General features: G+C 50.9%; 45 protein-coding genes, 2 pseudogenes and 1 riboswitch. Of the genes and pseudogenes, 42 read left to right on the top strand and 5 right to left on the bottom strand.

What is annotated here, in order from left to right; genetic code table 11:
• The 4 genes and pseudogenes from DW757_RS17800 to recJ all read left to right on the top strand — a co-directional run.
• A pseudogene (locus tag DW757_RS17800) lies at positions 1-146 on the top strand (IS200/IS605 family transposase); the annotation flags it as partial.
• 357 nt (positions 147-503) lie between these two features.
• Positions 504-812: a hypothetical protein gene (locus tag DW757_RS14155; protein WP_227910106.1), complete on the top strand. Its 309-nt coding sequence runs from the start codon at positions 504-506 to the stop codon at positions 810-812.
• Positions 766-1,359, top strand: coding sequence for a M48 family metallopeptidase (locus DW757_RS14160; protein WP_021966855.1), 594 nt, complete (start codon positions 766-768; stop codon positions 1,357-1,359). Before DW757_RS14155 ends, DW757_RS14160 begins: the two co-directional genes overlap by 47 nt.
• A 99-nt stretch (positions 1,360-1,458) precedes the next feature.
• Positions 1,459-3,168, top strand: coding sequence for a single-stranded-DNA-specific exonuclease RecJ (gene recJ / locus DW757_RS14165; protein WP_087383360.1), 1,710 nt, complete (start codon positions 1,459-1,461; stop codon positions 3,166-3,168).
• A gap of 159 nt (positions 3,169-3,327) precedes the next feature.
• On the opposite strand, the gene DW757_RS14170 is transcribed toward recJ, so the two are convergent.
• Positions 3,328-4,557, bottom strand: a complete 1,230-nt coding sequence (locus DW757_RS14170) for an argininosuccinate synthase (protein WP_015574561.1) — start codon at positions 4,555-4,557, stop codon at positions 3,328-3,330.
• Between the two features lie 270 nt (positions 4,558-4,827).
• Between DW757_RS14170 and DW757_RS17450 the strand changes: the two genes are divergently transcribed.
• The 19 genes from DW757_RS17450 to DW757_RS14270 all read left to right on the top strand — a co-directional run bounded on the left by DW757_RS17450 (position 4,828) and on the right by DW757_RS14270 (position 23,214).
• Positions 4,828-4,986 carry a hypothetical protein gene (locus DW757_RS17450; protein WP_015574560.1) on the top strand — a complete coding sequence of 53 codons (159 nt, stop codon included), beginning with the start codon at positions 4,828-4,830 and terminating at the stop codon, positions 4,984-4,986.
• A 124-nt stretch (positions 4,987-5,110) separates the two neighbouring features.
• Positions 5,111-6,439 carry a substrate-binding domain-containing protein gene (locus tag DW757_RS14180; protein WP_118752044.1) on the top strand — a complete coding sequence of 443 codons (1,329 nt, stop codon included), beginning with the start codon at positions 5,111-5,113 and terminating at the stop codon, positions 6,437-6,439.
• A 143-nt stretch (positions 6,440-6,582) separates the two neighbouring features.
• Positions 6,583-8,091 (top strand): sugar ABC transporter ATP-binding protein, encoded by a 1,509-nt coding sequence (locus tag DW757_RS14185; RefSeq protein WP_118752045.1) that lies wholly within the window; start codon positions 6,583-6,585, stop codon positions 8,089-8,091.
• An 18-nt stretch (positions 8,092-8,109) separates the two neighbouring features.
• Entirely contained in the window at positions 8,110-9,765 is a 1,656-nt protein-coding gene (locus DW757_RS14190) for a galactoside ABC transporter permease (RefSeq protein WP_118752046.1), read from the top strand.
• Between the two features lie 246 nt (positions 9,766-10,011).
• Positions 10,012-10,287, top strand: coding sequence for a hypothetical protein (locus DW757_RS14195; RefSeq protein ID WP_118752047.1), 276 nt, complete (start codon positions 10,012-10,014; stop codon positions 10,285-10,287).
• 102 nt (positions 10,288-10,389) lie between these two features.
• Positions 10,390-11,115: an AzlC family ABC transporter permease gene (locus DW757_RS14200; protein ID WP_015574556.1), complete on the top strand. Its 726-nt coding sequence runs from the start codon at positions 10,390-10,392 to the stop codon at positions 11,113-11,115.
• 33 nt (positions 11,116-11,148) lie between these two features.
• Positions 11,149-11,472, top strand: a complete 324-nt coding sequence (locus DW757_RS14205) for an AzlD domain-containing protein (RefSeq protein ID WP_008397208.1) — start codon at positions 11,149-11,151, stop codon at positions 11,470-11,472.
• A gap of 107 nt (positions 11,473-11,579) precedes the next feature.
• A complete protein-coding gene (locus tag DW757_RS14210) occupies positions 11,580-12,446 on the top strand; it encodes a bifunctional 5,10-methylenetetrahydrofolate dehydrogenase/5,10-methenyltetrahydrofolate cyclohydrolase (RefSeq protein WP_021966857.1) in 867 nt (288 codons plus the stop codon).
• Between the two features lie 202 nt (positions 12,447-12,648).
• Positions 12,649-13,395, top strand: a complete 747-nt coding sequence (locus tag DW757_RS14215) for an SIMPL domain-containing protein (RefSeq protein ID WP_243033716.1) — start codon at positions 12,649-12,651, stop codon at positions 13,393-13,395.
• An 86-nt stretch (positions 13,396-13,481) separates the two neighbouring features.
• On the top strand, positions 13,482-13,916 hold the full coding sequence (locus tag DW757_RS14220; protein ID WP_015544862.1) for a DMT family transporter: 435 nt from the start codon (positions 13,482-13,484) through the stop codon (positions 13,914-13,916).
• Positions 13,917-14,029: 113 nt separating this feature from the next.
• Positions 14,030-14,824: a helix-hairpin-helix domain-containing protein gene (locus tag DW757_RS14225; protein ID WP_118752049.1), complete on the top strand. Its 795-nt coding sequence runs from the start codon at positions 14,030-14,032 to the stop codon at positions 14,822-14,824.
• A gap of 22 nt (positions 14,825-14,846) precedes the next feature.
• A complete protein-coding gene (locus DW757_RS14230; RefSeq protein ID WP_008397213.1) occupies positions 14,847-15,545 on the top strand; it encodes a response regulator transcription factor in 699 nt (232 codons plus the stop codon).
• Positions 15,546-15,779: 234 nt separating this feature from the next.
• Positions 15,780-16,268, top strand: coding sequence for a GNAT family N-acetyltransferase (locus DW757_RS14240; protein ID WP_015544865.1), 489 nt, complete (start codon positions 15,780-15,782; stop codon positions 16,266-16,268).
• Positions 16,269-16,306: 38 nt separating this feature from the next.
• The gene (locus DW757_RS14245; protein WP_118752051.1) at positions 16,307-18,235 is read left to right on the top strand and encodes a DUF6320 domain-containing protein; all 1,929 of its coding nucleotides are present in this window, start codon (positions 16,307-16,309) and stop codon (positions 18,233-18,235) included.
• A 119-nt stretch (positions 18,236-18,354) separates the two neighbouring features.
• Positions 18,355-19,518 carry an alpha/beta hydrolase gene (locus DW757_RS14250; RefSeq protein WP_118752052.1) on the top strand — a complete coding sequence of 388 codons (1,164 nt, stop codon included), beginning with the start codon at positions 18,355-18,357 and terminating at the stop codon, positions 19,516-19,518.
• Complete coding sequence (rlmH, locus tag DW757_RS14255; protein WP_021966863.1) at positions 19,484-19,963, top strand: 23S rRNA (pseudouridine(1915)-N(3))-methyltransferase RlmH; 480 nt, start codon at positions 19,484-19,486, stop codon at positions 19,961-19,963. Before DW757_RS14250 ends, rlmH begins: the two co-directional genes overlap by 35 nt.
• Before the next feature lie 106 nt (positions 19,964-20,069).
• Positions 20,070-21,116, top strand: coding sequence for a DUF4062 domain-containing protein (locus DW757_RS14260; protein WP_118752053.1), 1,047 nt, complete (start codon positions 20,070-20,072; stop codon positions 21,114-21,116).
• A 60-nt stretch (positions 21,117-21,176) separates the two neighbouring features.
• Positions 21,177-21,785 carry a GDSL-type esterase/lipase family protein gene (locus DW757_RS14265; protein WP_118752054.1) on the top strand — a complete coding sequence of 203 codons (609 nt, stop codon included), beginning with the start codon at positions 21,177-21,179 and terminating at the stop codon, positions 21,783-21,785.
• Between the two features lie 70 nt (positions 21,786-21,855).
• Positions 21,856-23,214: an MATE family efflux transporter gene (locus tag DW757_RS14270; RefSeq protein WP_118752055.1), complete on the top strand. Its 1,359-nt coding sequence runs from the start codon at positions 21,856-21,858 to the stop codon at positions 23,212-23,214.
• A 122-nt stretch (positions 23,215-23,336) separates the two neighbouring features.
• Here DW757_RS14270 and DW757_RS14275 read toward each other — a convergent pair whose 3' ends face one another.
• Complete coding sequence (locus DW757_RS14275) at positions 23,337-23,981, bottom strand: N-acetyltransferase (RefSeq protein ID WP_008397222.1); 645 nt, start codon at positions 23,979-23,981, stop codon at positions 23,337-23,339.
• Between the two features lie 311 nt (positions 23,982-24,292).
• On the opposite strand from DW757_RS14275, the gene DW757_RS14280 reads away from it, so the two are divergent.
• The 11 genes and pseudogenes from DW757_RS14280 (at position 24,293) to recQ (ending at position 35,996) form a co-directional block, all read left to right on the top strand.
• Entirely contained in the window at positions 24,293-25,312 is a 1,020-nt protein-coding gene (locus DW757_RS14280) for a transglutaminase domain-containing protein (RefSeq protein ID WP_008397224.1), read from the top strand.
• Between the two features lie 66 nt (positions 25,313-25,378).
• Positions 25,379-26,545 (top strand): aldo/keto reductase, encoded by a 1,167-nt coding sequence (locus DW757_RS14285; RefSeq protein ID WP_015544867.1) that lies wholly within the window; start codon positions 25,379-25,381, stop codon positions 26,543-26,545.
• Positions 26,546-26,550: 5 nt separating this feature from the next.
• Complete coding sequence (locus DW757_RS17940) at positions 26,551-26,676, top strand: hypothetical protein (RefSeq protein ID WP_015574548.1); 126 nt, start codon at positions 26,551-26,553, stop codon at positions 26,674-26,676.
• A 210-nt stretch (positions 26,677-26,886) separates the two neighbouring features.
• Entirely contained in the window at positions 26,887-27,111 is a 225-nt protein-coding gene (locus DW757_RS14290) for a helix-turn-helix transcriptional regulator (RefSeq protein ID WP_118752056.1), read from the top strand.
• Positions 27,104-27,733, top strand: a pseudogene (locus DW757_RS14295) (N-6 DNA methylase); the annotation flags it as partial. The gene DW757_RS14290 and the pseudogene DW757_RS14295, both read left to right, overlap by 8 nt.
• Positions 27,734-28,151: 418 nt before the next feature.
• Positions 28,152-29,432 (top strand): DUF4272 domain-containing protein, encoded by a 1,281-nt coding sequence (locus tag DW757_RS14300; protein WP_021966870.1) that lies wholly within the window; start codon positions 28,152-28,154, stop codon positions 29,430-29,432.
• Between the two features lie 145 nt (positions 29,433-29,577).
• A riboswitch (cyclic di-AMP (ydaO/yuaA leader) is annotated at positions 29,578-29,742 on the top strand.
• Between the two features lie 151 nt (positions 29,743-29,893).
• A complete protein-coding gene (locus DW757_RS14305) occupies positions 29,894-31,027 on the top strand; it encodes an ABC transporter ATP-binding protein (protein WP_015574544.1) in 1,134 nt (377 codons plus the stop codon).
• The gene (locus DW757_RS14310) at positions 31,027-32,607 is read left to right on the top strand and encodes a glycine betaine ABC transporter substrate-binding protein (protein ID WP_118752057.1); all 1,581 of its coding nucleotides are present in this window, start codon (positions 31,027-31,029) and stop codon (positions 32,605-32,607) included. The genes DW757_RS14305 and DW757_RS14310 overlap by 1 nt, the downstream gene beginning before the upstream one ends.
• The gene (locus DW757_RS17525; RefSeq protein ID WP_207665911.1) at positions 32,531-32,896 is read left to right on the top strand and encodes a hypothetical protein; all 366 of its coding nucleotides are present in this window, start codon (positions 32,531-32,533) and stop codon (positions 32,894-32,896) included. The genes DW757_RS14310 and DW757_RS17525 overlap by 77 nt, the downstream gene beginning before the upstream one ends.
• Before the next feature lie 59 nt (positions 32,897-32,955).
• The gene (locus DW757_RS14320; RefSeq protein WP_243033717.1) at positions 32,956-33,936 is read left to right on the top strand and encodes a tRNA-dihydrouridine synthase family protein; all 981 of its coding nucleotides are present in this window, start codon (positions 32,956-32,958) and stop codon (positions 33,934-33,936) included.
• A gap of 44 nt (positions 33,937-33,980) precedes the next feature.
• Positions 33,981-35,996 carry a DNA helicase RecQ gene (recQ, locus tag DW757_RS14325; protein WP_243033718.1) on the top strand — a complete coding sequence of 672 codons (2,016 nt, stop codon included), beginning with the start codon at positions 33,981-33,983 and terminating at the stop codon, positions 35,994-35,996.
• Here the strand turns inward: recQ and DW757_RS14330 are convergent.
• Both DW757_RS14330 and DW757_RS14335 read right to left on the bottom strand, forming a co-directional pair.
• The gene (locus DW757_RS14330; protein WP_118752059.1) at positions 35,926-37,356 is read right to left on the bottom strand and encodes an MATE family efflux transporter; all 1,431 of its coding nucleotides are present in this window, start codon (positions 37,354-37,356) and stop codon (positions 35,926-35,928) included. The genes recQ and DW757_RS14330 overlap by 71 nt on opposite strands.
• 157 nt (positions 37,357-37,513) lie before the next feature.
• The gene (locus DW757_RS14335; protein WP_008397237.1) at positions 37,514-38,350 is read right to left on the bottom strand and encodes a helix-turn-helix domain-containing protein; all 837 of its coding nucleotides are present in this window, start codon (positions 38,348-38,350) and stop codon (positions 37,514-37,516) included.
• A 440-nt stretch (positions 38,351-38,790) separates the two neighbouring features.
• Here DW757_RS14335 and DW757_RS14350 point away from each other — a divergent pair, with 440 nt between their 5' ends.
• The 6 genes from DW757_RS14350 to DW757_RS14380 all read left to right on the top strand — a co-directional run bounded on the left by DW757_RS14350 (position 38,791) and on the right by DW757_RS14380 (position 43,997).
• A complete protein-coding gene (locus DW757_RS14350) occupies positions 38,791-40,179 on the top strand; it encodes a replication-associated recombination protein A (RefSeq protein ID WP_118752065.1) in 1,389 nt (462 codons plus the stop codon).
• Between the two features lie 62 nt (positions 40,180-40,241).
• Positions 40,242-41,324 (top strand): 16S rRNA (cytosine(1402)-N(4))-methyltransferase RsmH, encoded by a 1,083-nt coding sequence (rsmH, locus tag DW757_RS14355; RefSeq protein ID WP_044931193.1) that lies wholly within the window; start codon positions 40,242-40,244, stop codon positions 41,322-41,324.
• Positions 41,325-41,510: 186 nt separating this feature from the next.
• Entirely contained in the window at positions 41,511-42,668 is a 1,158-nt protein-coding gene (spoIIIAA, locus tag DW757_RS14360) for a stage III sporulation protein AA (protein ID WP_147594695.1), read from the top strand.
• Positions 42,556-43,014 (top strand): stage III sporulation protein AB, encoded by a 459-nt coding sequence (locus DW757_RS14365; RefSeq protein ID WP_087383309.1) that lies wholly within the window; start codon positions 42,556-42,558, stop codon positions 43,012-43,014. The genes spoIIIAA and DW757_RS14365 overlap by 113 nt, the downstream gene beginning before the upstream one ends.
• Before the next feature lie 179 nt (positions 43,015-43,193).
• Positions 43,194-43,388 (top strand): stage III sporulation protein AC, encoded by a 195-nt coding sequence (gene spoIIIAC / locus DW757_RS14370; protein WP_008397243.1) that lies wholly within the window; start codon positions 43,194-43,196, stop codon positions 43,386-43,388.
• Between the two features lie 162 nt (positions 43,389-43,550).
• Positions 43,551-43,997 (top strand): hypothetical protein, encoded by a 447-nt coding sequence (locus tag DW757_RS14380; protein WP_015574542.1) that lies wholly within the window; start codon positions 43,551-43,553, stop codon positions 43,995-43,997.
• A gap of 205 nt (positions 43,998-44,202) precedes the next feature.
• Here the strand turns inward: DW757_RS14380 and spoIVB are convergent, their stop codons facing one another.
• Positions 44,203-45,504: a SpoIVB peptidase gene (spoIVB, locus tag DW757_RS14390; RefSeq protein ID WP_118752066.1), complete on the bottom strand. Its 1,302-nt coding sequence runs from the start codon at positions 45,502-45,504 to the stop codon at positions 44,203-44,205.
• 551 nt (positions 45,505-46,055) lie between these two features.
• Between spoIVB and DW757_RS14395 the strand changes: the two genes are divergently transcribed.
• Both DW757_RS14395 and DW757_RS14400 read left to right on the top strand, forming a co-directional pair.
• Complete coding sequence (locus DW757_RS14395) at positions 46,056-46,637, top strand: 50S ribosomal protein L25 (RefSeq protein WP_008397246.1); 582 nt, start codon at positions 46,056-46,058, stop codon at positions 46,635-46,637.
• 261 nt (positions 46,638-46,898) lie between these two features.
• Complete coding sequence (locus DW757_RS14400) at positions 46,899-47,318, top strand: restriction endonuclease (RefSeq protein WP_243033719.1); 420 nt, start codon at positions 46,899-46,901, stop codon at positions 47,316-47,318.
• The last annotated feature ends 106 nt before the right edge of the window (positions 47,319-47,424 follow it).

Raw genomic sequence — 47,424 nt, forward strand, 5'->3', positions numbered from 1 at the left:
TTTGGTGTAAGGGATACTATGTCGATACAGTAGGAAAAGACACAGTAGCAATAAAAAAATATATAGCCAACCAGATAAAACAAGATCAGGAAATGGATCAGTTAAGTCTATTCGATCCGCGTGACCCGTTTACGGGTAGCAAGTAACCCCACGCGTGGCTGGCAGGCCAAAAAAAGACGCACTTGTGCGTAGCTAGTGGTATTAGAGCTATGCCCGAAAAGGAAAAACCACCCGCTATGCGGGTGGATAATTATTGCATGAACAGACGCTCTTCGTTATTCTGGTCTCAAATCAGAAAGCAGAATGGGACATACGAAGCCGATGCATGCAAAGCTGATGAATACGAAGGTGATTTATATAAATAAAACTGATTCATATGAGAACGATGCATGTATGTCTGGCTGACAGAAAGAACGATGCATTATGCCCGGCTGACAGGAGAGCTGTTAATTGGGAAACCACCTGTAAGAAAGCAGTTTGAGATAGAAAGGAAGGACAGAAAGATGCGGATTGTTGCAGTGAATATGAAGGAGATGCAGAGTGAATCAGAGGTTTTTGATTTTCTGAAAAAAGAACTCTGTTTTCCGGAGGAGTTCGAGGGAAGCATGGATGAGCTGTATGCAGAGCTCCTTGGGCTGGAAGAAAATGTGTGCGTGGAGATTTTGAGGCCGGAGACGGACTCACCTTTATTTAAGTTCGAGAAAGAAATGGAAGGTGTGATGGAACGTGCTGCGCAGACAGTCGAATTTAAAGAAGACAGAATGTATGCAGTTTTTGCAGATTACCAGTACATCGAGAAGAATCCCTGGTAAGGAGGGCGAAGACAGAATCCCCTGTCTTGTGGTGCGGTCGGACAGGCGCACCATGGCCCTTCAGGTAAAGCCGGACGGGCAGGTGGTAATCCGTGTCCCCAGGCAGGTCAGCGTGGAGCGGGCCATGGAATTTGCAGGAAGAAATCAGGAGTGGATTCTCGAAAACAGAGAGAGGGCCCTTCAGCTGGAAGCTCAGAGACCGGCATACTCAGACCGGGAGATAGAGCATTTCAAGAATCAGCTCCGCCCTGTTCTGGAACAGCGCCTGGCGTATTTCTCCGAACAGATGGGTGTTTCCTATGGCCGGGTGTGCATCAGAGATCAGAAGACGCGGTGGGGAAGCTGCAGCGCCAGAGGAAACTTAAACTTTAACTGGAGGCTCTGTCTGGCGCCGCCGGAGATTCTCGACTATGTGGTGGTGCATGAGCTGGCTCACCGGAAGGAGATGAATCATTCCAGGCGTTTCTGGGACATTGTAGAAAATGTCCTTCCTGACTGCAGGGAGAGAAGAAGGTGGCTCAGGGAGAACGGAAGACGGCTCGGGTAAAAGCCGGCTTGCGGCAGGCAAAGAGGTCTGTAATTCTGAGAGGGATTTATCGCGATTTGAGCAGGCGCAGCTGCCAAAGATACAGAGAGGAGAGCAGGGATGGCAGAGGAAATTTGGATGCTTCAGACGAAACGGGCTGATTTTGGGGCGATTGCCGAGCGGTTTGGAATCGATCCGGTGACCGCCAGAGTGATCAGAAACCGCGGAATCGAGGGGATGGAGAATATAGAGCGGTATCTGTATGGAAATCTGGACGGCCTGTATTCCCCGTGGCTTTTGAAGGATATGAAACCGGCTGTAGAAATTTTGAGGCAGAAAATTACAGCGGGAAAGCGGATTCGGATAGTGGGAGACTACGATATTGACGGCGTCTGCTCTACCTATATTCTGTATACAGCGCTCAGGCGCCTTGGCGCAGAGGCAGATTATGCGATCCCTGACCGCATTAAGGATGGATATGGAATCAATGAATCCATTATCAGGGAGGCCCATGAGGATGGGATCGACACAATTCTGACCTGCGACAATGGGATATCGGCCTTTTCACAGATCAGCCTTGCCAAAGAGTTCGGCATGACTGTGATTGTGACCGATCACCACGAGGTTCCCCTCGACGCAGAGGCGGAGGTGATTCCGCCGGCTGACGCTGTCGTAAATCCGAAACAGAGAGACTGCAGATATCCATTTCCGGAAATCTGCGGGGCCGTGGTGGCATACAAGCTGGTGGAGGCTCTCTATGAGGAATACGGGATTGCGCGGGAGGAATGGCTGGACATGCTGGAATTTGCAGCCATTGCAACAGTGGGAGATGTGATGAGGCTCCAGGATGAAAACAGAATCATTGTCAAATACGGGCTCCGCAGGATGGCAGAAACGAAGAATCTGGGGCTTAAAAAGCTGGCGGAAAAGAACAATCTCGATTTGAGTACAATAACGGCCTACCACATCGGATTCGTCATCGGTCCCTGCCTGAATGCCGGAGGCAGACTTCAGACGGCAAAGCTGGCCCTGTCCATGCTTCTCGCGGAAACGGAAGACGAGGCGGAAGCCCTGGCTCAGGAGCTTAAGAGCTTAAACGATATGAGGAAGGATATGACAGAGCAGTGGACGGCAGAGGCAAAGCTTTTGGCTGACACCCGGTACAGGGATGACAAGGTTCTGGTTGTATTCCTGCCGGAATGCCACGAATCTCTGGCCGGAATTATCGCGGGAAGGCTCAGGGAATACTGCCAGAAGCCGGCGCTCGTGCTGACCAGAGGAGAGGAGGCTGTGAAGGGCTCCGGACGCTCCATAGAGGCTTACCACATGTTTAAAAAGCTGTCTGAGGTTAAGGAGCTTCTTCTCAAGTTCGGAGGGCATCCGATGGCAGCCGGGCTCTCGCTTCTGGAAGAAAACATCGAGCCGTTCCGGAAGGCTCTGAATGAAAATTCCGGCCTGACAGAGGAGGATTTTAAGGCAAAGGTGTGGATCGACGTGCCGATGCCCATTGACTACATAAAGGAGAGACTGGTGGAGGAGCTTAAAATTCTGGAGCCCTTTGGCCAGGGAAATGAAAAGCCCCTGTTTGCCCAGAAAGGGGTTAGAATCAGGAGCTGCCGGGTAATCGGGAAAAATAAGAATGTGGTAAAAATGGTTCTGGAAGGGCAGGGAGGACGGGCCATGGACGGAATGCTGTTTACAGACGGCCTGGCCTTCGAGGAAGAGCGAAATGGGCGGAGAATGCTCGACATCGTATATTACCCTGAAATCAATGAATACAACGGCAGCAGAAATATCCAGGTGGTGATACGCAGGTACAGGTTCTGTTAAGGTTTCTAATAAGATCCTGATAAGATCCTGTGATCTGGGCAGGTGGAGAGAATCACCGTTGAAAAAACGGGGGGAATGAAAGAAAAAAAGCCGGAGGGAACGGTACAGAATGACTCTGTATGCTCCCTCTGGCTTTTCTGTTTCCTGTATTTTTTTATTTTATTTTCCGTTCTGGCCCTCGAGTTCTGCCATCTTCATGGCCCGTACCTTGAGCGGCAGTCCGAACAGAGTGATAAAGCCCTCTGCATCGTGGTGGTCGTAGAGTTCGCCTGTAGTGAAGGAGGCCAGGGACTCACTGTAGAGAGAGTAGGGGGAGGTGGTTCCGGCCTTGATGATATTGCCCTTGTACAACTTGAATTTTACCTCTCCGGTTACATACTCCTGCGTCTTTTCCACAAAAGCCTGAATGGCCTCACGCAGCGGGGTGAACCACTTTCCTTCATAGACAATCTGAGCGAATTTGTTTCCCATATCTTTTTTGACCTCCATGGTAGCCCGATCCAGCACAAGTTCTTCGAGCTGAGCATGGGCCTCCATTAAAATCGTGCCTCCCGGCGTTTCATAGACGCCGCGGGACTTCATGCCCACTACCCGGTTTTCCACGATGTCGACGATTCCGATTCCGTGTTTTCCGCCCAGCTCATTTAAACCGCGGATAATATCGGAAACCTTCATAGCCTTTCCGTTGAGGGAGGTGGGAACGCCCTTCTCAAAGGTCATGGTGACATACTCCGGCTCGTCAGGAGCTTTTTCCGGTGTCACGCCGAGAACCAGCAGGTGCTCATAGTCAGGCTCGGCAGCAGGATCCTCAAGCTCCAATCCTTCGTGGCTGATGTGCCAGAGATTTCTGTCGCGGCTGTAGCTGGAGTCTGCGGAGAAGGGAAGGTCGATGCCGTGGGCCTTGCAGTAGTCGATCTCATCCTGACGGGACTGCATGGTCCATACGTCTGTCATTCTCCAGGGGGCAATAATTTTCAGATCCGGGGCCAGGGCTTTGATTCCCAGCTCGAAGCGGATCTGATCATTGCCTTTTCCCGTCGCACCGTGACAGATGGCAGAGGCTCCTTCCTTTCTCGCAATCTCCACCAGCTTTTTGGCGATGCCGGGGCGGGCCATGGAGGTTCCCAGCAGATATTTGTTTTCGTAGACTGCACCTGCCTGAACACAGGGAACAATATAGTTGTCACAGAAGTCATCCACAATGTCCTCGATATAGAGCTTTGACGCTCCGGACAGCTTTGCCCTCTCCTCCAGACCTGTGAGTTCTTCACCCTGTCCGCAGTCGATGCAGCAGCAGATCACCTCGTAATCGAAATGTTCTTTGAGCCATGGAATAATAGCGGTCGTGTCAAGTCCGCCGGAATATGCCAGGATTACCTTCTCTTTCATAATCGCTTCCTCCTCATATATGTTCGTCATGTTTTCTGCCTCAGGGCAGACACTGCAATCAGTACGGATGATACAGTCCGGGCAGAAAGGCTGCCGGTATCGGATTGCATAAATATTATATCAATAAACATAAATATACATCTAAAAAGTAATAAAATCAAGAGGAAAATGCATATCCAGGTTAAAAAAAGAAAAGCGCAGTGAATAATATGCATTATTATGAAAGCGATTCAGGGGCCGAAAAAGTACAGGGATAGGGGAAAGCAGAGAATGGAACAGAAGGAAGAGCAGAAGGAAGAACAGAAGGAGGAAAAGAAAGAAGAACAGGAGGAACAGGAAACAGAACAAAAAGCGAAGGGCCTGAAACGGGAAAAGGGGAGCCTTGGGGATTGTGCACAGATACGGGTGAAAAATCACAGGATGAATTGAATATTAAACAAAAATTGTGGAATATTCTATGTACTTTTTCCCTAAAAGGTTTATAATATAAAACATCAGATGTGTTGGAAATGCACATCAAATCAAGTGAACATTTTCAAGGGAGGAATCAATTATGAAGAAAAGAGTTCTGGCACTGTCCATGGCTTCTTTAATGGCTTTCGGACTTGTAGGCTGCTCAGGCGGCTCATCTGAAACAGCTCAGACAACTGCAGCAGCAGGCTCTGAGGCAGCAGGAGAGACAACTGCGGCAGGAGATACAGGAGCCAAGGCAGATGCTGAGGTGGCAAACAAGGACAAGCCATTAGTATGGTTCAACCGTCAGCCATCCAACAGCTCCACAGGAGAGCTTGACATGAACGCTCTCAGCTTCAACGACTCTACATACTATGTAGGTTTCGATGCAAACCAGGGTGCTGAGCTTCAGGGAACCATGGTTAAGGAGTACATTGAGAAGAACATCGACACAATCGACCGCAACGGCGACGGCATCATCGGATACGTTCTGGCAATCGGTGATATCGGACACAATGACTCTATCGCACGTACAAGAGGCGTTCGTAAGGCTCTCGGCACAGGCCTTGAGAAAGACGGCGCGATTGTCAGCGATCCGGTTGGTATCAATACAGACGGAACTTCCACAGCAGTTCAGGATGGTTCCATCGAAGTAAACGGAAAGACATACGTTGTAAGAGAGCTGGCTTCCCAGGAGATGAAGAACTCCGCAGGAGCTACATGGGATGCAGCTACAGCAGGCAACGCAATCGGTACATGGGCTTCTTCTTTCGGAGATCAGATCGATGTTATCGCTTCCAACAACGACGGTATGGGAATGTCCATGTTCAACGCATGGTCCAAGGACAACAAGGTTCCAACCTTCGGATATGACGCAAACAACGATGCAGTGGCAGCTATCGCAGAGGGCTACGGCGGAACAATCAGCCAGCACGCTGACGTTCAGGCTTACCTGACACTCCGTGTTCTTCGCAACGGTCTTGACGGCGTAGATATCGACACAGGTATCGGTACACCTGATGAGGCTGGAAACGTTCTCTCCGACGATGTATATGTATACAACGAGGACGAGCGTTCCTACTACGCATTAAACGTAGCAGTTACAGCTGACAACTACCAGGATTTCACAGATTCCACAAAGGTTTACGAGCCGGTATCCAACCAGTTAGACGCAGCTTCCCATCAGGAGAAGACCGTATGGCTTGACATTTACAACGCTTCTGATAACTTCTTAAGCTCCACCTATCAGCCGCTGCTTCAGAAGTACGATGATCTTCTGAACCTGAAGGTTGACTACATCGGCGGAGACGGACAGACAGAGTCCAATATCACAAACCGTCTTGGAAACCCAAGTCAGTATGATGCGTTCGCAATTAACATGGTTAAGACAGACAACGCAGCTTCTTATACAGCTTTACTGAGTCAGTAATATCTGGTGAAATAAGAGAGGGCAGGCTATTAGGGAGAAGAAATTCTCCCTAATGCTCTTTTAAGACTGGTAATGCCCGGCAGAAAATATAAAAGTAAACGCTGGTCAATCACTATATCAAATACATAACAGGAGTAAGAATAATGGCAGATAAGAAAGATGATATCGTCTTATCAATACGCGGTATGAGCAAGTCCTTCGGCCGAAACAGGGTTCTGGATCACATCAATCTGGATGTGAAGCGCGGAACCGTCATGGGCCTGATGGGCGAAAATGGCGCCGGTAAGTCGACAATGATGAAGTGCCTTTTCGGAACATATCAAAAGGATGAGGGCAATATCTTCCTTAACGGCAAGGAAATCAGCTTTTCCGGACCGAAAGATGCTCTTGAAAACGGTATTGCAATGGTTCACCAGGAATTGAATCAGTGTCTGGAGAGAAATGTAATTGATAATTTATTCCTTGGACGTTATCCGGTTAATTCCTTAGGTGTAGTTGATGAAGGCCGAATGAAAAAGAAGGCATCAGAGCTGTTCAGAAAGCTGGGCATGACAGTGAATCTTACACAGCCCATGAGAAATATGTCCGTATCCCAGAGGCAGATGTGCGAGATTGCAAAGGCTATCTCCTACAATTCAAAGGTAATTGTTCTGGATGAGCCGACTTCCTCTCTGACAGTTCAGGAGGTTGACAAGCTCTTTGAAATGATGAGAATGCTGAAGGAGCAGGGAATTGCTCTTATCTATATTTCTCATAAGATGGATGAAATTTTTGAGATCTGTGATGAGATTTCTGTGCTTCGTGACGGTAAGATGGTTATGACGAAGAAAACCTCAGAGACAGATATGAACGAGCTGATTGCAGCCATGGTTGGCCGTTCACTGGAGAACAGATTCCCGCCAGTGGACAATACGCCAAAGGATGTGATTCTGTCCGTTCAGCACCTTTCTACAAAGTTTGAACCCTACCTTCAGGACGTTTCATTCGATGTCCGGGAGGGAGAAATTTTCGGACTATACGGTCTGGTGGGAGCAGGACGTACAGAGCTTCTGGAAACGATGTTCGGTATCCGTACCAGAGCGGCAGGGCGTGTCTATTTCAGAAACCGCCTGATGAATTTTAACAGCGCAAAGGAAGCCATAGAGCACGGGTTTGCATTGATTACCGAGGAGCGTAAGGCGAACGGGCTCTTCCTGAAGGGAGACCTTACCTTTAACACCACGATTGCAAACCTGGATCAGTATAAGGTAGGTATGGCGCTTTCCGATCAGAAAATGGTAAAGGCTACTGCACAGGAGATTAAGATCATGCATACGAAATGCATGGGACCGGACGATATGATCTCAAGCCTTTCAGGAGGAAACCAGCAGAAGGTCATCTTCGGAAAATGGCTGGAGAGGAGTCCTCAGGTATTCATGATGGACGAACCGACCAGAGGTATTGATGTAGGCGCAAAGTATGAGATATACGAGCTGATTATCAAAATGGCAAAACAGGGAAAGACCATTATTGTTGTTTCCTCTGAGATGCCGGAGATTCTGGGAATCACAAACCGTATCGGAGTTATGTCAAACGGTCATCTTTCTGGAATTGTCAACACGAAGGAGACAAACCAGGAGGAGCTTTTAAGACTCAGTGCAAAATACCTATAATGAGGGAGATTGGTAGATATGGCAGTTGAAAACAGTAAGATACTTACGGCTGAGCAGGAGATGAAGCTGCGCCAGCCAATAGAGGATTATGTCGGCAAAATTCAGGAGAAGATCGACAGCCTTAGAGCAGACGGAACAGATAAGGTCCTTTCCCTTCAGAATGACATGGATGTAGTGAAAAAGGATCGTATCTTCACGAAAGAAGAAAAGGATGCCAAAATTGCCCAGCTTAAAGCTGAACTGGAAAAGGCAAAGGCAGTTGAGGCTAAGAATAAAGATGAGATTTCCAAACTCATCGCAGATGCTGAAGCTTATTTAAAGGAGCATTTTGTCAAGGATTACTATCAGCATGTGGTGGAGAGCTGTAAGCTGGAAAAGGCTCAGGCTCAGGAAAAGTACCGCAGGCATGTAGAAGAGCTTGAGAAGCAGCATAAGGATATTTTATCCAAGATTACAGATCATCAGGAGATTAAGGACGAAAAGTATGTTCATAAAAACAGGCTTTTCGATGCCAAGATGGAGCTGGAGAAAGATTTCCAGCAGATTAAGGACAGAAGACATGCAGCATTTGCATACAGGAATCACCTGATCGACCTTCTGCGTATGTCTAAATTTACCTTCGCAGAGACCATGGCAGAGAAATGGGAGAACTACAAGTACACCTTTAACCGCAGGGCATTCCTGCTCAGAAACGGTCTGTACATTGCAATCATTTTAATTTTCATTGCTCTGTGCATCATTACTCCAATGGTAAAGGGCGTTCCGCTGCTTACCTACAATAACGTGCTGAATATTCTTCAGCAGGCTTCTCCGCGAATGTTCCTGGCTCTCGGCGTTGCAGGCCTGATCCTGTTAGCTGGTACAGACCTTTCCGTCGGACGTATGGTTGGTATGGGTATGACAACCGCAACCATTATCATGCACCAGGGAATCAACACAGGTATGGTGTTCGGACATGTATTTGACTTCACCTCTTTACCTGTTCCTGTGAGAGTCATCTTCGCGTTATTCATGTGCGTGGTTTTATGTACCTTCTTCACAACGATTGCTGGCTTCTTCACTGCCAAGTTTAAGATGCATCCGTTCATCTCAACCATGGCAAACATGCTTGTAATCTTTGGACTTGTTACATATTCCACAAAGGGTGTATCCTTCGGTGCGATCGAATCCTCAATTCCGGGAATGATTATTCCGAAGATTAACGGATTCCCAACCATTATTCTCTGGGCAGTAGCAGCAGTGATTATTGTTTGGTTTATCTGGAATAAGACCACATTCGGAAAGAACCTGTTCGCTGTCGGCGGAAACGCAGAGGCGGCAGCAGTTTCCGGTATCTCTGTATTCCGTGTGACCGTGGGTGCATTCATCCTGGCTGGTATTCTTTACGGCTTCGGCTCCTGGCTGGAGTGTATCAGAATGGTGGGTTCCGGTTCCGCAGCTTATGGACAGGGCTGGGAGATGGATGCCATCGCAGCCTGCGTAGTCGGCGGTGTATCCTTCACAGGCGGTATTGGTAAGATTTCCGGTGTCGTAGTTGGTGTATTTATCTTCACCGCTCTGACATACTCTCTTACAATCCTTGGTATCGATACAAACCTTCAGTTCGTATTCTCAGGTATCATTATCCTTTCAGCTGTAACGCTTGACTGTCTGAAGTACGTTCAGAAGAAGTAATAGCTGACAGGGACAAAGGGGCTGACAGACAGCCGGCCTGACTGACAATGAAATAAGGAATGTTTAAGGACTGCTGTAAACTCAGACCGGCAGGGCACAGATTGGATTTATAGTTTTTTATGAATCTAAGACGTGTGCTTTGCCGGTCGGGTTGCAGCAGTCTTTTTTCTTCCTGCTTCTTGAAATAAACCGGGCGGAAGTGTAAACTGAGAGGGACAGCCGTACAGGAAAAGAGGGAAAAAGAGAATGATTACAAGACAGAGTGTGATGCCGGTCAATTTCCTTAAAAAGGAAAACTTTACAGGGAGCGAGCGGGGAATGAGATACAGGATGGAAAAGGGAGAAGCTGACGGGGAGGAAGCGCTGGTGGTCACGGTATGGCCCGAGCCCTATGGGTTTGATGCCACTCCTGAAGAGCAGAAGACGAGGGCTCAGTTTGCTTTTTCCGAGGAGGGGATAGAGGCCGGCGTGCAGTGGCTCAATGAGATGTGGGCTCTGAAATTCGGCAGCGGGGAAAAATGACAGAGGAGAAAACAGATGCGCTGAGGATTAAGTGTGGACATTTTGAGCGGTTGGCGATATAATACGTACTTATTGAGTATTTAAAGGCGGCTTGAGTGAAATATGAACTGGAAAAGAGATTTTAAGAAAGGGCTGAAAGCCGGAATCCCCATCGGTCTGGGCTACATTCCGGTTTCTTTTACGTTTGGTTTTCTGGCAGTTTCCGGAGGACTTCCCGTCTGGGTGGCAGTGGTGATCTCGCTGACCAATCTCACCAGCGCAGGACAGTTTGCAGGGACGAATCTGATCTTTGCGGGGGCGGGATATTTCGAGGTGGCGCTCACCACCTTTGTCATCAATATCCGGTACATGCTGATGTCGCTTTCACTGTCCCAGAAGCTGGACAAAAAGACAGGGACTCTGGAACGGCTGGTGATGGCCTTCGGAATTACAGATGAAACATTTGTGGTCGGCTCTCTGCAGACAGGGGTTTTGACTGCTCCCTTTATGCTGGGACTTATCTCCATGCCTATAGTGGGATGGAATCTGGGAACGCTTCTGGGAGGCTGCATTTCTACGATCCTTCCCCAGGCACTCCAAAATGCCATGGGAATCGCTCTGTATGCCATGTTTATCGCCTTGATTATTCCGGCGGCGAGAAAATCGCTTCCTGTGCTTTTTGTGATTCTGACGGCAGTGGCTGTGAACTGTGCAGTGAAATACATACCGCTGTTTGCCTTTGTCTCAGACGGGTTCAGAGTAATTATTGCCACAGTGGCGGCAGCGGCGGCCGGAGCCTGGGTATTTCCCAGCAGGGAAGAGGAACATAAGGAGAGGGAGCTCTCCTAGAGAAAGGAATCAGAAATCAGGAGGTAGAGGAAGATGGAGATGGAGAGAGTTCTTATCTGTGTGGCGCTGATGGCTCTTGTGACTTATATTCCAAGGGTGCTTCCGGTTACGATTTTCAGAAAACAGATTCAGTCGCCCTTTATCCGTTCCTTTTTGGACTATACACCTTATGCAGTGCTGGGGGCACTGACGTTTCCGGATGTATTTTTTTCCACAGGGCATATTCTTTCTGCAGCCGGGGGCACGGCAGTGGCAGTATATCTGGGCTACAGGGGAAAGAGCCTGGTGGTGGTAGCCCTTGCCGCCATTTTGGCCGTATATCTGCTGGAACTGGCAGCCGGAGCGGCTGTTCTGTGAAAATGTATGAAAAGCAGGAGGCGGACAGGATACTTTTAAGTGCAGGCTGCCGGGATACAGGCGGGCAAATGTAAATGAGAATGACATCAGAGAGCAGAGGAGAAAACATGATTACATTACGAGGAGCAGAGGTTTCTGAGAAGCTGAAGGTACAGGTGCAGGAGGGGCTTTCAGAGCTGGGACGTATCCCGCGCCTTGCGATTGTCCGTGTTGGGGAGAGGCCCGATGATATTTCTTACGAAAAGGGCGCTGTCAAGAAGATGGATGCTTTCGGGCTGGAGGTGGTGAAGTATACCTTTCCGGAGAATATAAGCGATCGGGAGTTCAAGGCTGCCTTTCGGGAGATCAACGAGAACCCGGATGTGGACGGCATCCTCGTCCTGAGACCGCTGCCTGAGCAGATCGTTCAGGAGGATATTGACCGGATGATCCATCCGCTCAAGGATCTGGACGGCATCTCACCGGTGAACATCGCAAAGGTGTTCAGCGGAGATAACACAGGGTTTGCACCCTGCACGGCTGAGGCGGTTATGGATATCCTCCGCCTGAATGATATTCCTGTAGCCGGAAGGCGCGCTGTGATTGTGGGCCGGAGTATGGTGGTGGGACGGCCTTTGGCTATGCTGTTTTTGCAGGAGAATGCGACGGTGACAGTCTGCCATACCAGAACTGTGGATCTGCCGGAAATCTGCCGGAGCGCCCAGATTCTTGTGGCAGCTGCCGGATGCGCCAAAATGGTGGACAGGACGTATGTGGGAGAGGGAGCTATTGTAGTGGATGTGGGTATCAATGTGGACGAAAACGGCCATCTGTGCGGCGATGTAGATTTCGAGGACATCAGAGAACAGGCGTCTATGGCTACTCCTGTGCCGGGAGGGATCGGTTCGGTGACCACCGCAGTGCTTGCAAAGCGCCTCGTGAACGCGGCTCTGGCACAGGCCCGGGCGGAGAGAGAAACGAATGCAGGCTTATAGAGCTGGGTTTTAGAAATCTGACAGCAAAGCTTAAGAGAAAAGAAAAGCATCTATTCTGTTTTTTTTGTATAATAAATTCAGAATAGATGTCTTTTTATTATGCTGGAGCAGCCGACAGAAGGGAAAGGTGCTTTGAGGGAAGGGGGGAAATGGAGAAGAGGAAAAGACAGATAAGATGAACTATGCAGAGAGGAAGGATTTTATGAAAAAAAGAGGGATGATTGCTGCCGCAGTTCTGGCCGGCGCGCTGGGAATCACTGCCTGCGCAGCGGGAACCGCAGGAGGGACAGTGACCGTGGAGACTGCAAAGTCTCATATTATCAATGTGAACAGTTCAGAGACCGTTACGGCTGAGCCGGATATCGCGCAGATTCAGCTGACGGTCTACTCCCAGGCAGAAGATGCCAAGGCCTGCCAGACGAAAAACAGTGAGGATCTGCAGCGTGTGATTGAGGCGCTGAAAGCCCAGGGGCTTGAAGAGTCCTCCATTCAGACAGCCAGCTTTGGGCTGAATCCGGTATATGACTGGGATTCGGGAAAGACTGTTACCGGCTATGAGATGAGTTCCAGAGTAACCGTAAGGGATATCCCCATTGACAATGCGGGAACTGTCCTGAAGGCAGTCGTGGAGGCCGGGGCCAATCAGATTGACTCGGTGTCCTATCTGTGCAGTACCTTTGATGAGAAATACCAGGAGGCCCTGAAGATGGCCATTGAGAGCGCAAAGATCAAGGCCCAGGCCATGGCCGAGGCAGGCGGCTGTCAGCTGGGGGCTGTGATAAATATAAATGAGCTGAGCTCTGATCAGCAGCCGCGCTATACGAAGGCTTCCAACCTTATGATGGAAACAGAGGAAGCAGGCCTTGCGGCAGATACGGGAAGCATCGATGTGATGGGCGGAGAAATCGAAATCGAAGCCAATGTAAATGTGGATTTTTCCATCCAGTAGATCCTGGCGGGAAAAGCGGGAAACCATACATAAAAACCTCCATGGCGAGGGATACTAGAGGTATCTTAAGCCATGGAGGTTTTTTTATGTGGGGATTAATCGTGGCCCTTGCATCAGGGGCTCTGATGAGCATTCAGGGAGTGTTTAATACAGAGGTGACAAAACAGACGAGTGTGTGGGTGTCTGCCGGATGGGTACAGGCCTCAGCCTTTCTCACCTGTGTGGTATTCTGGCTGCTTTCGGGGCGCGACAGGATTGGCGGGCTCATGCAGGTGACGCCTAAATATATGCTGATTGGTGGTGTCCTGGGAGCTCTTATTACCTACACAGTGATCAAGAGCATGAGCGCTCTGGGTCCGGCGAAGGCTGCACTTCTCATTGTGGTGGCCCAGATCCTTGTGGCGTATGGGATAGAGGTGCTGGGACTGTTCGGCGTGGACAAGGCAGGATTTGAGTGGAGAAAGGCCATCGGGGCAGCCGTGGCGATTGCAGGGATTGTGATCTTTAGGTGGGAAAGCTGACAAACCTGCTTTGAATGGACGATTTAGTGCTTGTGTTTAAACGGGGTTTTAGGTAGAATAGGGGTACAGGCATAACAGTATCTTCCGCCAGACAGACGGGAGGTACGATACATATGAAGAATGGGAAGCTGAGAGACAGGATGAAAGTGATCCTGGCTGTTATATGTGTGCTTGCAGCCGGCATATGCTATATCGGAAGCCGGTATGTCCGGCCGGAGGAGAACCGTGTCCGTGAGGAGCAGTTTGTTCTGGACATAGAGGAGGAAGATACCTTTCTGACAGATGAAGGCGATACCCGAAAACAGGACGACAGCATGTCTGAGAACCGGATGGACAGGGATGCCGGGGTTGGGAGTCAGGACAGCGGGAAAACGCAGCAGCCTTGCGGGGAAGAGACAAAGACTCAGGGGAGCAGCAAAGCCCGGGAAGAGTCAGTTTTTGTCCATGTCTGCGGCGAGGTGGTTTTTCCGGGAGTCTATGAGATGCCGGCGGGAAGCCGTGTCTATGAGGCAGTCGAGATGGCTGGAGGCTGTACGGAAAACGGGGCCGCCGATTACCTGAATATGGCTCAGGAGGTCAGCGACGGAATGAAGATTCAGGTTCCGGACAGGGAGGAGGCAAAGCGTCTTTCAGAACAGCAGCCTGGGTTGGGAGCTGGAATTTCAGGCGGCCAGACAGCCGGGACTGGATCCGGACAGGGCCAGGCAGCCGGGCAGGTAAAGGTCAATATCAACACAGCTTCCAGGGAGGAGCTGATGACTCTGACCGGGATCGGGCAGGCCAGAGCCGACGATATTATCCGTTACCGTCAGGAGCATGGTAGCTTTAAAAGGATTGAGGATATCATGAAGGTCTCTGGAATTAAGGAGGCTGCATTTCAGAAGATAAAGGACAGTATCACGGTATAGGACGTGGTGAAGAGGTGGGAAAATGGCGAAGGTCTTAGTGGTAGATGATGAAAAACTGATTGTGAAGGGAATCCGTTTCAGCCTTGAGCAGGAGGGAATGGAGGTAGACTGTGCATACGACGGCGAGGAGGCAATCGAGATGGCCAGGGAAAAGGAGTACGATATTGTGCTTCTCGATGTGATGCTTCCAAAGAGGGATGGATTTGAGGTGTGCCAGGCAATCCGGGAGTTTTCGGAGATGCCGATTATTATGCTGACCGCCAAAGGCGGAGACATGGATAAGATTCTGGGGCTGGAATACGGCGCAGATGATTATATAACAAAGCCGTTTAACATATTGGAGGTTAAGGCCAGGATCAAGGCCATTATGAGGCGGAGCACACGCCGTTCCAGGAAGGATGCACAGCCCCAGAGCCGGACCATAACGGTTGGGGAGCTGAAGCTGGACACAGACAGCAGGAGAGTGTTTATCGGGGACAGAGAGATTAACCTGACGGCAAAGGAGTTTGATCTGCTGGAGCTTCTGGTCTGCAATCCCAATAAGGTATACAGCAGAGAGGAGCTTTTAGGATACGTCTGGGGAAATAAGGCGGCGGGAGGCGGAGATGTCCGCACTGTGGATGTCCATGTGAGAAGGCTCAGAGAAAAGATTGAGCCCAGTCCAAGCGATCCCAAGTATGTCCACACGAAATGGGGCGTGGGATATTATTTCAGAGCTTAGGCGTCAAAGAGAGGCCTGTGTCCCGATGCTGGATGCAGCAGGAGATAGGTACAGCGGAAGTATAAATTTCAAAGGGGCCGGTTTTCCGGCACCTGAGCCCGGCTTTGCCGGGTTTTCTCTCTGTAAGGGGGCTGTTTGGAATGGCGGCAGCCCTGACAGGGGAAGCCATTTTCTGATAGGAGGAAGCAGGATGAGGCCGGAAAAGAGCAGATTCTGCGAAAGAGAGGAGAAACAATGGATATTGTAATAAGGAAGGTAAAACCGGAGGATTTAGAAAGGGTGACTGCAGTGGAAGCAGAATGCTTTCCGGAAGCTGAGGCAGCGGGAAGAGACGCTTTCCGGGCCCGGATCGAGGCATTCCCGGACAGCTTTCTGGTGGCGGAGAAAGACGGACAGCTGGTGGGCTTTATCAATGGATGCGTTACGGACGAGAGAACGATCCGGGATGAAATGTATGAGGACAGCAGTCTTCACAGGCCGGACGGCAGATATCAGAGCGTGTTCGGCCTGGACGTGATCCCCCAGGAGAGAAGGAGGGGAATTGCAGAGCTTCTGATGAGAACTCTGATAGAAGACGCCAGAAAAAAAGGAAGGGCGGGAATGATCCTTACATGCAAGGACAAGCTGATTCATTACTATGAAAAGTTCGGTTATGTAAACCAGGGGCTGTCTGAGTCTGTCCATGGGAATGCTGTCTGGTATGATATGCTTCTGGAGTTTTAGGAACTGTTCATCCGTGCAGGAGCCAGAGAGGAGTTTTCATGAGGCGGCACAGAGAAAGAAAGCAGATTCAGGGAGCCGGATGGAGGCGGCTTGACAATACGGGAAAGCTGTTTGCCATGGTAACAGGAGAGGATCTAAGCAATGTGTTCCGCGTCAGCGCGGTTTTAGACAGGGAGATCTCGCCGGAGGGCCTTCAGAGGGCGCTTATGAGAACCCTTCCGGAGTTTGAGGTGTTTCGTGTCAGGCTTCGGCGCGGTTTTTTCTGGTACTACTTTGAAACAAATACGCGGGAACCGTCTGTGGAGCAGGAGACGGCCTTTTTATGTAAGTATATTGAACCTCAGGGAAATCAGATGTATCCCTTTCGGGTCAGCTATTTTGGAACCCGGATCAATTTTGAAGTGTTTCATGCCCTCACAGATGGAATGGGGGCCATGAATTTCCTGAAGAGGCTGGTGGAAATTTATCTGGAGGAGGATGTGCCCGGGGAAAAGCCGGGGGCAGGGCCGGAACAATCCAGAACGGCAGAATGCCCGCGAAGCATATCCCGGGATGAGATGTGCACGGTGAAGGAGAAGGCAAGGGGCCGCGCTTCTGACAGCTATCTTTTTCATTACCGGAAACGGGAACACAGAGGGTATGGCGGCAGGAGCGCCTTTCAGCTTCGGGGGAAATGGCTTCCTCTTGGCCAGACCGCTGTCTATCACGGATATGTGGATCTGAACCGATTTAAAACTCTCTGCAGGCATGAGGGGGTCAGCATGACGAAGTACCTGGCTGCGCTGCTCCTCTGGTCAGTCATTCAGGTCTATCTGGAGGGCAGGACAAAAAGGGAGCCGGTAGCTGTTAACCTTCCCATTAATCTGAGGGCATTCTTTGAGTCAGACACGCTGGCCAATTTTTTTGCAGTCACAAATATCTCATTTCCGGAGGAGAGACAGCCGGAAAATTTTAACGAGGTTCTCTCGGAGGTCAGCCGCCAGATGGATGAGAAGATTGTGAGGGAGCGCCTGGAGGAGACCATCTCCTACAATGTTTCCAGGGAGAAGAAGTGGTATGTGAGAATTACGCCGCTGGCCCTTAAAACGCGGATAACCAGGCTGATTTTTCTGAGAAATACCAGAGCCTATACGCTGACGCTGTCCAACCTGGGGGCTGTGGAGATGAAGGAGGGACTCCGGGACAGTATCCGCGATTTTCACGTGATCATCGGAGTCTCAAAAAAGCAGCCGGTGAAGTGCGGAGTGGCCGCTTTTGGGGATAAGGTAGACATAACATTTTCAAGCGCGTCCCAGGACAGAAGGCTTCAGGACTATTTCTATGGCTGGCTGGACGAACAGGGGGTTTTGACAGGAAGGGAGGAGAACGGGGTTGTGGCCTCCCCCTATGCTCGGGGAAATTACCCCGAGGCTGCGGCCGAGACGGGGAGAATCAGAAAGATGATGCCATGGTTTTACGGGACCTTGTTTATCATCGCCGCTGTCACAGGGATTGCCAATGCAGCTACCTATCGCTGGCTGGGGCGGTGGTGGTCTGTGATAACGATTGCAGGAATAGCCTATGCGGCCATGACTGTGCGCTTTTCTCTGCTCAGAAATTCCAATCTGGCGGGGAAAATATTCAGGCAGTCGCTTGGGGCCATTGCAGTTCTTGTGCTGATTGACTGGAACCTGGGATATGAGGGCTGGGCATTTAACTATGCTGTGCCAAGCCTGCTGCTGTTTGATGTGGCGGCTGTGGGCGGACTGATGACAGTGAACCGGCTGAACTGGCAGAGCTATTTTATGTACCAGATTGTCATCACCATCTTCTGCCTCATTCCTCTGGCACTATGGGGGGCAGGTCTGGTGACGCGCCCATTTCTGTCCCTTCTTACTGCGGGAGCAGCCCTCATTCTGCTTTGCACTACGGTGCTCGCCGGCAGCAGGAGCGTACTGCGGGAGCTGAGGAGAAGGTTCCATCTGTAGAGAGATAAAAGGGAAAAATCAAAAGGGGGAGGACGCTGGCATTTCAGGGGGAGAAGAACATGCAGGAAAACGGAAAGGCAGAGGGATGAACCCGGAAACGGAAAGGAACAGGCGGACTGATGATTTTTGATAATAGAATGGAAAGAAGAGAGGAGAAGGTAAGAAAAGACCGAAAAAGGCGGACGAAGGTAAGCGCTATGGGCAGGCTGACGAGAGAGATGATGAGCGATGTGATGGAGACAGCCCTGAAAAAGCCCATACAGACGGGGGAATTCAGAAAAAATCCGGTGGAGCCGGCCTGGCGGTGTCCGGCGGGCTATGTGTATGAGCTGGTGGAGGCGCCTAACTGCACGATGGAGTATCTGACTTTGGAGCATACGGTGACCGGCCGCGTGGTTCTGCAGCTTCACGGAGGCGGTTACATTGGCCCCATGAAAAATATTTACAGGAGATTTGCCGTCAGATATTCAAAGCTCGGCTACGGGGCAGATGTGCTGAGCGTGGACTACCGCGTTGCCCCGGAATATCCCTTCCCGGCCGCTCTGATGGATGCTGTGGATGGCTACAGGTGGCTTTTAGAGGAAAAGAAGTATGAGCCGGAGAAGATCGCAGTGGCAGGAGACTCCGCAGGAGGAGGTCTGGCTCTTGCCCTGGTTCACTATCTGAAGGATCATGGGATGCCGCTGCCCGGCGGTGTGATCACCATGTCGCCCTGGACCGATGTGACCCTCGGAGGAGAGTCCTACGAAAGCAGATATGAGCTGGATCCGCTGTTTGGAAATTCCAGGGAGAATATGCTGTACCAGTGCAGCTATATCGGAGAGGCAGACCCGGCGGATCCCTATCTGTCCCCGCTGTTTGGAGATTTTTCGGGATTTCCGCCCATGCTGATGCAGGTGGGAGATTACGAGGTGCTGCTCAGTGACACGCTCTCTGTGTCAGAAAAGGCTAAAAAGGCCGGGGTGAGGGTGAGAACTTCTGTCTACAGCGGTATGTTCCATGTATTTCAGATGGGGCTTGACCTGATCCCGGAGAGCCGGGAAGCCTGGGAGGAGGTCGGAGAATTTCTCTGTATTGTATACAAAATTCAGAGGAAGGCCGAAGGCCGGGTGGTTAAGAGAGTCAAAACCCACAGACCAGAAGTGCAGGAGAGGGCAAGGGGACTTCTGATCTCCATGATAAGAGGAGAAATCGAAGGACCGGTGAAAAAAGCGGCAAAAGAGGACAGGAGAAAGGGAGGAAAAGAGTGTGAAAATCACAGTGATTGCTGTGGGGAAGATTAAGGAGCGCTTTTTTGAGGCGGCGATTTCCGAGTATGCGAAGAGGCTGTCCAGATACTGCAAGCTGGAGATCGTGCAGGTTGCAGATGAAAAAACACCGGACAGGGCAGGGGCTGCTGTGGAGGAACAGATCAAGGACAGGGAGGGAGAGCGGATACTCTCCCACATCAAAGATGGAGCCTATGTGATTGCCCTGGCCATTGAGGGAAAAATGCTGGATTCTGAGGAGCTGGCAGAGAAAATAGACCGGCTTGGCATCAATGGCGTGAGTCATGTGCAGTTTGTGATTGGAGGCTCTCTCGGGCTGTCCGAGCGGGTGATGAAGAGAGCGGATTTCGCACTGAGCTTTTCCAAAATGACATTTCCGCACCAGCTGATGAGGGTGGTGCTTCTGGAGCAGATTTACAGGAGCTACAGGATTATCGAGGGGGCGCCGTACCACAAGTAAAAGCTAAAGTGCTGAGCAGTATGGAGGAAAGCTGAGGGATTGAGAGCTGGAGAAAAGCAAATACGGCTTAGAAGGCCAGAAGATAAAAGGGGGAAATACACAGATTATGGAGGCAAGGTATCAGGTTTTTGTAAGTTCTACGTATGAGGATTTGAAAGAGGAGAGAAAAGAAGCCGTGCAGGCTATTCTGGAAATGGATTGCTTTCCTGCCGGTATGGAACTTTTTCCGGCTTCCGATAAAAAACAATGGGACATCATTAAAAAAGTCATAGATGACAGTGATTTTTATCTCCTGGTACTGGGAGGAAGATATGGTTCACTGGGGAAAGATGACAGAGGTATGCCTGTGGGCTATACAGAGATGGAATTTGACTATGCCATACGAGAGAATAAACCCGTTTTTGCATTCATTCATGAGAAGCCGGATACGCTACCGGCAGCCAGGGTAGAGCGGACAGAAGACGGCATCGCCCGCCTGAACCAATTTCGGGAAAAGGTAAAGTCTAATGGAACTGTGATGTTTTGGAGCAATAAGGACGATTTGAAGGCTTCAATTTTAAAGACTCTCAATGATAAACGGAAGGAAATAAGAGACGAGGAAGGAAAGACAGAAGGCTGGATCAGATATGAACAGAGATTTGGGTGGATTAGAGAGAGAAAGCCTGTCAAAGAGTTTATTGAGAAGGCAGAGAAAAGTATTTTTATTACAGGGAATTCTCTGAATTCCCTGTACGATTCACCTACACTGCTGCATGAGCTTTTAAGCCGCGGACTGGAGGTAAAGCTCATTCTTCTCTCCAATGAAGGCCTGAAGAAAAACTGCATACAGCTTGGGGCAGGATATGATAAAATGAAAAGTATGCTCAGGATCACCCTGATGCGGTTAAAGACGTATCAGGAGGAGTTTCTGAATAAAAATCTTATTGTTAAAGAGGTAAAGGAACCCTTGTGGACAAACATCATAGCCAGGGACGTGGACAGAGATAACGGCGTGATCGGGGCGAACCATCTGCTGTTTGATGTGCCTCCTTCGGACTGCCTTTATGTGGAATTCAGGAAGGGGGAGCAGTTCTATGATATCTACAAGAGGCATATGGAGCATCTGTGGGAAATAGGCCGGGAAGTAGATTTTGGAAAGGTTCCAAAGGAGTAGAGAAGTGGCCGGCTGACAGAAGTATTCTTTTTCATAATAAAGGAGAGGGGCAGTCAGATCATGAGACGGATGGTATGCTTTGGAGATTCCAATACATATGGCTATGATGCAGGCTCCAGGCTGGGCCGGCGGCTTGGGGAGGAGGAGCGGTGGCCGGAAATTTTGGCAGCACGCTTTGGATGGGAGACGGCAAATGAAGGGATGAACGGGCGGGAGATCCCGGAAGGCTGGTTTCTGCAGCGCTTTGATCAGCTTATGGACAGGGAACCGCCGTTTGCTCTTCTGGCTGTCATGCTTGGAACTAATGATATTTTTAATTCATTTCGCCCTGACGCCTGCGAAATAGGAAAAAAGATGGAAGTGTTTGTGGAGCATATCCTGAAACATCAGAGGTTCAGGGGAGAGGGAAAGAAGGTGCTTCTCATTGCCCCTGCGCCGACGGATATCGGCCGCTATGGGGAGGAGGAGGCTCTCTATGACAGGGAGGTGCAGGCCCTGGGGCCTGTTTACAGACAGATTGCAGAAAAGTACGGTCTGCGCTTTGCAGATGCTTCCGGCTGGGAGATTCCTCTCGCCCATGACGGCGTGCATTTTACCGGGGAGGGGCACAGAAGGTTTGCCGAGAGGCTTGCACAGAGACTTGCAGAAGAGCTTATGGAATATCCTTGACAATAGAGGCACAGAGACTGATAAAAAGACAGATGAAAAACTGACAGAAAATGTTTAAGGAGGAAACCATATGAAACAGGCAGCAGACAGGACTGCAGTGTTTGAGAACATGCCGGTCCGGCAGGCCGTGTGCAGGCAGATTGTACCTGCGATTGCAAGCCAGATGATAGCGCTGATCTACAATCTGGCGGACACTTATTTTGTGGGAATGTTAAACAAGCCGGATCAGACGGCTGCTGTTACGGTCGTATATTCTTCTTTTGTTATGCTGACAGCTATCTCCAACCTGTTCGGAGTCGGGGGAGCCAGCGCCCTCGCAAGGGCGCTTGGAAAAAATCAGACGGAAGATGCCAGAAGGATTGCTTCTGTGTCCTTCTGGGGAGGCTTTCTGTGCGCGGCGCTCTTTTCCGCTCTGTTTTTGATCTTTGCCCATCCGGTGCTGGTGCTCTGCGGAGCGACGCCGGAGATTTATGATATTGCGTTTGGCTATGCCCTGTGGGTGGTGGTGATCGGCGGGCCGGGAACGATTCTGAATACACTGCTGGCCAATCTTGTGAGAGCGGAGGGAAGCGCGGCAGCGGCAGCGGCAGGCGTTTCCATGGGCGGAATTCTGAACATAGTCCTGGATCCGATTTTTGTGCTCCCTCAGTTTTTGAATCTGGGGGCTGCGGGAGCAGGCATGGCGACAGCCATCTCCAACATGGCTGCGACACTGTATTTCCTGATTTATATTGCCGGAAAGCGCGGACAGACGGTGGTGAATATCCATCCGGCCAGGCTCCGGTTCACGGGGAGCTATATAAAAAATATTCTCACCATAGGTTTTCCGTCGGCCGTCCAGTATGCACTGACCGTTGTGGCTATCGCGGCTCAGTCCCGGTTTGTTTCTCAGTATGCGACAGAGGCCATGGCTGCGTTGGGAATTGTAAAGAAGCTGGATCAGCTTCCCCTCTACTTTTCCATCGGCGTGTCCAACGGTCTTCTGCCTCTTTTGGCCTATAACCATTCGGCGGGCAATCAGGACAGAAGAAGAAAGGCCTTTCGCCTGGGCTGCCTGGTTTCATTTGGCTTTTCCATGCTGTGTCTGGCCGCCTACGAAGTGTTTGCACCCCAGCTTGCCTCGCTGTTTATCAGCGATCCGGAGACGATCTATTACAGCACCGGATTTCTCCGTCGGATGGTGACGGCTATGCCGATGATGTCTGTCTGCTATCCGATGATTATTCAGTTCCAGGCTATGGGAAAATTTAAGGAATCTCTTATCTGTTCCATACTCAGAAAAGGCGTGCTGGATATTCCCCTCCTGTTTCTGATGAACGGCCTTCTGGGACTCTATGGCTGTATGTGGGTTCAGCCTATTGTTGACACAGTCTCTCTGATTGCAGCAGCCGGATTTTACCGGAGGTTAAAAAAGGCAGAGGGGATTTAATCGGAAAAGAGCTTCTGGACAGATATGGAGGAAAAATACATTAGAGCAATGCAGAGTTTGCCGCCGGCAGAGTATCCCGCCGGGAGGGGATTCTCTGCCAGAAACGGCTGAGCGAAAAGAAGTCAGGAGAGGGAGGCATTGCTTAAAATATAAAATTCCTCCTGGCTTGGCTGGAAGCCCTTCTCCATCTTCTCGAGAGAGTCATCGTACCGCTGTGCCTCTTCCATATCTAAGTCATAGGCAGAGCTCTGGTAGTAAAACCACTTTTTCCCATCCAGGGCTCCGGGCTTCAGCTCTTTTACCAGCATGGCAGCGGGCCAGATATCCCCTTCCAGGCAGACATTGTATTTTTTGCAGCTTTTAAAGCCGCTGCTTACATAGTTGGCAGGGCTTCCGAAGATGACCACGGCCTCATAGCCCATCTGGACAGCCTTTTGGAAGGATACCTCCATCAGCTCTTTTCCATAGCCCATTCTCTGGTATTCCGGAGCTATGCAGATAGGGCCGAAAGTGAGGATCTGTTTTTCGGCTCCATTTTCATCGATAAGCCTGTTTTTTGTATACATGACAGAGCCAATCACCAGGCCGTCCTTTTCGATGACCAGATCAAGCTCAGGAATAAAGTCTTCATGAGAGCGAAGAATATGAGCGAGATAATGTTCATAGCAGCCGGGAACGTATAAATTCCAGAAAGCCTTTCTTATGATCGTTTCTACCCGAAGATAATCTTCCGGCTGTTCCTTTCTGATAATAATTTCACGGTTCATTTGCAGATACCTCCAGTTTTTAATAACAGGCAGGGGCAGAAAAAGGAGGCAGACGACCGGGCTGCTTTTACTCTGCCTGCCCCTGCAGGGTTATCTCAGTATAGCATAAAAGCTTCCGGCTTTACAAGGGAGAGGGAAGGAGAAAGAGGAAAAGGAGGGATGGGCGGCGAGATGGACATTTGTACTGAGGCATGATAAAATTACCGTAGTAAAGCGAGCCTGATGCCGCACTGGGCCGGCTGTGTGGATGACGGATACCGCCTGTGAAAGGTGTCTGAGTCTGCCAGGCTCCGGGAAAGGCAGAAGAGAAGATGACACAGGATTATTACTACAGACAGATGAGCCGGGATGAGCAGGAGGCCTACAGGAATATGCTTTCCGGCTTTCAGGATATTTCGCCGGAATTTCCGGTGAGGAGGCTGGAAAACAGGGAGCTTTCCGATGTATTTTTCCGTCTCAGGCTGGATCACCCGGAAATCTTTTTTGCGGAGGGTTTTCATTACCGGTTTACGCAAGATTCCCAGTATGTGAGAATGTGTCCGGAGTACATGTTTGAAAAAAAGAAGATAAGGGAGCACCAGAAGGCCCTGGAGGGGAGGGTGAACCGCCTTGTCAGGCAGGCCGGGAATATGACTTTGGAGGAGAAGGAGAGGTTTGTCCATGACTTTATCTGTGAAAACGTCACCTATGACAAGCTGAAAAAGCAGTACTCCCACGAGATTATAGGGCCTCTTCAGCAGGGCGTAGGCGTGTGCGAGGGGATTGCAAAAACCGTAAAGCTCCTCTGCGGCTGCCTGGGAATCGAATGTGTGATCGCTGTCAGCGAGGCCGCCCCGGACAGGGGAATCAGGTACCGCCACGCGTGGAATGTGCTGAAAATGGGAGGGAACTGGTATCATCTGGATGCCACCTTTGACAATTCTCTGGGGCGTTACGGAACAAAGCGTTTTGACTATTTTAATTTGGATGACAAGCGTATATTTAAGGATCACCAGAAACTGGTCTATCCGGTTCCCGCCTGTACAGATTATGACAGGTTTTATTACAAGGAGCAGAGGCTTTCTCTCACAAAGGCAGAGGAGGTGTATAAGCGGCTCCGTGCAGTTGTGAGGAAGAAGCAGCCGTATTTTGTGTTCCACTGGAGGGGAGGGGCGCTAAACCGGGAAATTCTCAGGGAGCTCTACGGAGAAGCCTGCAGGGCAGCGGCGGAAAAGGGGAAATTTGCAAGGCTTTCCGTCAATGCAGCCCAGGCCGTTTTGGAGGTATCTATTCTGGATCGGATGGAGGGCGAGGAGATCTGTGCCGAGGAGGCCAACGAGGGAGAACTCTAAGGGGAAGGATGATACAGGCAGAGGGGCCTTGCGAGGCCGGGCTGCCAGGAGATAAGGAGGGTGTAAATGAAGACAGATATGAGGTACAGAATGCTTGGCAGAACAGGCCTGATGGTCAGCGAGATCGGGCTTGGGGCAGAGTGGCTGGAGCGCCACAGCGCGGAGGAAGTAAAGGCGGTAGTGGACAGGTGTGAGGAGGCCGGAATTAATATCCTGGACTGCTGGATGCCGGAGCCAAAGGTGCGCTCCAACATAGGCGCGGCCATAAGAGGCCGGCGGGAGCGGTGGATCATTCAGGGACATCTGGGCGCCACCTGGCAGAATGGCCAGTATGTGAGAACCAGAGAGATGAAATGGGTGAAGGAGGCATTTGCCGATCTCCTCGCCAGGCTGGAAACAGACTATATTGATCTGGGAATGCTCCACTTTGTAGACGAGGTCAGGGAGTTTCACCAGGTTATGGAAGGGGAATTTTACGCCTATGCGGCTGAACTGAAGGCTCAGGGGGTGATCCGCCACATTGGAATGAGCACTCACAATCCGGAGGTGGCGGCTCTCGCGGCAAAGAGCGGAAAAATAGAGATGCTTCTGTTCAGTGTGAATCCCGCCTTCGACATGCTTCCGGCCAGCGAAGATATGACGGAATATTTCAGAGAAGATTACGGGGAGGGACTGGGCGGAATTGCGCCTGAGCGGGCGCAGCTTTACAGTCTCTGCGAGCAGCTGGGAGTGGGGATGACGGTTATGAAGGGCTATGCGGGCGGAAGGCTTTTTTCAGCTGAAACCTCTCCCTTTAAGACGGCCCTCACCCCGGTCCAGTGTATTCACTATGCCCTGACAAGGCCGGCAGTGGCTAGTATACTGGCGGGCTTTGACACCCCGGAGCATGTAGACAGCGCAGTGGCCTATGAGACAGCCACAGAGGAGGAGAAGGACTATGCGAGCGTTCTCGCCAAGGCTCCTGCCCACGCCTATTACGGCCAGTGCACCTACTGCGGGCACTGCGCTCCCTGCCCCAAGGGCATTGACATAGCCATGGTGAATAAGCTGTGTGATCTGGCCAAAATGCAGCCGGAGGTTCCCGCAGCCCTCAGGGCTCACTATGAAGGGCTGTCTGCCAATGGAGGCGACTGCATTTCCTGTAAAAGCTGTGAGGAGAGATGCCCGTTTGGCGTGCCGGTGTCTGAAAAGATGCGGGAGGCTCACAGGCTGTTTGAGGGAGCTGGGAGGTAGTGTTTATGCAGGTATTGACGGAGGCAAGACCGGGAGAGATCTGTGAGATTAAATGGATGTTCGGGGCGCCGGAGATTCTGGATTTCATGAAAAGGCACCATATTGAGGAGGGAAGCCGGAGTTTCCCATAGTTAAAGATACCACACCCAATATGACGAACCTACGCTTATACAGAACTGCAAAAGATAGAAAGGCTCGATGTAAGTCATAGCTACTGCATTGAGCCGTTTTCTTTTTCGCATTATTCCTAATTCCTGTCTAATATCTATCACGATAAATTGAATTTTTCACATTTTCGTGATACACTATCAAATAGTGATTATCATGGCAAGGAGGACTATATGGCTGTAACCTATAAAAAACTGTTTCACTTGCTGATAGACCGGGGCATCCAGACTTCCGAACTGACCGAAAGGGCAGGGTTCAGCCCTAACATTCTGACACGGTTAAGGCGTGACCAGTATGTGTCATTGGACAGTATCGAGAAGATTTGTTTTGCTCTGGACTGCAAGGTAGATGATATTCTGGAATTTATACCAGCTGAAAAGGAGAACGAAAATGGCTGATGTAAGAAAAGAGCAGGAGCGTGATGAACTGCATCGTGCGATATGGGCGATTGCGGATGAATTGCGTGGGAGCGTTGATGGATGGGATTTCAAGTCTTATGTGTTGGGCATGATGTTCTATCGCTATATTTCTGAAAATCTGACTAACTATATCAATGAGGGTGAAATCGAAGCCGGAAACGATGGATTTGACAAGTTTGACATTGCCCATGAAGATACGCTGCTGAATCCGCAGCATTGGGATGATGAACCGTTTGAGGTTATCGTTTCAAATCCCCCTTATTCTATCAAGTGGGAGGGCGACGACAACCCTGTTTTGATAAATGACCCCCGCTTCTCTCCTGCCGGAGTGCTTGCACCGAAGTCAAAAGCTGACCTTGCGTTTATCATGCATTCCCTGGCGTGGCTTGCCACCAATGGAACTGCGGCGATCGTTTGCTTCCCCGGCATCATGTACCGTGGCGGAGCTGAGAAGAAAATCCGTCAGTATTTGATTGACAACAACTTCATTGACTGCATCATTCAGCTGCCGAGCAATCTGTTCTTTGGAACTTCCATTGCAACCTGCATTATGGTTCTGAAGCGGAATAAAGCAGACAACAACACGCTGTTTATTGATGCATTGATAAATCATTGAAAATCGCATATACGAATAGTAGTTCATCTGCCATGCGCAGAAGGAGTTCCTAAAGGTGTCTTGCTTAGCAAGGCATCTTTTGCTTTGGCTAAATAATTTTATACTGTCAGTGTCAGGCGGAATTGTATATTCACTTTGCGGCCGCTGGGGAACGAGTGGCGCCCTCAAAGCATGTTTCTGCCCGCTGACCCATAGAAAATCAACCGGTATTTTTTCGTGATCAGCAGTTCTTCCGGTCTGGAAGGGGTTCCGGCGGGAAAAGGCCGTTTTCCTGACAGTCCATATGGAAGGAAACGGCAAAAAATTCATTGTATTTCACGCCCCCGTCTGTATAATAGAATGTGGAAAAGAACTGCCGGGATACAGGCGGAGTACATAAGAAAGAGGGGTACGGGAGGACGAGATGGGATTTTTCAGCAGAAGAAGAGGAGCGCGCAGATATGAGGCGGGAGAGTTTCTGTTCTGCAGAGAGATTTTAGGAATACAGATGATCGACAGAATTTTGGAGCTTTTTGAGGAGGAGGCAGAGACATCAGGAAATACCCTGACGTTTCGGCGAAAGGGAATGGAGATTTCCTTTGCAGCTTTCGGCACAGGCGATGAGGGAGAAGCAGGAGTGTATGCCAGAAGGGAACTGGACGGCATCAGGGATTATTTCAGGCAGGTGAGGACTGAAAATACAGATACGCTGAGGAATCTGATGTTCGTTCTTGGGAGATGCCAGGGAATTGTCCGGGTGAATTATTCGTTCGAGCTGAGAAATGAGAGGGCGGATCAGGAGAGGATCGCAGCTGCCGAGAACATGATAGCCCAGGTGCTGAGAGGCATGAGCGCAGTGATGACAAAGGGCGGCGAGGCGATTGCCGGGGCTGACGGGAAAGTGATTCTGGACGGAAACGGGGAGAGTGAAGTAAAGTCCTTTCTTCCGCCTCTGGAGGATACATCCCAGGATGACAAGAAGAAGGGAATTCCTGGGGAAGCGCTGGAGAGGAGAAGAAAAAGCGTTATGGAGCTTAGGCGCCGTCAGATCTATGTGCCTTTCTGGCTTCCTGTGCTGGAGACGGAGGCCAGAACCCAGGCACGGACAAAGCGGCAGGTCTGCGGAAGAGCCGCCGCACTTCTGACAGTGGCTCTGTATTCGGAATGCCTTCTGGGGGAGGGCATGAAGCCCCCGCAGGCGAGAGCGTTTGTCAGGGAAATTATCGAGCATTTCCGGGCAGATGAATTTTTCTCCCCAGCCGAGAAGGCGTATCTGGAGGACGATTTTTCAGAGGAGGCTGTAAGAATTCACTTCTCCTGGCAGTACGAAAATCTGTACGTCATGGAGTGGGCCCTCGGTATGTTCGACAGCCTTTCCTGGCCGGAGAAAATCTGCGACGTGGGGGAGTGTGTGAGAAAAATGAGGGAGTTTGACAGCTTTTCAGAATTTGAGCAGGCGGTGAAACTCAGGTCCAAACGGGAGCTTCTCGACGCGGCGGACTTTATCTACCGCCTGGACTGGGCCTGCACGGACGCGGGGCTCAACGGATTTCCGGCTCCGGGAGGGATTCTTCCTGATGTTGTGATGGAAAGACACCGGGCTCTTTTCTGGGCAGCAGGGTGCATGACGGCAGACCCAGGGGAAGGGAAAAAAGGCCAGGCGGACAGGAGCGCAGGCTGGGACCGGGTAGATCTGTCCACGTAGATGGCAGGAAGCAGGTATCAGAATGCTGAAATTTCAGTCATAAAATCGGGAAACCTGCATTGTAGACTGGATTTTGCGTTATAACTCAAAATTTATGTAAAATTCATTGTATTTATTTGTTATTTATAGTATAATAAAAACTAATCAATGCAGAACGTCTAATGCCGTAAGATACGGCAGCGGGAGAACCAATTTTTGGGGTGAATTGCAGCAGGTGAAAGCACGGGTGCGTCCTGGCTTTGAAATTTCTGCCATAGGAAACCTTCTTTTCCGAACCCGTCAGCTAATCTCGCAGACATTGGAAGGATTTGCGTATCTGGCAATACGTCTTAGTTTCTTTATGCGTTTTTTCAGAAACCTTTCACCGCCTGCACTGCAGGCGGTTTTTCTTTTCTGTATTGTATGTTGCTTCAGACAGGCCGGACGGCCTATGGGAACTGGACATGCAGGAGGGTGATCAGATGATTGAATTCAAACATGTTTCCAAAACCTTTCATGGTAAAAAAATAATTGATGACATCAGCTTTCAGATCCCGGACGGGGAGTTTGTGGTTCTCCTGGGAGAGAGCGGATGCGGCAAGACGACTACCTTAAAGATGATTAACAAGCTGATTCTGCCTTCAGACGGAACGGTGGAGATCAACGGGCGGGATATCTCCCATATGGACACCATTGCGCTGAGGAGGCGAATGGGATACGTAATCCAGCAGATAGGCCTGTTCCCCCATATGACAATCAGGGAGAACATCGAGATTATCGCGAGGATGAAGAGTAAGGACAAGGACCGGATGGAGGAGAATGCCATCCGCCTGATGAATATGGTAAACCTGGATCCGGCTACCTTTATGGACGCTTATCCGTCGGAGATGTCAGGCGGTCAGCAGCAGAGGGCCGGCGTTGTGAGGGCCTTTATGGCAGATCCGGAGATTATCCTGATGGACGAGCCGTTTTCAGCTCTGGATCCCATTACGAGAACCCAGATTCAGAACGCCCTGATTGACATGCAGGCGGCGTTAAAGCGGACGATCGTGTTTGTAACCCACGACATGGACGAGGCCATCCGTCTGGCCGACCGGATCTGCATCATGGAGGAGGGGCGGATCACCCAGTTTGACACTCCGGAAAATATTCTGAAGAACCCGGCCAACGATTTTGTGCGCAACTTCATCGGTCCCAAGAGAATCTGGACTTCGCCGGAGTTTATCAAGACAAGGGATATTATGATTTCCGATCCGGTGTGCTGCCATCCGAAGATGCCGATTTTCAAGTGTATTGAGACCATGGGACGCAAAAAGGTAGATACGCTGATGATCACGGATCAGAAGGGAAGACTCTACGGCGTACTGTTTGCAGAGTCCCTCATCGGGGTTCATGAGATCAAACGTCCGGCGGAGGATTTCATGTACCGGGAATTCACCTCTGTCGGGCCGGACAGCTCCATTGTGGATCTGCTGACTCTGTTTGACGAGCACCACCTGTCCACCCTTCCGGTGGTAAACAGCCAGGGAATCATTGAGGGACTGATCACGAGAAGTACCCTGATCAACACCCTGAGCCGCCAGTTTATCGCTGATTCAGGAAAGGAGGAGTCATAATGAAGCTGTTTGCAGATTTGATTGAATATTTCAACTCATCCAGTCAGGAGATTCTCTCCCTTCTGGTGGAGCATATTGAGCTTACGGTGCTGGCTCTTGTGGCGGCCATCCTGATCGGCGTTCCCCTGGGAATCCTGATTGCCTATATACGGCCTGCCAGCAAGCCTGTTCTGGCCTTTGCCAACGTAGTGCAGGCAGTGCCCAGCATGGCTCTTCTGGGACTTGCCATCCCGGTGTTCGGAATCGGTATGAAGCCGGCCATCTTTCTGGTTGTCATCTATTCTCTGCTTCCGATTATCAAGAATACGTATGCAGGGCTTATGAATATCAGTGACCAGATGCTGGAGGCAGCAGAGGGAATCGGACTTACCAAGAGCCAGATCCTGTTTAAGGTAAGGCTTCCCATGGCCCTTCCTGTGATTATGACAGGTGTGAGAATCTCCGCTGTTTCCGCGGTAGGACTGATGACTCTGGCCGCCTATGTGGGCGGCGGCGGACTGGGCTATCTGGTATTCTCCGGAATCAGAACTGTCAGCAATGTGATGATCCTGGCGGGAGCTATTCCGGCCTGTATTCTGGCCCTTCTGGTGGACCGAGTATTCGCGGCCATAGAAACGATTGTGACGCCTGTGAGCCTTCTGGAGGGCAAGAATAAGGACGAGAAGAGGCGCCGCAAAAAGAGGGAGTGCGTGGTTATCGCAGTGGCTGTTGCCCTGCTTGTGGCTCTGTTTTCTGCAAGCCTTTTCCAGGGGAAAAAGACAGCCGATATCAGAATTGCCAGCATGGATTTCTCTGAGAATGAAATTTTTGCCTATATGCTTTCGGAGGCCATCGAGCGGGATCTGGGAATTGACGTGGAAACCATCCCGGATCTGGGAGCCGGCTCTGTCTGCCTGTCATCCATAGAGAGCGGGGAGATCGACGGATATGTGGATTACACGGGAACGCTTTATGTGAATATCCTGAAGAACCCGGCCAGCTCTGACGTGGAGCAGGTCTATACATACTCTGTTAAGGGAATGAAGGAGCAGTACGGTTTGGATGTGCTCAATTCCCTGAATGTCAATAATACTTACACACTTTCTACGACCAAGGAAATTGCAGAGCAGTATGGACTAGAGACGATCAGCGATCTGAAAAAGATAGGCGGACCTGTCACGATCTGCTCGACTCTGGCATTTATGAACCGCGAGGACGGTCTCCTGGGAGTGGAGGACAGGTACGGAATTAATTTCAACAAGGTGGGAGTGGACGGCTCCGCCAGATACACAGCGCTTATGAGCGGAGAGGGGCAGGTCATCGACGCCTACTCCACAGACGGACTGCTGAAGAAATTTGACCTGGTAATCCTGGAGGATGATCAGGGAGTATTTCCGCCTTACTATGCAGTTCCCGTATTCCGTGAGGAGATCATGGAACAGTACCCGGAGATTGCAGATGTTACAGAGGCCCTGGCAGACGTGCTGTCCACCGATACCATGGCAGAGTTAAACTACCTGGTAGATGAAGAAGGACAGAAGGCAGAGGAGGTTGCCCACAACTTCCTTGTTGAGAACCTGCCGGAATATGCGAGAAAATAGTGGGAGGGAAAACAGGGAGAAGTTTTATTGTTCCAGCAAAGTCACAATAAAACTTCTCTCTGTTTTCTGCGCAAGGGGGATGGCAGCAGGAGAGGGTGTCTCCGGGGAGACTGAAGTGAAATTTTTTACTGTCTTCTGTGGAAGGGACAAAAGGAGATGGAAGAAGGGAAGCGGCAGAAGAGAGGCTGCAAAACGGCAGGGAGTTTACGGAAATTTTATTTTGGGGAGGAATGACACAGGAGGGGAAATAGGGTATAATGTCCGCAGAGCGGCATTATACCTGCGCTGAGCCGCTGGCGCGCGAAGAGAGCCAAAACACGATTATTAAATGGTTAAGGAGAAGGTTTAGTGAATTACTATTTGGCCCCCATGGAGGGGATTACAGGTTATGTCTACAGGAACGCTTATCACAGGCATTTCGGCCGAATCGGCAAATATTTTACTCCGTTTCTCTCACCCCATCTGAAAAAAGCTATGACTTCCAGGGAAAGGAATGATGTGCTGCCGGAGCATAACAGGGGGATTCTGCTTGTGCCCCAGATTCTGACTAATGATGCGGAAGCGTTCTGTTCGGCTATGAGGGGACTCTGGGAGCTGGGATACAGGGAAGTGAATCTGAACCTGGGGTGCCCGTCCGGGACGGTGGCAGCCAAGGGGAAGGGCTCCGGATTTCTCGCTGCACAGCTGAGAGAACGGCTGGAGTGTTTTCTGGATGAGATTTTTGACTGTGCAGAGAACATGGGCATGAGGGTTTCCATTAAGACCAGGCTGGGAAAGGAGAGCTCGGAGGGGTTTGAGGAGCTTTTGGAGCTGTATCTCAGATTTCCATTAAGCGAGCTGATCATCCATCCCAGGGTGCAGACGGATTTTTATAAAAATACTCCCGACTGGGAGGCATTCCGTCTGGCTAAGGAGAGAGCCTGCGGGGTGAAGCTCTGCTACAACGGAGATATTTTTACGCCGGAGGAGCTTTCCCGGTTCCGGGCGGAATTTCCGGAGACGGAGTGCGTGATGCTTGGGAGGGGCGTGATTGCCAATCCGGGGCTTGCAGAATGGATGGAGACAGGGAAAAATCCTTTGGATGAGAAGCGTTTCAGGGATTTTCATGAGGATCTCCTGAATGGTTACCGGGAGGTGATGTCAGGAGACAGAAATACGCTGTTTAAGATGAAAGAGCTCTGGACGTATATGCTCACCCTGTTTCCGGACAGTGAAAAAGAGGCAAAGAAGATCCGAAAGGCGGGCAGCATGGAGGCCTATCTGGCGGCGGTGGAAGAGCTTCTCGGAAAGAGAATGCTGTGTCCGGAGAGAGGATTTCAGGGCTTTTAAGATACCTGGCAGGCCGCATGCAGCGAAGAAGGGAGGAAGAGCGGATGGATGAGAGATGGAAGGAATCCCGGGGAGAATTCTGCGAAGGAGAAGAAGGCAGGGAGGGGCCGGGAGCAGAGAGGGGGACTCCCCTTCAGGCCCTCAAATACTATTTTGGCTATGACTCGTTCCGGGAGGGCCAGCAGGAGCTGATAGACAGCATCCTGAGCGGAAGAGATACTTTTGGAATCATGCCCACCGGGGCCGGCAAATCTCTCTGCTATCAGATTCCCGCCCTTTTGATGGACGGAATTACCATTGTGGTTTCACCTCTTATCTCTCTTATGAAGGATCAGGTTACAGCTCTGAACCAGGCCGGCATCCATGCCGCCTATCTGAACAGCTCTCTCACACAGAATCAGTATTTCAAAGCATTGAAGCTGGCCGGGAATGGACAGTATAAGATCATCTATGTCGCACCGGAGCGGCTGCTGACAGAGAGCTTTCTGGACTTTGCGAAAAATGCTGAGATTTCCATGCTGGCAGTGGACGAGGCTCACTGTGTCTCCCAGTGGGGGCAGGATTTCAGGCCGGGGTATCTGAAAATACCGGAGTTTGTGAGCCGCCTGCCCAAAAGGCCCGTGATAGCTGCGTTTACGGCCACGGCCACCGATGAGGTGAAGGCAGATGTGATCGATCTGCTGCTGTTAGACCGTCCGTTTATGGCGGCTACGGGCTTTGACAGGCCCAACCTCTGGTTTTCGGTGGAGAAGGTTCAGGACAGGTTTGGCGCGGTGAAAAGCTATGTGGCAATGCATCCGAAGGACAGCGGGATTATCTACTGCCTGACGAGAAAGCAGGTGGAGGAGGTCTGCGGGAAGCTCCAGTGGGAGGGAGTCCCTGCCACCCGCTATCATGCGGGCCTGTCTGACGAGGAGCGCCGGAAGAATCAGGAGGATTTCATCTATGACCGGAAGCCAGTGATGGTTGCCACCAATGCATTCGGTATGGGAATTGACAAGTCCAATGTGCGGTATGTGCTCCACTACAGTATGCCGAAAAACATGGAGAGCTACTATCAGGAGGCAGGCAGGGCCGGGCGCGATGGGGAGCCGGCGGAGTGCATCCTGTATTACAGCGGTCAGGATGTTATCACAAATCAGCTCTTTATTGAAAAGGGCGGGGAGAATGAGGAGCTGGACGATATTGCCAGGGAAATTGTGAGGGAGAGAGATTTTGAGCGGCTCCGGAAAATGACCTTCTACTGTTTTACAAATGAATGCCTGAGAGGATATATGCTCAGGTATTTCGGGGAATATGGGGACAATTACTGCGGAAACTGCAGGAACTGTATGACGAACTTTGAAACGGTTGACATAACAGAACAGGCCGGAGCTTTTCTGGGCTGTGTGAAGGCGTGCCGCCAGAGGTACGGAATCCAGGTGATTCTCAATACCGTCCACGGAGGCAGTACGGCGAAAGTCAGGCAGTACCGGATGGAGGAGAATCCGTTTTTCGGGGCGTGCAGAGGTATGGCTCTCCACAGACTCCGGGATATCTTCAATCACCTCCTGCTGGAGGGATACCTTCGTCTGACGGATGACTCCTACATGATTGTCAAACTGACAGAGAAGGGAGAGGAGTTTCTGGGGGAGTGGGAGAAGAGGAGAGCGTGCGGGAAGGGGAAAGAGAACGACTGCCATAAAGAGAACGACGGTTTTCGTATGGTGATGAAGCTGGCAAGGGAGGAAACAGGAGAGAGGACAGACGGAAACTCAGAACGCCGCAGAAAGGGGCGGGGAGAAAGGCAGCGGGAAAAAGTGATTGCTGCCGGACTTAAAAAGGAGGACGAGCCGCTGTTTGAGGAGCTTCGAAGCCTCCGGATGGAGATTGCAAGGCAGGAACAGGTTCCGCCTTACATTATCTTTTCAGATAAGACCCTGGTGGCCATGTGCGCGGTAAAGCCGGCCACCAGGGAGGAGATGCTCTGTGTCACGGGAGTCGGAGAGGTTAAGCTGGAGAAGTACGGGGAGCGGTTTCTTCGGATATTTCGCGGTCAGCAGAGCGGACCCGGCCAATGATCAGGCACACCAAAACGGTCATCAGCTCTGCAAAGGGAGGCGTCAGCCATACGCCGTTTATGCCCAGAAACTGAGGCAGAAGGAAAATACCCGTGGAGATAAAGACAATCCCGCGGCTGGCTGAGATGATCACGGAGGCGAGGGCATCTCCCATGGAGGTATAGTAGCCGGACTGCAAAATGTTGAAGCCGTTCATCAGGAAGCAAAAGCTGTAGAGGGCGGCTCCCTGTACCGCCATGGCTGTGACGAACTCGTTGTCAGATACGAAAATTCCCACCATCTGCCGGCTGAACAGATGGAGAACGGTGAAGATCAAAAGACCGATGCAGAAATTGATCATCAGGGCTGCCCTCAGAGTTTTTTTCACGCGCAGGAGGAACTTCGCTCCGTAGTTGTAGCTGACAAGGGTGCTGATTCCGTCGGAGACTCCGAACATGATGAGCACTACAAAATTTCCGGCATAGTTGATGACTGTAAATGCGGCCACTCCGCTTTCCCCGGCAAAGCCCATGAAGGCAGTGTTGAATAGGTACATGGTCAGGGCGGCGGAAATGCTTGTGATCCCCTCAGAGGAACCGTTAAAGGCAGAGCTTCTCAGAATATCCCAGTGAAAGGTGCCTTCAAACAGGTTCACGATGGATTTTCTGCTCAGGAAGGGGCGCACCACTACGAGAAGGCCGGACAGGTAGGAAAGGCCTGTGGCCGCCGCTGCGCCTACTACGCCCAGTCCCAGAACCTTGACAGCAAGGTAGTCCATGATCACGTTGCAGCTTACGCAGCAGAGCGTGGCAATCAGGTACAGGTGAGGCTTTTCAAGAAGCCTTGCTGTGAATCCGAAATGCATCATGAAGCAGATGGCAGGGATAAAAACTGCCACTGTCCTGATATAGAGTGCTGTCTCATCCAGGAGCACTTCATTGGCCCCCAGGAGGAGAGCCAGGGGACGGGAGAGGAAAAGTCCCGCTGCCATGAGGATCAGAGCGCATGCCGCAAGGGACACTACAGCCGTCCGGAAGATGTCCTTGGCCTTCTGGGGGTTTGTGTTTTCTCCCAGCGTCCGTCCCAGATAGCTGAAGGTTCCGATGCAGATAACCATAGTGCAGCCTGTGATAATCTGCATGTAGGGCCCTGCAATATTGACGCTTGCCATGGCATTGACCCCTGCAAAGCGGCCGAGAAAAATTCCGTCTATCATGCTCTGTGTTCCTGAGATGACCATGGAGATGACCGCAGGAAGAACAAAGAGCAGAAACAGGCGGGGCAGGCGCTCTGTCAGCAGAGTATTATTATGTGAACGATTATCTGAGCTGTTATTTAAGCCATTATTTAAGCTTCTGCTGCCCGAAGTATTTTCTTTCAAATCATTATCCCCCTTAAGTGCTGTATTGGCAGGGCACAGCCAGAAGATCCTTCTGTCAGCCCTGCCTGAACAATATAAACCTTTGTGTTACACAAAAGTCAAGAGAAAAAAGAAAAATCTGCAGCCTGGATTTAGGCTTCCTGGCCGCAGACCTTTGTCAGATGCAGGGGACAAGGGGAAGCTGAACCTCGTACAGCACCTGATCCCTGCACCCTGTGACGGACAAATCGATTTGGGAAATAAAAATGATTTCCCCCTCTGTGCGGTATCCCTGGCTCTGATAGGAGCGGCTCAGCCGTTTGACCTCTGAGAGATCGTCTGTCTCCGGCTGATAGAGGAGGGCAGAGGCGTAAAGGCCCCCTGGAATCCGGCGCACCTCTACCGCCTCGGCGCCGGAGAGATGGGCCGGTTCGTCTGTAAAGAGGAGAAGGGAAGAGCGTTTTTCTCCCGTTTTCAGCACAGAGGCGGGCATCAGAAGACCATAGCGGTTGGCGGCAAAAATAGGAGCCACCTCATTCAGATGTTCTTCCAGATCGGCAAAGCCGTAGCCTATGTCTACATCACTGTCCAGGGGAGTTTTCCAGACCAGGGCCTTCCGCTCCGGAAGGGTCACAAGGCGCGGCGGATCCGAGGCTTTGCGGGACAGAATATCCTCCAGGTGTGAGATCTTAGAGGAAACGGCTGTCTCCAGCTGACGCAGCTTTTGAATTTCTGCCTGCAGGACAAGCTTTCGCTCTGTTAAAAGCTCCAGAGCAGAATGAGGGTTTCGATCTTCAAAGAAGCTTCGGATCTCAGAGAGACTCATGCCCATCTGGCGCAGCTCCAGAATGGTGGAAAGCTGTTCATACTGCAGAATCGAGTAATAGCGGTACCCCGTTGAGGAGTCGGTAAATGCCGGCTTCAAAAGCCCGATCCTGTCATAATGGCGCAGGGTTTCGGCGGTGATGCCCCGCAGGGAAGCAAATTCGCTGATGGTGAGTATTTCTTTTCGCATGGCAGTTTTCTCCGTTTCTGATCTGACCGGGACGGACGGGTCAGATGCTTTCTGCAAGGTTTTGCTTTTCTGGCTCAGGATATACCTCAGGTTATACGTTTCTTTGGACAGTTTATCACGAAAATGCCGGATTGTGGAGAGAAAAACGAAATGTGGGCATCAGGAAATTTCCATGGTTCTGAATACGAAAAGTCAGGACATCAGGAAAACTGACTCTGAATAAGTCCGGTCTGAAAATTTTGGGCATAAAAAATAGGAAATGGGGAGGAAACCGTGTATAATACGCTGTATAAGAGCTTTCCAATACTTCTGCAGTAAAAGGCAGAAAAAGCAAGGCAGAAAAAGCAGGGCAGAGAAAGCAGGGCAGAAAAATCGTGTCCCGGGACAGGCCGGGTAAACAGAGACGGATACAGGAGGAAAGAAGTTTGAAACAGAGAGATATGGAACAGATATCCATGTTTGACAATGCGCCGGTCTACAGCCCTCTGGCCAGCCGGATGCGGCCGGAGAGCCTGGAGGAGTTTGTCGGGCAGTCCCATCTCCTCGGAGAGGGGATGCTGCTTCGCAACCTGATTGAGCGGGATCAGGTTTCATCCATGATTTTCTGGGGGCCTCCCGGAGTGGGAAAGACAACGCTGGCCGGCATCATTGCTAACAGGACAAATGCCGGCTTTATCAATTTCAGCGCCGTCACCAGCGGGATTAAGGAAATCAGGGAGGTAATGGCGAAGGCGGAGGAAGCCAGGCACAGGGGGATGAAGACTGTGGTATTTGTGGACGAGATACACCGCTTCAACAAGGCCCAGCAGGATGCCTTTCTGCCCTATGTGGAGAGGGGAAGCATCATTCTCATTGGCGCGACTACGGAAAATCCTTCCTTTGAGATAAACAGCGCTCTTTTGTCCAGATGCCGTGTTTTTGTCCTGAAGGAGCTGAGCAGGGAGGAGCTGACGGCCCTTCTTAAGCATGCCCTGACCAGCAGCAGGGGATACGGCTACCTCAAGGTGGAGATAGAAGAGGAGCTGCTTGATATGATTGCCCGGTTTGCCGGGGGAGATGCGAGGACAGCGTTAAATGTGCTGGAGATGGCTGTCACCAACGGGGAAATTCATGGGGACCGAACAGTTGTGAGCCGGGAGGTGATAAAGCAGTGCATCGGAAAGAAGAGCCTTCTCTATGACAAGAAGGGGGAGGAGCATTATAACCTGATTTCCGCCCTCCACAAATCCATGAGAAATTCCGATCCGGATGCCGCCGTATACTGGCTGGAACGGATGCTGGAAGCAGGGGAGGATCCCCTGTATGTGGCAAGGAGGCTGATCCGGTTTGCAAGCGAGGATATTGGGATGGCAGACAGCAGGGCCCTTTCACTGGCTGTGGCTGCCTATCAGGCCTGCCACTTTCTGGGAATGCCGGAGTGCGACGTAAATCTTGTCCACACGGTAATTTATCTCTCCATGGCGCCCAAGTCCAATTCTTCCTACAGGGCCTGTGAGGCGGCAAAAAAGGACGTGCGGGAGCTGGAGGATGAGCCGGTGCCTCTGGTGATACGAAACGCCCCCACAAAGCTTATGGCAGAGCTCCACTACGGGGAGGGCTACCAGTATGCCCACAGCACGGCAGAGAAGATGACGAGAATGCAGTGCCTTCCGGACTCCCTGAAGGACAGGATCTACTATGAGCCTACGAACCAGGGGGAGGAAATGGTGACGGGAGAGAGACTTGACGCCATCAGGAGGTGGAAGAAGGGCGAAACAGAGGGCGGGAAAGCACAAGAGCGGGAGCAGAAGGCAGGGGCAGGAGAGCAGACAGAGGAGTTTCCATGCTGAAGCCGGAAGAATCTGTTGTAAAACAAGAAAAACCCGTCAGGAAACAGAAAAGGAGAACGCATATGAGTATAGATACAGAGAACAGAAGAGAGGAAGGAAAAGGGACAGAGCCGGTACATAAAAGGCGTGTCCGCTATAAGGGAACCCATCCCAGAAGTTACAAAGAAAAGTACAAGGAGCTGAATCCGGAAAAGTACCGGGATACGGTGGAGAAGGTGATTCAGAAGGGAGGGACGCCTGCGGGAATGCATATTTCCATCTGTGTGAAGGAGATTCTGGACTTTTTTGATATCAGGCCGGGACAGGTGGGGCTGGATGCCACCCTGGGATATGGCGGACACACAAGGGAAATGCTGAAAAAGCTGCAGGGACAGGGGCATATTTACGGCCTGGACGTGGACCCCATCGAGTCGGAAAAGACGAAAAAAAGACTGGCGGACGCCGGCTTTGGGCCGGATATTCTGACGGTGAAGCTCATGAATTTTGCCGACATTGACAAGGTAGCTGAGGAGGCAGGGCCATTTGATTTTATTCTGGCAGATCTGGGAGTTTCCTCCATGCAGATTGACAATCCGGAACGAGGCTTTACCTACAAGTATGAAGGCCCCCTGGATCTGAGAATGGATCCCACCAGGGGGGAGACGGCGGCTGAGAGGCTGAAAGGGATGGACAGGGAGGAATTTTGCGGGATGCTGATGGAAAATTCAGACGAGCCCTATGCAGAGGAAATCTCCCATACGGTATTCAGCCGGCTGAAACGGGGAGGAAGGATCGATACCACCACACAGCTTCGGGAGGCAGTGGAGGAGGCGCTTTCCTTTCTGCCGGAAAAGGAGAGAAAGGAGGCAGTGAAGAAGTCCTGCGCCAGAACCTTCCAGGCCCTCCGTATCGATGTAAACAGTGAGTTTGAGGTGCTGTATGCCTTTCTGGAGAAGCTGCCGTCTGCTCTCAAATCAGGAGGAAAGGCTGCTATTCTGACCTTCCATTCCGGTGAGGACAGGCTTGTAAAAAAATCCTTCAGAGAATATAAGAGAGCCGGCCTGTACAGCGAGATCGCGCAGGAGGTGATCCGGCCGTCGGCAGAGGAGTGCGCCAGAAACAGCCGGGCCAAGTCCACGAAAATGAGGTGGGCGGTGAAGGCATAGGCTAAGAAGAACACCGAAATCAGACATAATCTGCCTGTCCCCTCATATATATGGAGTGAGGTGCAGGAGCCCTTTACGATTAAAAGAGAAGGACAGACTGTCAGCAAAAGGAGAAGGGCCAAAGGAGCAGAAAAGCGGTTGTTCCCAAATGGCCCATCACAGAAGAGCCAGAAAGGGGAGCACAGCATGACAGGACAGGCAGAAGAAAATCTTCTTCAGATTTTTTCCAGAGGTCTCAGGGATATTCTGGGGCCTGCGGTGAAACAGTGCACGGAGCTTCAGGAAATCCGGCTCAGAAGCGGGCGTCCCCTCCTCGTCAGGGCAGGGGGAAGGGAGTATGCAGTGGGAGAAGGGGGAGAGCTGCTCTCTGCTGTCTCAGAAACGGGCCCGGAAAGGGGAGGGACTGGCCGGGCTCTCGTGGTATCTCAGAGAGAGATAGAGGAGACCCTTGAATGTGCGGCCAGATACTCTCTCTATGCCTTTGAGGATGAGCTCAGACAGGGATTTCTGACTGTGGCAGGCGGACACCGGATCGGGGTGGCGGGAAGAGCTGTCACTGACGGCAGCAGGGTGAAGGCCATTAAGCCGGTCACCTGCCTGAATGTCCGGGTGGCCCGCCAGATCAGAGGATGTTCTGATTCCGTGCTCCCTTATCTCATAGACAGAGACAGGGGCGAGCTGTATCCGGTGCTCATCCTCTCCCCGCCCTGCTGCGGGAAAACCACCCTTCTTCGCGATCTTGTGAGGAAAATTTCTGACGGCTGTGGATATATGGAGGGGAAAACCGTGGGGATTGTGGACGAGCGGTCGGAAATTGCAGCCTGCTTTCAGGGAATTGCCCAGAATGATGTGGGGATGAGAAGCGATGTGCTGGACGGCTGTCCAAAGGCTCAGGGAATGATGATGCTGATCCGCTCCATGGCACCTCAGGTGCTGGCGGTGGACGAGATTGGCGGAAGGGAGGATCTGGAGGCGCTGCGCTATGCGGCAGGCTGCGGGTGCAGCCTGATTGCCACTGCCCACGGAACCTCCTATCAGGATGTGGAGGCAAAGCCGGCCTTCCGGGAGCTGTTTCGGGACAGACTGTTTGAGCGGATTCTGGTTCTGAGCGGCAGAAGGGGGCCGGGAACGGTGGAACAGATTCTCGACGGGAGGGGGAGAGATGTCTGCTTTAATAAAACTGGTGGGGACAGTCCTTGTGATCACCTCCTGCAGTGCAATGGGGGCAGGGATGGCGGCGCGTCTGTCGGAGCGGCTGGCCCTGTTAAAGCGCATTCGCGTGCTGGTGATCCACCTGAAGGGGGAAATCCTGTATGCCAATGTGCCGCTGGCGGAAGGATTTGACAGAACGGGAAAGCGGGCAGGGAGACCAGAGGGGGAGCTTTTTAGGCGGGTGTCAGAGCGCCTGATGCAGGGCAGCGGGGAGAGCTTTTTTGACATCTGGAAGGAGGAGGCCCATAAATTTCTGGAGACCAGCCCTCTGACAGAGCGGGAGGGAGAGCAGCTCATCTCCTTTGGGGAGCATCTGGGCTATCTGGACAGGGAAATGCAGGAGAGGACGATCCTTTTGTATCTGGAAGAGCTGGAAGAAGAGATTGAGGGGATTTCCAGGGAGATTGCCCAGAAACGGAGGCTGTATACCAGCGCAGGAGTCATGGCCGGTCTGTTCCTGGCAGTCATTCTGGTGTAGAAGACTGGGGGGACAAAGACCGGCAGGAGGGACAGGAGAGCGGAGCAGGCTCGGAAAGAAAACCAGGGGAAAAACGCTGAACGGAACAGACAGCCGTGGAGAGGGAAGCAGAAGGGGCAGTTTAGCTGAAAAGAACAGTGCGGATGACAGAAAAGCTGTGATTGTGGAAAGGAGAAAAAATGGGAGTCAGCCTGATATTTCGGATTGCGGCAGTGGGGATTCTGGTGTCTGTTATCTGCCAGGTGTTAAAGCACAGCGGAAGGGAGGAGCAGGCGTTTCTGACCAGCCTTGCAGGGCTGGTGCTGGTGCTGTTCTGGATGGTTCCGTATATCTACGAGCTGTTTGAGACGATGAAGGAGCTGTTTGCTCTGTGAGAGAAAAGCAGATGGATGTCTTCAAAGAGAAGGAAAAAGAAGAAAATAAAGTAAAATAAAGGGAAATAAAAGGAAGCTAAAGGAAATAAGAGAAACCAAAAGGAAAAAAAGAAACAGATAAAGGAAGCAAGGGACATAGTCCAAAACGGACAGGGAGGAACTATGACAGGCAGAGAGCTTAGAGAGCGGGGATTTTTGTATTTTGAAGCCATACGCGAGGGCCTCGATTCTTATGAAAATGAGATCGTCGTAATGGATGGCAGGAAGGCTTTTGAGCATTTTTTAAGATTGAAGGAAAAGTACGGGGAGGACAACAGTTTTCTCGACTTTTACCTGTTCAGTCTGAGTCCTAAGGAAAGAGAAAGGGCAGAAAAGGAGCTTACAGGCCAGGAGATCCGGGAACTGAAGTGGATAGAGCAGAGGGCCGGAGAAAAAAACGGCGTCATTTTTCCCATGGAGGAAGGGCTGCTTCAGGCGGCCGTGAGGCTTAACGAGACAGAGATGCTGTTTTCCACCATGTATTTCAGGGGAACCGATGAAAACGGCAGGGAGAGAGCGGAAACCTGGTGGGGAAATTATGGAAAGCAGTATGTGCGGTTCTGGAAGTGAGAGGAGGACGAAGAGTCAGAGTGCTGAAGAGTCAGGGCAATGAAGAGGCAGAGCGATGAAGAGGCAGGGCGAAGAGTCAGGGCTCAGAAGTCAGAACAGAGAGATGATGCCAAGAGGCAGAGGGAACCTTCTGAGCCGCCTGAAAGGCCATCCGATGAGGCCGGGTCCCACCGGATGTGTGGCCTTTTGGGGCTTTTCACCGGCCTCAGTGCTCCAGCATGTTTTCAATAAAAATTCCATATCCCTTGGTGGAGTCCTGAATAAAAACGTGAGTAACGGCCCCGATCAGCTTCCCGTCCTGGATGATAGGGCTGCCGCTCATTCCCTGGACGATTCCGCCGGTGAGGCTTAAAAGCTCTGGATCCGTCACCTTGATGACCAGGCTTTTATTTTTGTGGGCAGTGGAATAATCGACTTTCTGTATCTCGATGGCGTAGTCGCGGGGTTCACCGGAAATGCAGCTTCTGATGAAGGCGGGCCCTTTTTTGACATCCTGGCGGTAGCCAATGGGGATGGGCTCCCGTCCGGGACCTTCCCCCAGCATTTTGTCTATTTCCTTCCACATCCGGCTGTCAATGGTACCGAAAATGCCCTGCTCGGTGTTGGCCTCAATGGTTCCGAGCTTCGACTGACCGCCGTAATAGATCACGCCAGAGAGGACGCCCGGCTTTCCCATGGAACCCTTTTCAATTCCCATAATCTCTGTGTCGTACAGCTCGCCGCCGCTGGTGCTCACCAGAAGTCCCGTGTCGCTGTCGCTGATCCCATGACCCAGGGCGCCGTATTCGCCGGACTGGGTGACATACGTCATGGTGCCGATGCCCTGGGTGTCATCGCGGATCCAGATGCCCAGCTTGTAATCACCGTCCTTTGTCTCCACAGGGGTCATCGTGACCTCCATTGTCTGATTATCCCGCCGCACATCCAGCTTGATGGGCGAGCCCTTCGCATTTGCGACGGCTTCAATCATGTCGTCCTTGTCGTCGGCAGGCTCTCCGTTGATGGCTTCAATGTAGTCTCCTGATTTCAGGACACCTTCAGCCGGATCAATGGTTGAGCCATCCTTCGTCTCTACCTGTCCGGTTCCGATCACCATGAGGCCGTCGGATTTCATGTAAATGCCTACCGGCATGCCGCAGGGGATGGCGTACTTCGTGTCTGAGACATCCACTTCAATATCTTTAAAATCAATAATGCCAAACAGCTTTAAATTCAGATGATACGTTCCCTCATTGGAAGAATACAGGGAAAAGGGCTTATTAATCTGAAGATGAATCTGATCAGAGGGGATGTTGGAGCCATTTCCCACAACTACCTCCTCACTCTCGCTTTCCAGCGTGACCTTCACCGGAAGGGGAAAATGGAAGCTCTCCGTTTCATCCACCACCAGGTTCAGCTTATCGGGGATTGCCCTGTTCATGTAAAACCAGGTAAAGACCAGTGAACAAACGAGGCTGATCCAGAAAACGCCTGTCAGCAGGCGGCGAAGTTTTTCTTTTCTAGTCACATCGCTTTCCTCCTTATCACATTTCTTGCCGCAAGTTCTGGAAAACCGCAAAACCCGGTTTTCCGCCAGTCCGCAGAGCGGATGCTTGACTCTTTGTAGTATGTGATGAAACAAAGGAATGCACGCTGTAAATTGCAGGGAGCAGGTGAAAAAGCTGCTGCCCGGAAAGCGGCAGACTGTGCTGTTTAGCGGATGAAAAATGGACAGTTCCATTTTAGGTATTTCCAGAGCGGTTCTGTTTTATTCATAAAAAATATTTTTACAGATCGTTTACGGGTAATCGCTGCCCTATAAACGGAGGAAAACGGCTGAGCTGCCGGAAGATATCAGATAGAAAAAGTGAAGATTTTTTCGAAATTAGCAGATAACCATAAAAAATACCATAAAATAGGAAAAATTAATCTGGAATTTGTGCAAAATTGTCTTGACATAAGTGTTATAATACAGATGTAACAAAGAAAGAGAGATACTTAACCGAACCTATTTCCAACAGACGAAATTTGAAGGCAGCTAAGCATCCCAGGCAGTCAGTTTGATGGAGGAAAAGATAAATGAATACTTTAAAAGCTGAGAAGAGAAGCATGGATGTGAAGGCCAAGAGGCTTAGACGGGAAGGATTTGTTACCGGAAACGTATTTGGAAAAGAGATTAAAGGCTCCATACCGATTAAAATTGTAAAGGCTGATGCGGAGCGTCTCCTCAAGACAAGCGGACGCGGCAGCCAGATTATGCTGAACGTAGACGGTCAGGACATGGATGTTCTGATCAAGGAAGTTGACTACAATTCCATGAAAGGACAGGTTGAGGAGATCGATTTTCAGGCCCTTGTAAGCGGCGAGAAGGTTCACTCCGTGGCAGAGATTCATCTGCTGAACCACGAGAAGGTTACGACAGGAGTGCTCCAGCAGGTGCTTCATGAGGTTTCCTACAGGGCTCTGCCGTCTGCTCTGGTAGAAAAGATCGAGCTGGATGTGGGAGATATGAGAGTGGGAGATTCCATCAAAGTAAGGGATCTGGCCATTGCCTCCGACAAGGATGTAGATCTGCAGACAGATTTGGACGCTGTGGTTGTGACGGTGTATGCGGTTCACAATACGGAAGCTGAGGAAGAGACTGCGGAGGGAGAGAAGTAGACGAACCTAAATAAAAGACGTTAAAATCACAAATTACTTAACTTTCATTAAGCAAACAGCAGTATTGCTGCAGAAACTGACAGGAATTCAGGTTAGAAAGGACGGGTTCTTTTTCCATGAGCCCCAGGAGTTCCGGTTCAGTTTCTGCAGCATTTTTTGTTTCTGCACACAGGCTGCTTTTCGGAAAATTTCACCCCATTTAAAGATACTTCAAAGTTTTCTGAGTATATGATATACTTGCTGTATCATCGGGGAGAGAAAATGGTGGTCAGGCTTCTGAAGGCTCTGGGATACGGGGAGCCGACGGCAGGAACCGTGACCCAGTCAAGCCGCGACGAGGGGATAGACGGCATTATCTATGAGGATAAACTGGGATTTAATCTGATTTATATTCAGGCGAAAAAGTGGGCCCCCGACACAACGGTGGGAAGACCGGAGATTCAGAAATTTGTAGGAGCATTAGCCGGTCAGGGCGCCACAAAGGGGCTGTTTATCACAACGGCCCAGTTTTCAAAAGATGCCGCGGCTTACGCCAAAAAGCAGCATACGACAAAGGTGATTCTGGTCGACGGCAGGAGGCTGACAGAGCTGATGATTGAGTACGATTTCGGCGTCACCACAGAGTATGTGTATAAAATAAAAAAGATGGATACGGATTTCTTCGGAGACGAGGGAATATAGGAACACAGGGTACGGTAACAAACAAGTCCCATCCTTCATAAAGTAATAGAGGCTGTAAAATATTCTGTGTCTATGGGAATGAAACCTTCCAGATAAGAATTCGATA

Source organism: Clostridium sp. AM29-11AC (assembly GCF_003480545.1).
GTDB lineage: Bacteria > Bacillota > Clostridia > Lachnospirales > Lachnospiraceae > Otoolea > Otoolea saccharolyticum_A.

What these genes read in the sequence shown, in the direction of transcription:
- DW757_RS14245 (WP_118752051.1), top strand. Translation starts at nt 16,307, where the DNA reads ATGAGGCGGCACAGAGAAAGAAAGCAGATTCAGGGAGCCGGATGGAGG.
- DW757_RS14195 (WP_118752047.1), top strand. Translation starts at nt 10,012, where the DNA reads ATGATTACAAGACAGAGTGTGATGCCGGTCAATTTCCTTAAAAAGGAA.
- DW757_RS17450 (WP_015574560.1), top strand. Translation starts at nt 4,828, where the DNA reads ATGGAACAGAAGGAAGAGCAGAAGGAAGAACAGAAGGAGGAAAAGAAA.
- DW757_RS14280 (WP_008397224.1), top strand. Translation starts at nt 24,293, where the DNA reads ATGACACAGGATTATTACTACAGACAGATGAGCCGGGATGAGCAGGAG.
- DW757_RS14265 (WP_118752054.1), top strand. Translation starts at nt 21,177, where the DNA reads ATGAGACGGATGGTATGCTTTGGAGATTCCAATACATATGGCTATGAT.
- DW757_RS14240 (WP_015544865.1), top strand. Translation starts at nt 15,780, where the DNA reads ATGGATATTGTAATAAGGAAGGTAAAACCGGAGGATTTAGAAAGGGTG.
- DW757_RS14155 (WP_227910106.1), top strand. Translation starts at nt 504, where the DNA reads ATGCGGATTGTTGCAGTGAATATGAAGGAGATGCAGAGTGAATCAGAG.
- DW757_RS14190 (WP_118752046.1), top strand. Translation starts at nt 8,110, where the DNA reads ATGGCAGTTGAAAACAGTAAGATACTTACGGCTGAGCAGGAGATGAAG.
- DW757_RS14310 (WP_118752057.1), top strand. Translation starts at nt 31,027, where the DNA reads ATGAAGCTGTTTGCAGATTTGATTGAATATTTCAACTCATCCAGTCAG.
- DW757_RS14400 (WP_243033719.1), top strand. Translation starts at nt 46,899, where the DNA reads ATGGTGGTCAGGCTTCTGAAGGCTCTGGGATACGGGGAGCCGACGGCA.
- DW757_RS14305 (WP_015574544.1), top strand. Translation starts at nt 29,894, where the DNA reads ATGATTGAATTCAAACATGTTTCCAAAACCTTTCATGGTAAAAAAATA.
- DW757_RS14275 (WP_008397222.1), bottom strand. Translation starts at nt 23,981, where the DNA reads ATGAACCGTGAAATTATTATCAGAAAGGAACAGCCGGAAGATTATCTT.
- spoIIIAC (WP_008397243.1), top strand. Translation starts at nt 43,194, where the DNA reads ATGGGAGTCAGCCTGATATTTCGGATTGCGGCAGTGGGGATTCTGGTG.
- DW757_RS14215 (WP_243033716.1), top strand. Translation starts at nt 12,649, where the DNA reads ATGAAAAAAAGAGGGATGATTGCTGCCGCAGTTCTGGCCGGCGCGCTG.
- DW757_RS14300 (WP_021966870.1), top strand. Translation starts at nt 28,152, where the DNA reads ATGGGATTTTTCAGCAGAAGAAGAGGAGCGCGCAGATATGAGGCGGGA.
- DW757_RS14225 (WP_118752049.1), top strand. Translation starts at nt 14,030, where the DNA reads ATGAAGAATGGGAAGCTGAGAGACAGGATGAAAGTGATCCTGGCTGTT.
- recJ (WP_087383360.1), top strand. Translation starts at nt 1,459, where the DNA reads ATGGCAGAGGAAATTTGGATGCTTCAGACGAAACGGGCTGATTTTGGG.
- DW757_RS17940 (WP_015574548.1), top strand. Translation starts at nt 26,551, where the DNA reads ATGCAGGTATTGACGGAGGCAAGACCGGGAGAGATCTGTGAGATTAAA.
- DW757_RS14185 (WP_118752045.1), top strand. Translation starts at nt 6,583, where the DNA reads ATGGCAGATAAGAAAGATGATATCGTCTTATCAATACGCGGTATGAGC.
- DW757_RS14260 (WP_118752053.1), top strand. Translation starts at nt 20,070, where the DNA reads ATGGAGGCAAGGTATCAGGTTTTTGTAAGTTCTACGTATGAGGATTTG.
- recQ (WP_243033718.1), top strand. Translation starts at nt 33,981, where the DNA reads ATGGATGAGAGATGGAAGGAATCCCGGGGAGAATTCTGCGAAGGAGAA.
- DW757_RS14285 (WP_015544867.1), top strand. Translation starts at nt 25,379, where the DNA reads ATGAAGACAGATATGAGGTACAGAATGCTTGGCAGAACAGGCCTGATG.
- DW757_RS14365 (WP_087383309.1), top strand. Translation starts at nt 42,556, where the DNA reads ATGGCGGCGCGTCTGTCGGAGCGGCTGGCCCTGTTAAAGCGCATTCGC.
- DW757_RS14200 (WP_015574556.1), top strand. Translation starts at nt 10,390, where the DNA reads ATGAACTGGAAAAGAGATTTTAAGAAAGGGCTGAAAGCCGGAATCCCC.
- DW757_RS14335 (WP_008397237.1), bottom strand. Translation starts at nt 38,350, where the DNA reads ATGCGAAAAGAAATACTCACCATCAGCGAATTTGCTTCCCTGCGGGGC.
- DW757_RS14250 (WP_118752052.1), top strand. Translation starts at nt 18,355, where the DNA reads ATGATTTTTGATAATAGAATGGAAAGAAGAGAGGAGAAGGTAAGAAAA.
- DW757_RS14170 (WP_015574561.1), bottom strand. Translation starts at nt 4,557, where the DNA reads ATGAAAGAGAAGGTAATCCTGGCATATTCCGGCGGACTTGACACGACC.
- DW757_RS14230 (WP_008397213.1), top strand. Translation starts at nt 14,847, where the DNA reads ATGGCGAAGGTCTTAGTGGTAGATGATGAAAAACTGATTGTGAAGGGA.
- DW757_RS14270 (WP_118752055.1), top strand. Translation starts at nt 21,856, where the DNA reads ATGAAACAGGCAGCAGACAGGACTGCAGTGTTTGAGAACATGCCGGTC.
- spoIIIAA (WP_147594695.1), top strand. Translation starts at nt 41,511, where the DNA reads ATGACAGGACAGGCAGAAGAAAATCTTCTTCAGATTTTTTCCAGAGGT.
- DW757_RS14210 (WP_021966857.1), top strand. Translation starts at nt 11,580, where the DNA reads ATGATTACATTACGAGGAGCAGAGGTTTCTGAGAAGCTGAAGGTACAG.
- rsmH (WP_044931193.1), top strand. Translation starts at nt 40,242, where the DNA reads ATGAGTATAGATACAGAGAACAGAAGAGAGGAAGGAAAAGGGACAGAG.
- DW757_RS14350 (WP_118752065.1), top strand. Translation starts at nt 38,791, where the DNA reads ATGGAACAGATATCCATGTTTGACAATGCGCCGGTCTACAGCCCTCTG.
- DW757_RS14205 (WP_008397208.1), top strand. Translation starts at nt 11,149, where the DNA reads ATGGAGATGGAGAGAGTTCTTATCTGTGTGGCGCTGATGGCTCTTGTG.
- DW757_RS14380 (WP_015574542.1), top strand. Translation starts at nt 43,551, where the DNA reads ATGACAGGCAGAGAGCTTAGAGAGCGGGGATTTTTGTATTTTGAAGCC.
- DW757_RS14160 (WP_021966855.1), top strand. Translation starts at nt 766, where the DNA reads ATGCAGTTTTTGCAGATTACCAGTACATCGAGAAGAATCCCTGGTAAG.
- DW757_RS14180 (WP_118752044.1), top strand. Translation starts at nt 5,111, where the DNA reads ATGAAGAAAAGAGTTCTGGCACTGTCCATGGCTTCTTTAATGGCTTTC.
- DW757_RS14220 (WP_015544862.1), top strand. Translation starts at nt 13,482, where the DNA reads ATGTGGGGATTAATCGTGGCCCTTGCATCAGGGGCTCTGATGAGCATT.
- DW757_RS14290 (WP_118752056.1), top strand. Translation starts at nt 26,887, where the DNA reads ATGGCTGTAACCTATAAAAAACTGTTTCACTTGCTGATAGACCGGGGC.
- DW757_RS17525 (WP_207665911.1), top strand. Translation starts at nt 32,531, where the DNA reads ATGAAGAAGGACAGAAGGCAGAGGAGGTTGCCCACAACTTCCTTGTTG.
- DW757_RS14395 (WP_008397246.1), top strand. Translation starts at nt 46,056, where the DNA reads ATGAATACTTTAAAAGCTGAGAAGAGAAGCATGGATGTGAAGGCCAAG.